Raw genomic sequence first — 56,356 nt, forward strand, 5'->3', positions numbered from 1 at the left:
CGCACCCCTGACCCGCCGCGACCACCGCGCCAAGACCCACCTCGGCTACCGCTGCACCCAACTCGCCCCCGGCATCTACGCCTGGATCACCCCCCACGGCCTCGGACGCCTCGTCACCCCCCGCGGCACCCACCGCTTCCGCCCCCTCTACGACCGCCACGGCCACGGCCACCTCATCGGCGCCCACCTCCGCCTCAGCGACTTCCACCCCGGCTAGCAGGGCGCGACTCGGGGCACCGGGTGCGGTGAAGATCCTGCTCTGGCACGTGCACGGCTCGTGGACGACGGCCTTCGTGCAGGGCGACCACGACTACCTGCTGCCCGTCGTCGCCGGCCGCACCGAGCTCGGACGGGGCCGGGTGCGCACCCGGGACTGGCCCGCGAGCGTGGTGGAGCGCCCGGCGGAACGACTGCGCGAGGAGGACGTGGACGTCGTGGTGCTCCAGCAGCCCCACGAGGCCGACCTCGTCGAGCGCTGGACGGGTCGTCGTCCAGGCCGTGACGTGCCGGCGGTCTACGTCGAGCACAACACCCCGCGGGGCGGCCCCGACTCGCCGTGCGCCCAGCACCCGATGGCGCAGCGCAACGACGTGCTCGTCGTCCACGTCACCGCGTTCAACCAGCTCTTCTGGGACACCGGTCGCGCGCCCACCGCGGTGATCGAGCACGGGGTGGTCGACCCCGGCCACCGCTTCACCGGCGAGCTCGCCCACGCGGCCACCGCCATCAACGATCCGCTGCGGCGGGGCCGGGTCGTCGGCACCGACCTGCTCGAGCCGCTCGCCGCCCGCCGCCCGCTCGACGTCTTCGGCCTGCGGGTCGACCGCCTCACCGCCGTGCCGGGGCTCACCACCTACGAGGACCTGCCGCAGCACGAGCTGCACGTCGAGCTGGCGCGGCGGCGCGTCTACGTGCACACCGCCCGGTGGACCTCGCTCGACATCTCCCTCATCGAGGCGATGCTGCTCGGGCTGCCCGTGGTCGGGGTCGCGGCCGCCGAGGCCGCGGTGTCGGTGCCGCCGGACGCGGGCGTCGTCACCACCTCGCGGGCCGCGCTGCTGGACGCCACCGCCCGCTTCGTCGACGACCGAGACGCCGCCCGCGTGGCCGGGCAGGCGGCGCGCGAGCATGCCCGGCGCCGCTGGGGGCTCGAGCGCTTCCTGTGCGAGTGGGACGACGTGCTGGCCCGGGTCGCGCTGAGCGCTCCTGCTGTCGGGTGACGTGGGTGTCCGACCGGATGGCGCCACTCGACGTGTGGCGCGCGGTCCCGGGCTAGGAGCCCTCGGGGGCCGGGTAGGGGTGCGCCTTCAGCAGCGCCGCCAGGTGCACGGTGGCTCGTGCGGCCATCTCGGTGGCGTTCGTCGTCTGCTCCGAGCCGTTCGGCAGGTCGCGGTAGTCGGTGCCGTGCATCGCCTCGCCCACCCAGTAGGTGCAGCCGTTGGCGGCGATGCTGAAGCCCACGTCGTTGAGCGCCTGGGCGCAGGTGGCGACGACGTGGTGGGCGCCGTCCTCGTTGCCGACCACCGCGATCGCGGCGACCTTGCCGTGCATCAGGGGCCGGCCCTCGTCGTCGGTCTCGGAGATCTCGGCGTCGAGGCGCTCGAGCACCATCTTCGCGACCGACGAGGTCTGGCCCATCCAGATGGGCACGGCCAGCACGAGGATGTCGCTGCCCAGGACGAGGCGACGCAGCGCAGGCCAGCCGTCACCGTCGCCCTCGTCGACCGACACCCCGAACCTCACGTCGTGGTCGACCACCCGCACCACCGTGGCGTGTACGCCGCCGGGGGCGTGGCGGTCCATCGCGGCGGCCAGCTCGCGCCCCAGCTGCTCCGAGCTCGACGGGGACGACGAGCGGCGCAGGCTGCAGCTCAGCACGGTGGCGGTGAGGGCGGGAGGGGTCTCGGGCGCGGTGGTCACGGCGCCGGGTACCCCCTCCGGTCGATCCGAGCCCGCCCGCGCCCGCCCGCACCACCGTCGCCGTCAGGACGACAGCGGCAGGTCGATCGTGTGGGCGGTGTGGTCGCGCTTGGCCGCGAGGTAGCGCAGGTTCGCCGCGGTGGCGTGGACGCCGGTCGGCACCTGCTCCTCGACCTCGACCCCCAGTGCGGCGAGCTGCGCGGCCTTGTCGGGGTTGTTGGTGAGCAGGCGCACCCGGTCGATGCCGAGCCCGAGCAGCATCTGCGCGGCGGCGCGGTAGTCGCGCTCGTCGTCGCCGCGACCGAGCGCGCGGTTGGCGGCGTAGGTGTCGAGCCCGGAGTCCTGCAGGGCGTAGGCGTCGAGCTTGGCGTAGAGCCCGATCCCTCGGCCCTCCTGGCGCAGGTAGAGCAGCACGCCGCCGGCGGCCTCGATCCGCTCGATCGCCTCGTGCAGCTGGGGTCCGCAGTCGCAGCGCTCGGAGCCGAGGACGTCGCCGGTGAGGCACTCGCTGTGCAGGCGCACCAGCGGCGCCGGCCCGCCCGCCGCGGCGGTGGCGAGACTCTGCCGCCAGGCGCCCAGCCCGAGCGCCAGGTGCTCGCGACCGTCGTCCAGGCTGTCGAAGGTGGTGACGTCGGCGCGAGCGCGCAGGCCGTCGTGGAGTCGCAGTGGCACGTGCACCTGGGCGCGCACGGTCGCCGGGGTGATTGCAGGGGAGATCGCGGGGGAGATCCCCTCGGGCTCCGGGGTGCCCAGGGAGGCGGTGGTCAGGCTCACGACGGCTGCAATCACTTCAACCTTGAAGTTATTCCCGGCGATTGGAGGCCACTCCCACGCCGGTAGGGTGAGCCGGTGACCTCCGCCGACGACGTGCCCTGGCTCGACGAGGAGGAGCGGCGGGCCTGGCTCGCCCTCACCGCGCTGATGGTGCGCCTCGAGCCGGCGCTCGACGCCCAGCTGCGCCGCGACGCCGGCCTGCGCCACTTCGACTACGCCGTGATGGCGTGGCTCTCCGAGCGCGAGGGGCGCACGATGCGGATGAGCGAGATCGCCGCGCTCACCGAGGGCTCCCTCTCGCGCACCTCACAGGTGGTCGCCCGCCTCGAGGCGCGCGGCTACGTCGTCCGCGCCGCGGACCCCGACGACGGCCGCAGCGTGCTCGCCACCCTCACCGAGGCCGGCTACGCGGCCGTGGTCGACGCCGCCCCCGGTCACGTGCGTGAGGTGCGGCGCGTCGTCCTCGACCCGTTGACGCGGGCGCAGGTGCGTCAGCTCGCCGCCATCGGCGAGCGCATCCTCACCCGCCTGGACGACGTCCGCTGACCGCCCCCGGCGCGCGCAGGGGCGGCCGGCCCGGTCGGCCCGGTCAGACCGTGGCGGTCGCGCGGTCGGGAGCGGCGGAGAACTCGAGGAACTCGTCGACCACCGGGCCGCCGCGCACGAGCTTGACGTCGTCGAGGTAGCTCATCGACATCGCCCACGGCGCGCGGTCGCCCTGGCGGGGGAGTCCGGCGAGCGCCCGCTGCACGTAGCCGGCGCTGAAGTCCATGAGCGGACGGGTCTCCATCTCGGGTGCGCGCGGCACGCAGATGTCGTGTCCGTGCTCCTCCATGTGGCCGAGCAGGCGGGTGAAGTACTCGCACAGCAGCCCGATCTTCAGCGTCCACGACGAGTTCGTGTAGCCGATCGCGAAGGCGAGGTTCGGCACGTCGCTGAGCATCATGCCGCGGTAGGCCACGTGCTCCGGCAGCTCGATCGGGCGACCCTCGAGGCGGATGTCGATGCCGCCGAAGAGCTTCAGGTTCAAGCCCGTGGCGGTGACGATGATGTCGGCCTCGAGCTCCTCGCCGGAGGCGAGCAGGATGCCCTTCTCGGTGAAGGTCTCGATGCGGTCGGTCACCACCGAGGCCTGGCCGTTGCGGATGGTGCGGAACAGGTCGCCGTCCGGCACCGCGCACAGCCGCTGGTCCCACGGGTCGTAGGGCGGGTTGAAGTGGGTGTCGACGTCGAAGCCCTCGGGCAGGAAGCGCGTGTTGACGCGACGGATCAGCTGGCGCGCGAGCTTCGGCTGGGCCTGGCAGAACTTGTAGACCAGGCGCTGCTGCCAGATGTACTTGGCGCGGGCGGCCGCGTAGCCGCGCTTCGCACCGAGCACCTTGGGCAGGAAGTTGGCCAGTGCGTCCTCGGAGGGCACCGGCATGATGTAGGTGGGGGTGCGCTGCAGCATCGTGACGTGTCCGGCGCCCTCGGCCACCATCGCCGGCAGCAGGGTCACCGCGGTGGCGCCCGAGCCGATGACGACGACCTTCTTGCCCTGGTAGTCGAGGTCCTCGGGCCAGGCCTGCGGGTGCACGATCTGCCCGGTGAAGCGCTCGCGGCCGGCGAACTCGGGGGTGAAGCCTGACTCGTAGTCGTAGTAGCCGGTGGCCCCGAAGAGCCAGCGGGCGTGGATCTCGAGCTCTTCGCCGGTGTCCTCGCGGCGCACCTGCACCACCCACCGTCCGAGCGCGGGCGTCCAGTCGGCGCTCACTGCACGGTGCTGGAAGCGGACGTGCCGCTCGATGCCGTACTCGTGCACCGTCTCGCGCAGGTAGTCGAGGATCTTCTCGGCGCTGGCGATCGCCTTGGCGTCGCGCCACGGCTTGAACTCGTAGCTGAAGGTGAACAGGTCGGAGTCCGAGCGGATGCCGGGGTAGCGGAAGAGGTCCCACGTGCCGCCCAGGTCGGCGCGCGCCTCGAGCACGGCGAAGCTCGTGCCGGGGCGGTCGGTGAGCAGGTAGCGGGCGGCGCCGATGCCGGAGATGCCGGCGCCGACGATCAGGACGTCGAGCTGGATCGCATCGCGGTCGCTCATGGGTCTCTCCTCGGGTCGGGGTCGCGCGAGGGTCTGCCGCGCCCCTCCAGAGTGCCCCGCGGACGCAGCGTGCGCCAAGGGCGATCTGCACCCTCTGCTGCCTCTCGCGGTGCGATCCGCACAGCGCCTGTGGGAGGGTCGGCGCTACGGTGAGCCGGTGACCACCGCCCCGTCGCCGCGCGTGCGCGAGCTCATCCGCCTCGGCGCCGAGCAGGCACTGGCCGTCACCGACGAGTGGATCCGTGCCGTCGACGCCGCGACCCTGTCCTCCGGCCTGGTGCGGGAAGTGGCCGACGACCCCGATCTCAGCGACGCGGTGCGCCGCGGCAACCTCGACAACCTCCTGGCGTGGGCCACGGCCAACCTGCGCGCCCCCGGTGAGCCCGTGCCCGCCAACACCAGCGACGTGCAGATCGAGGTGGCGCGTGCGATGACCCGCCGCGGCATGTCCGGCATCGGGCTCGACACGTATCGCACGGGGCAGAACGTGGCCTGGCAGCGGTGGATGGCACTCGCCTTCGACCTGACCCGCGACCCCGACGAGCTGCGGGAGCTGCTCGAGGTCACCTCCACCTCCATCGCCTCCTTCATCGACCGCACGGTCGAGGCGGTCTCGCTGCGCATGGTGGCGGAGTACGACGACCTCACCCGCGGCTCGCGCGTCGAGCAGCGCGAGACGGTCGGCCTGCTCCTGCAGGGTGCGCCGGTGCCCCGCGCCCGTGCCGAGGCGGTGCTGCGCTACGCCCTGGACCGCAGCCATCTCGGTGTCGTGCTGTGGTCCGACGACGCCGGCGCGGCCCCCCTCGACCGCCTCGACCGCGCCGCCGAGCGCACGATGAGCGTGCTCGGCGCCCGCGAGCGCCTCGTCGTGGACGCCGCCCCCGGCACGCTGTGGGTCTGGTTCCCCGTGCCGCGCCTCGACCCCGGAGCACCGGCCGCGCTCGAGTCCGAGCTGGAGGGCCTCGGCGCGTCGGTGGCCCTCGGACGCCCGGGGCACGGCGTCGACGGTCTGCGCACGAGCCACCTCGAGGCCGCCGAGGCCCGCCGTCTCGGGCTGCGCGCCCGCCGCCGAGCCGGTCGGCCGGGTCGCGTGGTGGCCTACGACGACGTGCGGCTCGCCGCGCTGGTCGCGCGCGAGCCCGCGGCCGCCGCAGCGTTCGTGGCCGACGTCCTCGGCGACCTGGCCACCGCCCCGGAGGAGCTGCGCGAGACCGTGCGCGTCGTCCTCGCCTGCCTCGGCAACGTCTCGGCCGCGGCGGCGCGGCTCTACACCCACCGCAACACGGTGATGCGTCGCCTCGAGCGCGCCGACACCCTGCTGCCCCGCCCGCTCGCGGAGGAGCCCGTGCAGGTGGCGGTGGCGCTGGAGGCGCTGCGCTGGGGCGCGCTCGATCCGTGATCCGGCCGAGCGCCGGTCAGCTGCGGCGGGCGGGCTCGGGGTGGGTGCGCACCGCACGCTCGAGGGCCCCGCGGAGCGCCTCGAGGGTCACCGGCTTGGCGAGGTAGTCGTCCATGCCGGCCTGCAGCAGTCGCTCACGGTCGCCGGGCAGCCCGTCGGCCGTGACGACGACGAGGCGCGGGCGTCGTCCACGCGGAGCGCCGGGCGCGCGGCCGGCCCAGACCGCGCGGACCTCGGCGGCCACCTCGGTGCCGTCGAGGTCGGGCATGCGCTGGTCGAGCAGGGCCACGTCGAAGCCGTCACCGGCGGCGAGGAGCGCGTCGCGGGCCTCCCCGCCCCCGAGCGCGACGGTGGGCTCGATGTCCAGGCGGCGCAGCAGGGAGCTGAGCACGACCCGGTTGATCTCGTCGTCGTCGGCCACCAGCACGCGCAGGCCCGACAGCGGGTCGGGTCCGGGCCTCGCGGAGCCGGCGGGGTCGGCGTTCTCGGCGTGCTCGGCGTGCTCGGCGTGCTCGGCGCACGGCGCGCCGTCCTCGGGCGCCACCGTGGTCGGTAGCACGACCCGTGCGATCGTGCCGGACGCCGGAGCCGCCGCGGGCTCCAGCGTCAGCCGACCGCCCATGAGGTCGACCACGCGCCGGCAGATCCACAGGCCCAGGCCGGTGCCGCGGGTGCGATCACGCGTGCCGGGCGCGCGGTGGAAGGGCTCGAAGAGGCGCTCGACCTCGGCGGGGTCGGGATCGAGCCCGACGCCGGTGTCGCGCACCCGCACCTCGAGCTCGCCCGCCGCGGGCGCGCCCGCCGCCGCGGGGGTCGGGTGCCACTGCGCCTCGAGGCCGACCTCGCCCCGGTCGGTGTACTTCAACGCGTTGCCGACGAGGTTCACCAGCACCCGGCGCAGGTGCGACTCGTCGAGCAGCACGGCCTCTGGCAGGTCCGCGGCGATCGACGAGCCGAGGCGCAGACCGCGCTCGCGGGCCTCGTGGCCGAAGAGGTCGGTGAGGTGCCCGATCACCGCGCGCACGTCGCAGCGGACCGGCAGGTTGTCGACCCGCCCGGCGTCGAGCGCGGAGAAGTCGAGTGCGTCGTCCAGGAGGCCGAGCAGGTGCTGGGCACTGACCCGCGCCTGCTGCAGGTGCGTGGCCTGGTCGTCGTCCAGGCGGGTGTGGGCGAGCGCCTCCTGCAGTCCGAGCACCGCGTTGAGCGGCGTGCGGATCTCGTGGCTCATGGTGGCCAGGAAGCGGGACTTCTCGTCCGCCACGCGCTCGGCATCCTCGCGGGCCTTCTCGAGCAGCTCGCGGCGGCGGACCTTGTCGGTGATGTCGTTGCCGACCACGTTCCAACCGGCGTGGCGTCCGCTCGCGTCGAGTGCCGGCGTGGCCACCACGGTGAGGTGCACGCCGCGCTCGGGCAGCGCCAGTTCCCCCGTGAAGGGCAGGGCCACCGCGAGCGACTCCTCGAGGCTCCTGCCGCCGGCGTCCAGTCGCATCACGGCGGCGTCGACGTCGTCGAGCCCCAGCCCGATGAGCGACTGGGGCTCCGCGTCGAGCAGGCGGGCCACGGCGTCGTTGACCCACTCGATGTGCCCGCCCGTGTCGGTGCGGACGACGAGCGCCCCGGTCGTGCGCACCACCTCGGCGAGCTCGGTGAGCCCGGCGTTGAGGGTGAGGAGCTCGCGCTGGTGGCGCCGGCGAGCGGTGGCGATGCGGCGGGCCGCTGCGACGAGACCGGCCAGCGACGCCGCCCCGACCATCAGGCTCGTGCCCACCACCACCAGGAGGCTGCGGGTGCGGTCGAGCAGTCGGAGCGCGTCGTCGGCCGCCCGACCGCCCGCGACCTTGCGGTTGACCGACGCCACCCGTGCGATGTCGTTGTAGCGCAGTTCGAGCTCGTCCAGCGCGTCGATGGCGGTGGCGCGCTGGGTGGCGCGCCCGCCGTCGAGGTAGGCCTCCACGGCCGGTCGCGCGACCTGCATCCAGGTGTTCCAGGCCGTCACCGCGTCGTCGGCGAGCTCGTCGCTGCGCAGCGCCGGGCGGTTGAAGGGCAGTGCGGTCTCCTGGGCCCGCTGCGTGGTGAGGTCGACGGCGAGGTCGACCTCGCTGCGCGAGCCTCCGGGCGTGTGCTCCAGCACCGCGATCTCCAGGCGCAGCAGCTGACGCTGGGTCTGCGTCACGGTGCGCACGTTGACGTCGGCCACGGCCGTGGCCTGCTGGACGCTGGCGCGCAGGTCGCGGGTGAGCAGGTAGACGTCGACGGCCGTGACGGTGATGGCCACGAGCGCGGCCACCGCGAGCAGGGCGAGCGCGCGACTGAACGGGCCGACCGCCCCTCGGGAACCGTCCCCGCTGCCCCCGCCTCGTCGCAGCAGCCGCGCCCGTCGCACCATCGGACTCAGGAGACGGTCATCGACGTGAGCTGCCAGATCCAGCGCGGCTCGTAGATGCTCGGATCGAGGTCGTAGCCCGAGGTCGGGTAGATCACCCGGGTCGGACCGTAGGCGGCCACGCTCATCGTGCGGCCGTCGGTGCGGGTGGCGAGGAGCACCGGCATCTCCAGGGCATCGCGCACGGGGATGTCGACGCGGTAGTCGTTCAGCGCGACCGTGTGCAGCTCGAGGGCGCGGGCGCCGCGGCCGTCGATCCCGGCGGCGGCCAGCACGTCGCGCAGCAGCGGGCCGGTGAAGCGGGCGCGTCGTCCGGTGGCCTGGCGGTCGTCGGCCTCCAGCTGCCAGGTGCCCAGGGAGTCGAGGAGCGCGAGGTCGAGGCGCAGGTCACGGCCCACGTTCGGGCGCGGGACGTCGCGCAGGGTCAGCACCACCGGTCCGGTGGGGGCGGGCAGCGCCCCCTCGTGCGGCGCGGCCGGGCTCACCCGGACCGCCCCCTCGGTGGTCGAGGCCGCGCGCACCGGAGCGCGGGTCGGCTCGTCGCGCAGGGTGTTGACCACCGCACCCACCAGCGAGAGCGCCACCAGCGCCATCGCCACCGCGGCCGCCACCCCCCACCAGCGCGGACGACGCGCGGGGCTCTCGTCGGCGTCGGAGCCGAGAAGCTCGCCGTCGACGGCCTCGGCGGCGCGGCCGGCCGGGTGCGCCCGGTCGGCGGCGGAGGCGCGGGAACCGCGCGTCACCGACGATCGATCCATCTGCCTGTCCCCACCTAGAATCGCGGCGTGAGCGACACCGTCGACCTCGGCGCCCTCGATGCGCTGGCCGCGCAGATCGGGGAGGCCGAGACCCTCGAGGTCGTGCGGTTGTTCGTGCAGGCGGCACCGCAGCGCGACGCCGCGCTCGCAGTGTCGCAGCCCGACCAGGTGGCGCGCGCCGCGCACACCGTGCGCTCGGGTGCGCGGCTCGTGGGCGCCGCCGCGCTCGCGGAGTCCACCGGCCGGCTGCAGCAGTCGGCCGAGGCCGGCGCCGCCGACTGGCAGCAGCAGCGCGACCGTCTCCGCGAGCAGCTCGCGGCCGTCGTCCACGAGCTCGAGGGCTGGCTGACCACCCGGGGCTGACGCCCGATGCGGGTGCGGGAGGTCGGGCGGCTCACGAGACCGCCCAGCGGGAGCGGAGGGCCTCCGTCTCCGGGGCCTCGAAGCGGAAACCCACGCCGCGCACGCTGACGATCAGGCGTGGACGACGGGAGGGCTCGCCGAGCTTCTTGCGCAGGTTGCCCACGTGCACGTCCAGCACGCTGGACCCGACCGCCGGGGCGGCGCCCCACACCTGCTGGCTCAGCTGGGTGCGGCTCACCGTGGTGCCCGGCGAGCTGGTGAGTCGGTCGAGGATGTCGAACTCGGTGCGGGTCAGGTGCAGGCGCTGGCCGTGGAGGCTCACCTCGCGGGCGGCCGGGTCGAGCCGCAGCGGGCCGTACTCGCGCACCTCGCCGTTCTGGCCCGCCACCGTGCGCGGACGCCGCTGCAGCGCGCTCACCCGCGCGCCGAGCTCGGCCGGGGAGTAGGGCTTGGTGACGTAGTCGTCGGCTCCCGCCTCGAAGCCCTTCACCAGCTCGGCCTCGCCGTCGCGGCCGGTGACGACCATCAGGTAGGCGTCGCTGAAGGTGCGCACCTGGCGGCACACCTCGATGCCGTCGAGGCGGGGCAGTCCGAGGTCGACCATGACCATCTCGGGAGCGAGGCTGCGCACGGCCGCCACGCCGTCGGCGCCGTCCGCGACGACGGTGACGTCGTAGCCGGCGTCCTCGAGCACGTGCCGCGCGAGTGCGGCGAACTCCGGTGCGTCCTCGATCACGATGGCGCGCGCTGTCATGACCCCGATCCCCCCGTTCCACGAGCCGAGGCGGCCCGTGGGCGACATCGTGGCACGCACCGGCACCGTGCGGGGCAGGATCCGGGGTTCGGGTCGACGTGGCCGACACCACCCCGGCCACCGGGCAGGGGCCGCGCAGGTAGTTTCGGATCCGTGACTACGACCCCGTCGGCCACCGAGCGCGCGGCCTCCCACCGCGCCCGCCTGCTCGACGGTCTCGCCGACGCGGTCCGCGCCGACCGTTTCGCGGCGGTGAGCGTGGCCGACGTCGTGCGCCTGGCGCGCACCTCGCGCCGCACCTTCTACGAGCACTTCGCCAGCCTCGAGGAGTGCTACGTGGAGCTCATGCGCCGGGAGAACCGGCGCATCATCGCCGCCACGGCCGAGGCCGTCGACCCCGCCGCCACGTGGGACGCCCAGATCGGGCAGGCCGTCGCCGCCTGGGCCCGCGCAGCGGTCGACGACCCGCTGCTGGTGCGCAGCTGGATCCGCGAGCTGTCGTCCCTGCCGGCCGGACGCGAGCTGCAGCGCGAGCTGCTGGAGTCCTTCGTCGACCTCACGAGCGCGCTCGCGGCGCACCCCGGGATCGCCGCCTCGGGGATCCGGCCGCCGTCGCGCGCGGCGACCGTCGTGCTCCTCGGCGGTCTGCGCGAGCTCCTCGCCACCTCGGTCGAGGACGGCGCGCTCGAGGACCCGGCCGCCGTCGACGAGCTGGTGCGCACGGCCACGGCCGCCTCGATCGCCCTCGTGGCCGCCGAGCTGTAGCCCCGTCGCCTCGCGCGGGCACGCCGGTCGGCGGGATGGGACGCCGGCGTACCAGCGGCCGCCGTGCCCCTACGATGCCGACCGTGACCGCGTCCGATCGTGCACCCCACCACCGGACCTACGCCGGTCGGTCCTTCGACGAGCGCGACGCCGATCGACGCGAGCGGCTGTTGAGCGCGGCGCTCGAGCTGTTCGGTTCCGAGGGGTACGGCCGGGTGCCGGTGGAGCGGCTGTGCAGCACCGCGAAGGTGTCGACCCGGCACTTCTACCAGCGCTACCAGCAGAAGGAGGACGTGCTCCTCGACCTCTACGCGACGCTGGCCGGCAGCTCGTACGCCGCCGTCGTCGCCGCGCTCGAGGTGCAGCGCGAGGCTCCTGTCGAGGCGCGGCTCTCCGCCGGGCTGCGCGCCTACCTGGGGCCGCTGTTCGCCGACCCGAGTGCCGCGCGGGTGGCCTTCGTTGAGGCCATCGGCGTGAGCCCGCGCATGGAGGCGCAGCGGGTGGAGCTGCGCAACGCCATCGTCGAGGTCCTCGAGCGCGAGGCGGCTCTCGCTGTCGAGCGCGGCGAGGTCCCCGCGCGCGACTACCGCTTCCTCGCGCTGTGCCTCTTCGGCGCGATCACGGTCGTCGTCCACGACTGGAGCCTGCACCCGGACCCGGCGTCGTCCGCCGCGGGGATGGAGGACCAGCTCATCGACGTCGCGCGGAGCCTGCTGCTCATCCTGTGACCGGCACCGGGGCGTGCCGGCCGAGGAAGTCGAGGTAGTCGCCGACCGCCTCCTCGAAGGCCTCGCCGAGGTAGATGTCGAAGTGCCCCACCGGGTAGGTGCGGATCTCCGCGCGCGGCGCGCGGCTGAGCTGGCGCCGCGCGGTGCCGGCCGGCGCCACGGTGTCGGGGTCGCACAGCGCCACGAAGATGGGGCACGCGATCCGCTTGGCCGAGCGCCCCGGCGCGTAGGTGAGGATGTCGAACAGCGACCGCGCCGTCAGCCGGTTCTGCCGGTCGGGGGCGTCGCCCGAGAGCGCATCCATGCCGGGGGCGGCGTCGGGTGCGGTCATGAAGGCCACCGAGCCGGGCGCGCCGGCGTTGTCGGCGTAGAGCGGCTCACCGCCGCGAGCGGCGCGCACCTTGTCGCGCACCGCGAGCGCGGTCAGGCGCGCGGACGTCGAGGGCCGCACCGCCAGCGAGGAGGCCACGCCGTCGGTGAACGGGCACTGCGCGATCGCCGCGGCCAGTCGGGAGTCGCGGGCGGCCATGCTGATCGCGTGCCCGCCGCCGAAGCTGGTGCCCCACACCGCGACGTTCTCGGGATCGACACCGGGCAGTGAGCGCACGTGCGCCACGGCCGCCGTCCAGTCGTCGAGCTGGGCCGGCACCGAGAGCCACTGCCGCGGGCTGCCCTCGCTCAGGCCGAAGTAGCGGTAGTCGAAGACGAGGCACACGTAGCCGGCGGCGGCGAAGCGCTCGGCGTAGGCGCCCATGCCCATCGACTTGGTGGCCCCGAGCCCGGCGGCGATCACGACCGCGGGCCGCAGCACGTCCGGGTGCGCGGTGCTCCCGGCCGGCCGGTACAGCCAGGCGTGGCACCGGCTCCCGTGGCTGTCGAACCAGACGTCCTCGCGCACGGGCGTGTTCTCGGCAGGCATGCGCACATCCTGCCGCCGCCCACCACGCCGCGGCGCCCAGGTGGCACATTTGGTACGCCGAGGGGGCGCATTGGGTGCGCCGAGGGGGCGCATTTGATGCGTCGAGGGGGCGGGTTTGGTGCGCCGAGGGGGCGGATCCGGTCAGCCGAGCAGAGCGGTGCGGGCCAGCTGCTGGAGGCGCTCCACGTGACGACGGGTGGGCTCCTCGCGCGGGTCGAAGGCCTTGGTGAGCGCCATGCCGCGCAGGCTCGTGAACACCACCTCGCGCACGGCCTCGTAGCCGGGCCGGGCGACGAGCTCGGGGCCGAAGAAGTCGTCCATCGACTCGCGAACGGCCCGGGCGATCTCGCGCTCCCCCGGCAGCAGCGCCTCGCGCAGCGAAGGTCGGGTGCGGGCGGCGACCCAGAGCTCGGTGGCCGCCCAGAAGTAGGGCTGGGTGAAGGTCTCGGCCATCGTGGCCACCACGGCGTCGATGCGCGGGCCGAGCTCGTCGGGCCACTCGTGGCGGGCGCCGAGCTCGCCCACCCGCGCGCGGGCGAGGTGCTGCGAGGCGGCGATGAGGAGCGCCTCGCGCGAGGGGTAGTGGTGCAGCAGTCGCCCGCGGGTCACGCCCGCCCGCTCCTGGATGCGCAGGGTCGAGGCCCCGGCGTAGCCCTCCTCGAGCATCACCTCCACGGCGGCGTCGAGGATGCGACGGCGCACGTCGACGCTGCGACTCTGCACGGCGCGGGGCGCCGGCGTCTGCGTCATGGCGGGCTCCCTCGGGCTGCGTGCCAGGCTGGTGGACGACGTCCGGGCAGGCTACAGTCGCAGTAACCGGTCAGCGCTGACTGTTTAGTCCGCGGAATGTCGCCCGCTCCACCGCAACCCGCGCCCCGCACCTCGCACCCGTCGAAGGAGATCGCTCGATGAGCACCTCGCCGTCGCTCAACCACCGTCTGGGCTTCTACACCGACGACCACGAGGCCTACCGCGCCTCGGTGCGGGAGTTCGTCAAGCGCGAGGTGGAGCCCCACTACCTGCAGTGGGAGGAGGAGCGTCTCGTGCCGCGCAGCGCCTGGCTGGCCGCGGGTGCGAACGGCATCCTCGGCGTGGCCGTGCCCGAGGAGTTCGGCGGCGGCGGCGAGTCGGACTTCCGCTTCCCGATGGTGGCGGCCGAGGAGATGGCCGCGGTCGGCGCGAGCTCCTACAGCCTCGGGCTGCGGCTGCAGGACGACATCGTGCTGCCCTACTTCCTCGACCTCCCGAGCGAGGAGCAGAGGAAGGAGTGGCTGCCCGGCATCGCCAGCGGCGAGATCATCACCGCGATCGCGATGACCGAGCCGGGTGCCGGCTCCGACCTGCAGGGCATCCGCACGAGCGCCGTGCGCGACGGCGCCCACTGGGTGCTCAACGGCGCCAAGACCTTCATCACCAACGGCATCAACGCCGACCTGGTGGTCGTCTTCGCCCGCACGGACCCCGACGCCGGCTCGCGCGGTTTCTCGCTCTTCGTCGTCGAGCGCGACATGCCCGGCTTCGAGCGCGGTCGCAAGCTCGACAAGGTGGGCATCCCCGGTCAGGACACCGCCGAGCTCTTCTTCTCCGACGTGCGTCTGCCGGCCGAGAACCTGCTGGGTGAGGAGGGTCAGGGGCTCATCTACCTGATGCAGCGCCTGCCGCAGGAGCGGCTCTCGCTCGCCGTCCAGGCGCTCGCCGGCGCGGAGGCCGCGCTGGCCTGGACGCGCGACTACGTCTTCGAGCGGCAGGCCTTCGGTCAGCGGGTCGGCGACCTCCAGGCCACGCGCTTCGAGCTCGCCGATCTCGAGACCGAGGTCGAGGTCGGCCGCGCCTACGTGCAGAACGCCGCCCTCGCACTGAATGACGGCACGCTCACCACGGCCGAGGCGTCCAAGGCCAAGTTGTGGCTCACTGAGATGCAGGTGCGCGTGACCTCGCGCTGCCTGCAGCTCTTCGGCGGCTACGGCTTCATGAACGAGTACCCCATCGGGCGCGCCTACCGCGACTGCCGGGTGCAGACCATCTACGGCGGCACCAGTCAGATCATGAAGGAGATCATCGGCCGCGACATCGCGGGCCGGTACCGCGACTGACGCGATCCGGCCCGCCGCCCACCCCGCCCCGAGGCGGGGCCGAGGTCACTTCGCGCGGTAGCGGGCCGCCTGGTCGCGCCCGATGATCTCCTTCATGATCTCGGTCGTCCCGCCGTAGATCGTCTGGATGCGGGCGTCGCGGTAGGCCCGGCCCACCGGGTACTCCAGCATGTAGCCGTAGCCGCCGAACAGCTGGACGCAGCGGGTGGTGATCCTCAGCTGCAGCTCGGTGAGCCACCACTTGGCCTTGGCGGCGTCCACCGCGGTGAGGTCCTCCTCGTTGAGCGCCTCGACGCACCGCTCGATGTAGGCGCGGGCGACGTCGAGCTCGGTCTCCATCTCGGCCAGCTCGAAGCGGGAGTGCTGGAAGGAGCTGATGGAGGACTTGAAGGCGGTGCGTTCGGCGGTGTACTCCAGCGTCTGCTGCAAGGTGGCCTCGGCCGCCGCCAGCGCACCCATCGCGATGTACATGCGCTCGCGAGGCAGGCGCTGCATCAGGTAGGGCAGGCCCTGGCCGACCTCGCCGAGCACGTTGTCGGCGGGGATGCGCACGTCGGAGAAGAAGAGCTCGGCGGTGTCCTGCCCGTCGAGCCCCACCTTGCGCAGCTGGCGCCCGCGCTCGAAGCCGGGCATGTCGCGCTCGACGACGAACAGCGAGAAGCCGCGCGAGCCGGCGTCGGGATCGGTGCGGGCGAAGACGACGACGTGGTCGGCCTGGATGCCGCTGGAGATGAAGGTCTTGGCGCCGTTGAGCACCCAGTCGGAGCCGTCGCGCACGGCTCGGGTGGAGATGCCCTGCAGGTCGGAGCCCGCGCCCGGCTCGGTGAGGCCGAGGGCGCCGATGAGCTCGCCGGCGGCCATGCCGGGCAGCCAGCGCTTCTTCTGCTCGTCGCTGCCGAGGTCGACCAGGTAGGGCGAGACGAGGTCGTCCTGCAGGCCGAGGGTGAGCGCGTAGGAGGTGGCGTTCACGCGCGCGGTCTCCTCGGCCACCACGCAGCGGAAGCGGTAGTCCGGCTCGCCGAGACCGCCGTACTCCTCGGGGATCAAGAAGCCGAGCAGCCCGATCTCGGCGGCCGCCGTCCAGGCGCTGCGGTCGACGGCTCGCGCGTCCTCCCACTCCTCGACGCGGGGGGCGACCTCCTTCTCCAGGAAGGGCCGCACCGCGGCGCGGAACTCCTCGTGGACCTGGTCGTAGAAGCGCGAGCGCACGGCACACCTCCGGGTGAGCATAAGATGAGTTATGATTCGGGCGGTTCCAGTCTAGAGGAGGCTCCCGATGCCGTTCGCCGACAGCGACGAGGTCCGTGACTACATCGGCGGCGTCTTCGTCGACGCCTTCGCCGACACCGAGGTCGGCCCGAAGCTGCGGGCCACGGGCCTGGTGCTCGGGTTCGTGCTGAGCGATCCGGACACCGTGCTCGTGGTCGACACCGCCACCGGGACCGTCGGCGACAGGGCGTCGATGCCCGCGCCCACCGCGACGATGACGATGTCGGCCGACATCGCGAGCGCCTATTGGCAGGGCAAGGTGAGCCTCCCGCTCGCGATGGGGCGCCGCCAGATCAAGGTCGAGGGCAGTGTCGCGGCTCTGCTGAAGCTCGCCCCGCTGTCGACGAAGCTCATGCCCGCCTACGTCCAGCGGCTCGAGGACGACGGCCGCCACGACCTGCTCGTCTGAGCCCCTCGCCCGCGGCGGCCGGCGCCGCTCAGGACCGCTTGACCCGCGCGGCGTAGTCGGCGCGCGCCGCGGCGTCGAAGCGCAGGAAGGTGTCGTAGGCGCCCATGCGGGTGTTGAGCGCGTCGCGCAGGCGTCGGCCGAGGAAGGGCTGGGAGCGCAGCATCGGCCCGACGATGCGCGGCACGAAGACGTCCTTGCGCCCGGAGTGCAGCGCCTCGACGATACCCGCGGCGACGTCCTCGGGCTCGATGTTGGCGATGCCCTTCAGGCCCGAGGTGCCGGCGACGAGGTCGGTGTTGGTGAAGGCGGGCATCACGCAGGTCAGGTGCAGCCGCTCGCTGCCGAACTCCACGCGGGCGGCCTCGGTGGCGTGGATGACCGCCGCCTTCTCGGCGCAGTACGTGACGCCGCCGGGGATCGGGGCCAGGCCGGCGGTCGAGGCCACGTTGACGACGTGCCCGTGGCCCTGGGCGGTGAAGCGGCGTAGGGCCAGGCGCATGCCCGTGAGCACGCCCTGCACGTTGATGAGGAGCGAGCGGTGCTCGACGTCGTCCTCGAGGTCGAGGAAGGGGCCGATCGGCATCACGCCCGCGTTGTTGATCATCACGTCCAGGCCGCCGAGCCAGGCGGCGGCCTCGTCGACGAAGGAGGCCAGGCTCGCGGCGTCGGTGACGTCGAGGCTCAGCGCCAGCGCGCGGTCGCCGAGCCCTGCGGCGGCCTCCTTGACGGCCACCTCGTCCACGTCGCCGAGGACGACGCTGGCCCCCTCGGCCAGGCATGCGCGCGCGGTCGCCAGGCCGATGCCCCGAGCGGCTCCGGTGATCGCGACGCGGCGTCCGTGCAGCCGCCGTGTCGGGGTCTGTGATGTGGCCATGGGGTCCCCCTCGGGGTGTGCGCGGGCGGCCTCGTCGCCGCTCCTCCCCGCGAGCATAAGTCAACTTATGGAATGGTGAAAGAGGGTGGCGCTCAGCGGCTGCGGACCGCCTCCGTCGTCCAGCCCGAGGCCTCGACGACGGCGACGAGGATCCGCTGGAGGACGGCGTCCAGGTGCTCGGGGCGCGCGTCGTTGGCCTCGATCTGCTCGAACCCCACGAGCGTGAACATCGCCATCCGGGCGAAGTGCCGCGCCTCCTCGGCGTCGTCGAACATCTTCGACATCGCCCGGAAGATCGCCTCCTCGCGCAGCCGGTCCACGCGCGCCTGGGTGGCGGCCACCGTCGGATCGGCCAGACTCCAGGCGCGGATCGCGGCCTCCGAGCGGTGAGGGGTGCTCAGCGCGCGCTCGCGCAGCAGGGTGAGTGCCGCGATGGGGTCCTCGGCCTGGTCGGCGAGCTCGGCGATCTGCAGGGTGCGCTGCTCGGTCCAGTGCTCGAGGAAGCGGCCGGTGAAGTCCTGCCAGCTGCCGAAGTGCGTGTAGAAGGAGCCGGTGGTCACCCCGAGGGCCTGGCACAGCCGCTGCTGCTTGAGCGCCGGGTAGCCCTCGGCGGCCAGCAGGTCCATCGTGACGTCGAAGTAGTCCTGTGCTCCCACGCGTCGCGCCACGGCGACCCACCCCCTCGCTCCCGGGCCGCGCCCGATCTCCGACGACCCTAGTGGCCGCCGGGCCGGCTCAGAACAGCGCGCGGATCACGCGGCGGGTGAGTCGGTTGTAGGGCGGGTAGACGATGCGGGGGTCGAAGCCGGTCGGCCGGCTCACGTGCGAGGAGCGGTGGCTGAAGGCCTCGAAGCCGTAGCGCCCGTGGTAGGCGCCCATCCCGCTCGTGCCGACCCCGCCGAAGGGGAGGCCGGGGGCGAGCACGTGCACCGCCACGTGGTTGGTGAGCACCGCGCCGGCGCTCACGCCGTCGCGGAAGCGGCGGGCCACCGCGTCGTCCTCGGTGAACACCGAGGCCGCCAGCGGCTTGGAACCGGTGGCGATGTGCTCGAGCGCGGCGCCGAGGCCGTCGACCGGCACGAGCGGCAGGATCGGCCCGAAGATCTCCTCCGTCATCAGAGGGCTGGCCACGTCGGGGTCGAGGACGACGGTCAGGTCGGCCCGGCCCGCGTCGACGTCGATGTCGCCCCCCGCGATCACGCTGCCGCCGTGGGCCTCGAGCAGGCCGCGCAGGCGGGCGGCGTGCCGGCTGTTGACGATCGGCAGGCGTCGGCCGCCGTCGCCGTTGGGGCTGAGCGCGCGCAGCTCATCGAGCAGGGCCCGCTGGAACGGGGCGAGCACGGACCGCTCGACCATCACGTAGTCGGGTGCGACGCAGGTCTGCCCGGAGTTGAGCAGCTTCGTCCAGGCGATGCGGCGCGCGGCGACGGCGATGTTGGCGTCCTCGGCCACGTAGATGGGGCACTTGCCCCCGAGCTCGAGGATCACCGGTGTGAGGTGCTGGGCCGCGGTGGCCATCACCGCCTTGCCGATCTCGGGGCCGCCGGTGAAGAAGGCGAGGTCGAGGCCCTGCTCCAGGATCTCCTGGGTGACCTCCGGCCCGCCCTCGAGGACGACGAACGCGTCGGTGTCGAGGTGGCGGCGCACCAGCTCGCCCAGCACCCGCGCGGCGTTCGGCGTGTGCTCGGAGGGCTTGAGGACCGCGCAGTCACCCGCCGCGATGGCGGCCACGAGGGGACCGAGGGTCAGGTAGAAGGGGTAGTTCCAGGGCCCGATGATCACCGCGACGCCGAGCGGCTGGTACTCGATCCAGGCCTTGCCGGGCTGCTGCGAGAGGGGCAGTCCCGCACGCTGCGGGCGCATCCACCGCTGCAGGTGCTTGCGTGCGTGGCGCGCCTCGGCGGCCGTCGGTGCGACGTCGCCGAGGTAGGTGTCGTTCGCCGGGCGCCCGAGGTCGGCCTCCAGGGCGGCGGCGATGGCGGGCTCGCCCTCCTTGAGCAGCCGCTCGAGGGCCGCCAGCTGCTCGAGGCGCCAGCTCGCCGGTCGGGTGCGTCCGGTCGCGTGGGTCGCTCGCAGCCGGGTGACGGCCTCGACCGCCGTCTCCTGGCCCCGGCCCGACTCCCGCCCGGCCGACTCGTGCGCGCGGGTGCTGGTCATCGCTCCACCTCGGTGATCACTCGGGCCGCAGGGCCTCTCGACAGTGGTCGTAACTTAACTTATGGTCGCCCTCGTGACCAGCCTCACGTCGTACGACCCGATCGACATCTCCAGCCACGCCTTCTGGGCGGGCAGCGACCGCGAGCGCGACCTCGCCTTCGCCGAGCTGCGCCGCGAGCGCCCGGTGTCGTGGCACCCGCCGGCCGAGGGCTCGCTGCTCGGCGAGCCCGACGAGGCTGAGGGCGATGGCGGGCGCGGGCCCGGCTACTGGGCCGTCGTCCGCCACGGCGACGTAGAGGCGGTGAGCCGCGACCACCGGCGCTTCTCCTCGGCCCCCGAGCACGGGGGCGTGATGTTCGAGGACGTTCCCGCCGAGGTGCTGGAGATGACCCAGTCGATCCTCGCCATGGACGAGCCGCGGCACAACGTCACCCGCCGGCTGCTCGCCTCGGCCTTCACGCCGCGCCGGATCCGGGTGATCGAGGAGCAGATCCGCGCCCAGGCCGCGGCGATCGTGGACGCCTTCCTCGACGAGGGGCCCCGCGACCTCGTCGAGCAGGTGTCGACCCGGTTGCCGCTGTGGACCATCTCGGAGATGCTCGGCGTGCCGCAGGAGGACCGCGCGCGCGTCGTGGGTGCGGTCGACCAGATGGTCGGGCTGCACGACCCGGCCTACGTGGGCGAGTTCGGCGACCCGCTGATGGCGCTGATGATGGGGATCGGCGACCTGCACGACGTCGCTCAGAACCTCATCGACGCCCGTCGCTCGCAGCCCGCGGACGACCTCATGAGCGCCCTCGTCCAGGCCGAGGTCGACGGCGAGCGCCTCAGCGACGACGACATCCGCTCCTACTTCGTGCTCCTGGCCATCGCCGGCAACGACACCACGCGCAACACCACCACCCACGGCCTGCTCGGCCTCGCCGAGTTCCCCGACCAGCGCGACCTCCTCCTCGCCGGCGCGGGCGCGGATCTCGAGCGACACCTGCCGGGCCTGGTCGAGGAGTCCATCCGCTGGGGCAGCGCCGTGATGACCTTCCGCCGCACCGCCCTCGAGGACGTCGAGCTGGGCGGTCGTCGCATCGCCGCCGGCGAGAAGGTGGTGCTGTTCTACTCCTCGGCCAACCGCGACGAGACCGTGTTCGCCGACCCGTGGCGCTTCGACCTGACCCGCGACCCCAACCCGCACGTCGGCTTCGGTGGCGGCGGCATCCACTACTGCCTGGGTCACCACGTGGCACGCGCGCAGCTGCGGGCGCTCTTCCGTGAGCTGCTGACCCGCGTGCCCGACCTGGTGCTCGGTGAGCCGGAGATGCTGGCCGGCCACTTCATGCACGCGGTGAAGCGGCTGCCCTGCTCGCGGTGAGGCCGGCGGGGCCGCGACACGCCGGGGAGAGCGGATCGCGGTTCTGGTGAACCCTCGCGCCACCCTCGGCGTGTCGCGCCTTGTCGGCGTCCGTCTACTATCTCGCTCGTGGACCTCCAACCCCTGGCGTGCAGCTACGACGCTGACTCCGCCACCCTCTTTGTCTCCGGCTCGGTCGACGAGGTGTCCGGGGTGGTGCTGCGCTCGAAGATCGTCGAGCACTCCGACGAGTACCGCCGCGACCTGACCCTCGACCTGTGCGGGGTCGACCTCCTGCCGAGCCTCGGCATCGGCGTCATCGCCGTCGCCCAGCGCAACGCCGACCAGCTCGGTGCCACCATCGACCTGGTGGCTGCCCCGGGCTCGGTCGTGCAGCAGGTGCTCAACGTCTGCGGACTGCCCTACTCCGTGCGCGAGCGCTGAGCGCGCGCCGTCGGCCGGTCCCGCTCCCGCCGGCCCCGCCGGGTGCACCGCCGCCCGGGTCATCCAGATCACCCAGCTTCACCCCCGACCCCACCGGATCCATCGCGGGAGATCGGTTACCTCTCGGACGACCCCTGCTCCACCCCGGCCCCCACCACCCCGTTCGCCGGGCCCCCCGACGCCGATCATCGAGGTCCCTCGTGCACCACATCCCCGCGGTCACCGCCGCTCCCGTGGTCCTCGACCCCGTGGCCCTCGATCCCGCGGGCGGGGCGTCATGAGCGCCTCCGGCGAGGGCGCGGAGAAGGCGAGGCGCGCGTTCGTGCGCGTGCTCCTCGTCGACGACGTGCCGACCTCGCGGGAGGCCGTCCGCGCGGCGCTGTCCCAGGCGGGCGGCTTCGACGTCGTCGGCGAGTCCGCCTGTGACGACACCGCCGTCGCGCTGGCCCGCGACCTCGCGCCCGACGTCGTCGTCCTCGACCTCGGGCTGCCCGAGCTGGGTGGTCGCGAGCTGCTGCTGCGCGTGCAGGAGCACGCGCCCACGGCAGGGGTCGTGATCGTCTCCAGCCCCGACTCCGACCACGGCGCGAGCGACTTCAGCGACACCGCCCACGACCTGTCGCGCGACGCCGAGGTCGAGCACCTCGTCGACGTGCTGCGCCGCGCGGCGGGAGCCACCGAGGGTCCGAGCTCGCTGGCCCTGCCGTGCGACCTCGCCGAGGTCGGGCGGGCCCGCAGCTTCGTGCGCGACCGGCTCCTCGAGTGGGAGCTGCCGCACCTGGTCGACATCGCCCACCTCGTGGTGAGCGAGCTGGCCGCCAACGCCGTCAACCACGCTCACTCGGCCTACGAGGTGAGCGTGTCGCGCGCCGCCGCCTCGGTGCGCATCGCCGTGCGCGACCACGGGCCGGGCATGCCGGCGCCGGCGGTGCAGGAGATCGGCTCCGAGGACGGCCGCGGCCTGCTGCTGGTCTCCGCCATGGCGCAGGCCTGGGGAGTGGAGCCTCGCACGGGCGGCAAGATCGTCTGGGCCGACCTGCGCCGGTGACGCCCGGCCGCGTGCCCAGGGCCCTCGTAGGCTCGCGGCAGGCCCGGCTCCGGCCGCGCCAGTCCCGCTCCCCGCAACCTCTGAGGAGTCCTCTCGTGCGCACTCTCGGCTGTCGCCGGCCTCCCGTCCGGTCCGTGCCGCTGCGACGTCTCGCCCTCGTCGCGGCCGGCCTGCCGCTCGCGCTGAGCCTGGCCGCGTGCGGCTCCGACGACGGCGCGGGCGCAGCGGGCGACGGCGACCCGGGGAGCAGCGGCGCGGTCATCGACCCCGCGGCCACCCCGACGCTGTCGAGCGGAGCGGCCGGCGCCGACGAGCAGAGCAAGGTGGCCGGCGCCGTCGAGGCCGTCACCACGATCGCCCCCGCGCTCGAGTCGGCCGTGCGCAGCGAGACCTACCCGATGAGCCTCGACGAGGCCCGTGAGCGCATCGAGGCCGCCGGGCTCACCCCCGCCGCGCCCCTGGTGGTCGGCGGCTACCTCTACCACCCCGAGTCGGTCGAGTTCACCCTGTGCATCGAGGACTCCACCACCGGCGCCTACGCCACCTACGACACCGGGCCGATGGCGCCGGGCGCCGCCGCCCCGAGCGGCGGCTGCCAGACCGCCGACCTGTCCCCCCGCTGACCACCCCGCCTCTCGGAGGAGCGATCCCATGGCCCGCACCATCGCCACCGCGACCCGCGTCGAGATCGACGAGCTGCTCGACTTCGTCCGGCCCCGCCACCACTTCCTGCTCATCACCCGTCGCTCCGACGGCTCGCCGCAGGCCTCGCCGGTGAGCGGCGGCGTCGATCCCGAGGGCCGCCTCGTCATCGCCACCTACCCCGAGCGGGCCAAGGTGCGCAACGCCCGCGCCGACGCGCGGGTGAGCGTCGTCGTCCTCAGCGACGAGTGGGACGACGCCTGGGTGCAGGTCGACGGCACCTGCGAGGTGCTCGACGTCCCCGACGCCCTCGACGCCTTCGTCGACTACTTCCGCTCCATCGCGGGCGAGCACCCCGACTGGGACGAGTACCGCCAGGCGATGATCGACCAGGGCAAGTCGCTGCTGCGCATCACCCCGGAGCGCTGGGGCCCCATCGCCACCGGCGGCTTCCCGGCCCGGCTCGCCGACTCCTGAGCCGCCGCGCCCACGCGCCGCGCCACGCTGACCCTGTGGCTACCCTGAGCCCGATCGGACCTCCGGGCCGCACGGCCCCGACCGCAAGGAAGCACGATGCTCTCACTACTGGCGAAGGCGGGCTCGACCGTCCTCACGGGTCTCGTCGGCGCTGCCGCCTGGGACGGCGTCAAGAAGGCCGTCGACGGCGGGGTACTGCGTGAGACGGCCGTGAGCACCGCGGCGGCCGGCCTGCGCGGCAAGCGCAGCCTCGAGGCCGGGGCGGAGCGCGTCCGGCTGGCCACCGGCGACATCGTGGCCGAGGCACGCGAGCGGGTGGGCGAGCAGGCGCCGCCGCCGGGTTCCGATCTCGTCGGCCACGGTCACGACCACGACCACTGACGTCGGTGGACGAGCAGCCGGTCTCGCCGGCTCAGGTGCCGCAGGGCCCTGAGGCCCCCCGCCTCGTGGCACTCGCCGCCTCGGCGGGTCGAGTCCGTATCAGCGTGCCCGCGCTGCGCGGCTCGCGCGGACGCGCGGTGCACGCCGAGGAGATGCTCGACGCCGTTGAGGGCGTCCGCGCCGTCCATGCCTACTGGCGCACCGGGCAGGTCGTCGTGTGGTTCCGGCCCGGGGCCTGCGACGTGGACCGGCTGGTCGCGATGCTGGGCGGGCTCAGCGCGGTGCCTGCGCTCCCGGCCGAGCGCCTCCCGCGCTCCGACGAGGTCTCCAACGGCGACATCGTGCGGATCGCCCTGGGCGGCGCGGCGCTGCTCCTGCTGGGCGGACGCCGCTACGTGCTCCGTCGTCCGCCGGTGCTGGGCCCGACCTCCCGCACGCTCGCCACGGGCGTCACCATCGCCACCGGCTATCCCTTCCTTCGCGGCGCACTCCGAGGGCTCGCGGGTGGTCGCGGCCTCGGAACCGACGCGCTCGTCTCGGCCGCCACCGTGGCCAGTCTCGCGCTGCGCGAGAACGTGGTGGCCCTCACCGTGCTGTGGCTGCTCAACATCGGCGAGTACCTCCAGGACCTCACCCTGCGGCGCACCCGTCGCGCCATCCGCGACCTCCTCACCGGGGCGCAGGACGACGCCTGGGTGCGCCGCACAGCGCTCGACGGCACCACCGTCGAGCAGCGGGTGCCCATCGAGGACCTCCGGGTGGGCGACCTCGTCGTCGTCCACGACCACGTGGCGCTGCCGGTCGACGGGGAGGTCGTCGAGGGCGAGGCCGTGGCCGACACCTCGGCCATCACCGGGGAGACCCTGCCGGTCAGGGTCGAGACGGGTCGGATGCTCCACGCGGGCACGGTCGTGATGAAGGGTCGCATCGTCGTGCGCGCGAGTGCCGTCGGCCGCGACACCGCGATCGGCCGGATCATCACCCGCGTCGAGGAGGCGCAGCACGACCGGGCGGCGATCCAGACGGTCGGTGAGAACTTCTCGCGGCGTTTCGTCCCGGCGTCGCTCCTGCTGGCCGCCGGCACCTTCGTCGTGACCCGCGACGTCCGGCGCGCGATGACGATGCTGCTGATCGCCTGCCCGTGCGCGGTGGGCCTCTCGACCCCCACCGCCATCAGCGCTGCGATCGGCAACGGCGCTCGTCGCGGCATCCTCGTCAAGGGCGGCTCGCACCTCGAGCTCGCCGGTCGGGTCGACGCCGTCGTCTTCGACAAGACCGGCACCCTCACCATCGGCCGACCGGTGGTCACCAACGTGGTGTCCTTCCGCAGCGACTTCGAGGCCGAGCAGGTGCTGGCCTACGCCGCGAGCTCGGAGATCCACTCGCGCCACCCGCTGGCCGAGGCCGTCATCCGCTCCACCGAGGAGCGCCACATCGCCATCCCCGAGCACGAGGAGTGCGAGGTGCTGCTCGGGCTGGGCATGCGCACCATCGCCGATGGTCGCACCATGCTGCTGGGGAGCACCGCGCTGCTGGAGCGCGAGGGAGTGGGCGTCACCGCCGACGCGCTGGCGTGGGTCGACCGCCTGCGGGCGGCGGCCGAGACCCCCCTCCTGCTCGCCATCGACGGGCGTCTCACCGGTCTGGTCAGCCTGCGCGACACCGTGCGTCCCGAGGCCCGCGACGTCATCGAGGCCCTGCGGGCCGACGGGGTGCGGCGCATCGTGATGCTCACCGGCGACCATCCGCAGGTCGCGGCGGCGGTGGCCGCCGAGCTCGGCATCGACGAGTGGCGCGCCGAGGTGATGCCGGAGCACAAGCAGGACGTCGTCAGGAGCCTGCAGCAGGAGGGCCACACCGTCGCGATGGTGGGCGACGGCACCAACGACGCCCCGGCCCTGGCGCTGGCCGACGTCGGCATCGCGATGGGCATCGGGGGCACCGACGTGGCGCTCGAGGCCGCCGAGATCGCCCTCGCGGGCGACGACCTCACCCGCCTGCTCGACCTGCGCGAGCTCGCCCGCCACACCGTGCGCACGATCCGGCAGAACTACGGCATGTCGATCGCCGTCAACGCGGTCGGGCTGGCCGTGGGCGCCGGAGGGGCGCTCTCGCCGGTCGCTGCTGCGCTCCTGCACAACGCCTCATCGATCGCGGTGGTGGCCAACTCGGCCCGCACCACCCGCCACCAGCTTCCGTCGTCCGCCCCCGCCTCCGCTCCTCGGGCTGCGGCGGTGCCATCGGTGTCGGTGTCGGAGCCGGCGCCGGGAGCGGTGCTCGGGGTCGACGGCTGTCGCAGCGGCTGGGTCGGGGCCGTCTGGACGCCGGGCGCTCCCGCCGTCCAGGTGGTGCGTGCCGACGACATCGACACGCTCGTGCGCCTCGCGCGTGCCCAGCACGACGTCCGGCTCGTGGGTATCGACATCCCCATCGGCCTGCCCGACGACAGCATCCGGCAGGCCGACGTGCTCGCGCGGCGGGCCCTGCCCGGCAAGGCGTCGTCGATCTTCACCACGCTGACGCGCGCCGCCTACGCCGAGACCGACCGGGCGAGCGCCGACGCGGTCAACCGCCGGCTCACAGGCCAGGGCGTGGGGGCCCAGGCCTTCGCGATCGCAGCCAAGATCCGCGAGGTCGACACCTGGTTGCGCGAGGGCGGGGCGTCGGAGGCCGGGATCGAGATGATCGAGGTGCACCCGGAGGTCACCTTCGCCGCGATCAGCGGCGCGCCGATCCGCGCGCCGAAGCGCACGCCCGAGGGCCGGGCGTTGCGGATCGCGGCCCTCGCCGCGGTCGGCATCGAGGTGCCCGACCCGCTCGTGCCGGCGGGGGAGCGCGGCGTCGCGCCCGACGACGTCGTCGACGCCTGCGCCGTCGCGTGGACGGCGGCGCGCCGCGCCGCGGGCGAGGCGGAGTGCCTGCCCTCACCGCCGGAGAGGTTCAGCGACGGTCTGCCGGCGGCCATCCATCGCTGAGCGGCGCCCGGGTTGGGGCGGTCTCCTAGGTTCGAGAGGTCCCGTACCGCCAGCGCCAGGAGTCGCCCCGATGATCGTCATCACCGCCAAGTTCCGCATCAAGCCCGAGCACGCCGACGCCTGGCCCGAGATCAGCCGCTCGTTCACCGAGGCCACCCGCGCCGAGCCCGGCAACCTGTGGTTCGACTGGTCGCGCAGCCTCGAGGACCCCACCGAGTACGTGCTGGTCGAGGCCTTCCTCGACGACGCCGCCGAGGCCCACGTGACCTCCGAGCACTTCAAGGCCGCCCAGGCGGAGCTGCCCGGCTACCTGGTTCAGACCCCGCGCATCGTCAACGCCACCGTGCCCGGCACCGACTGGTCCGAGCTCGGCGAGATGGCCGTCGGCGACTGATCGCCCGCGGTGGGCGGCGCGGTGCGCACGACGTGCTGGTCGCGGCCGCGACGCTTCGCGACGTAGAGCATCCGGTCGGCCGCCTCCAGGAGGTGGGCCGCCGAGAGGCCGGCGCCCTGCACGGACCTCGGCAGGAGCACGCCGCCGACGCTGGCCGTCACGCGCCGCGCAGGTCCCTCCGGTGAGCCGGCCGCATGGTCGCGCACGGCCCGCACCAGGGCGCTGGCGACGCGCTCGGCGTCCACCAGGTCCACCCCCGGCACGAGGACGGCGAACTCGTCGCCGCCGATGCGTGCCAGCAGGTCGTCGGTGCGCAGGCTCGTGCGCAGGCGGGCCGCGAGGTCGACCAGCAGGCGGTCGCCGGCCCCGTGGCCGACGAGGTCGTTGACGTCCTTGAAGTGGTCGAGGTCCAGCAGCAGGAGGGCGCCTCCGGCCACCTGCCCGGGCAGGGGCGGTCGGCAGGCGGCGGCGAGCTGCTCCTCGAACCAGCGACGGTTGACCAGGCCGGTCAGCGGGTCGTGGTGGGCGAGGTGCTGCAGCCGGGCCTGCAGCCGCATCTGCTCCGAGACGTCGACCACGGTGGTGACCACCTCGGGGTCGCCGTCGTCGGCGCGGAGCAGGCTGCTCGACAGGCTGAGGGTGCGCACGCGGCCCCGGGCGTCGCGTACCTGCCAGACGGTGCCCTCGTCGCGCGCCGCTCGCGTCTCGTCGTCCACGGTCGCCCGCAGGTGCGCCGCGAGGGTGTCGTCGTCGGTGCGCGCGGACCACTCGCTGAACAGCGAGTCCTCCAGCCGCTCGGGGGAGCGGCCCAGCAGGGCGCTGAGCGCGGGGTTGACCCGGCGCAGCCGACCGTCGGCGTCGAGCACCGCGATGCCGTGCGGGGCGGCGTCGAAGAGTCGCTCGGCGCGGTCGCGGGCGGCGGCGATGTCGCGCTCGCGGGCCCGGTCGAGGGTCACGTCGCGAGCCACGACCAGCAGCTCCGGGCCGCCGTCGTGCCGCCCGGGCAGCGCGGTGGCCGAGACCTGCATCTGCCGACCGTCCTCGGTGGGCATCTCCTGGGTGACCTGCTCGCCCGCGCGCACCTGCTCCACGAGCGTATCGAGGGTCGCGGCGTACTCCTCGGGTGCGAGCGCGGTGAGCGGGACGCCGCCGGCCGACGCCAACGCCGGCGTCCACGGTCCGGCGCCGGCGACCCGACCGATGCGCAGCTCGGCGTCCACGGTCATCACGGTGGTCTCGGGGAGGCTGCCGAGCAGCACCGCCCACTGCGCCTGCGACTCGCGCAGCTCGGCGATCATGCGCCGCTCGTGGTCGCGGGTGAATGACAGGGCCAGCCCCACCGCCATGGTCAGCAACACGTAGAGCTGGATCACCAGCGCCCGGTGGGTCGGGTCGTCGACGACGGCGAACGGACCCTGGCCGTTCAGGGTGAAGGTGATCACCAGCCCCGTGCAGAGCACGCCGTGCAGCGCCGCCACCGCCGGCCGGCAGCGCAGACCCACGAGCAGGGTCGGCGCCAGGACGAGGAAGGCGAGCGAGTGGCCGGCCGGACCGCGGAAGACGGCGACGTCGAGTGCCACCGTGGCGACCGTCGCCGCGGCCGCGATCCCGAGCCCCCGCGCGGTGCCCGGTCGGGGCCGGGGACGGCGCAGCTCCCGGACGCCGAGGAGCCCGATCAGGGCCACCGTCACCAGGCCGACCGTGTTGCGTCCCCACCACACCCAGAAGCCGAGCACGTCGAGGCGTCCGGAGGCGGCCCAGACCACGAGCGTGCCGATCCCCGCCGCGCAGAGGCAGGCCAGCGCCGCCGCCGCTGCGAGGGCGCCGAGCGAGCGGACGTCGTCCACGCGCACCGGCGCCGTCGCCGGCCGACCCGGTCCTGCCTGCCGGGGTGCCAGCACGGTGACCACGACGGCCTGCACCGTGTTGGTCAGCCCCACCAGCGCCGCCACCTCGGCGGTGGCGCCGGTGAGGAGGTAGGCGAGCACGCTGCCCGCGGCGATCCCCGCGAGAGCGGCACCGAGGACGACGGGGCCGCGGCGTCGGGCCCACAGGGCCCAGAGGGCACCGATCCCGGCGGCCGGGCAGACGAGGCTCAGGTGCGGCTCGGCGATGATCGTGGCCCGACCGAGCAGGGCGGCCCCGAGGAACACGACGAAGGACGACGCGCTGCACACCGTCGCGTGCAGCGGCCCGGGGCCGAGGTCGAGCCGACGCGGGAGCATGCCGGATGATCGGCCGGCGACGCGGCGACCTGAGCCTTTCACCCAACCTGATCGACGAAGATTCTCACTCGCGTGTGACGAGGGCGCGCGCGGGTAATGACGGAGCAGTCGATGCCGTCCGGACTCGGGCCGCCGTCGGCAAGGCCCCGGCCAGGTTGGCGCCGTGTGCGGCCGGGGCCGCTCCCCCTTCTCCCGGCGCTGCCCTCTCCCCGCGCTGCGGCCACAACCACGACCGCGACCGCCGTCCGGTGAGGACGACGGTCGCGGCGGCGGCGACCCGCGGTGCGCGGGCGGGGGGTGGCTCAGGCGGCGAGCTGCAGCTCGTCGGTGCCGATGGCGGCGCGCAGGTCCTTGAGGATGCGCTGGAGCAGGCGCGAGACCTGCACCTGGGTCACGCCCAGCTCGTCGGCGATCTCCTGCTGGGTGAGCTGGTCGTAGAAGCGCATCCGCAGGATCCAGCGATCGCGCGGCTTGAGGCGGCGGCACGCGGGGCCGAGCATCGCCACCGCCTCGCCGTGGGCGAACCCGGTGTCCTCCTGCGCGAGGAGGTCGCCGAGCGCGCTGCCGGAATCCGAGACGGGCTCGTCGAGCGAGGAGGTGCGGGCGAGGTCGCCCGACCCCTTGACCTCCTCGACCTCGGCCGGGGTGCAGCCGAGCTCGTCGGCGATCTCGGCGATCGTCGGCGGCCGACCGAGCACCTGGCCGAGCAGCTCCTCGGCCTCGACGAGCCGGGGGCGCATCTCCTGCACGCGACGCGGCGGGCGCACGGCCCACGTGGTGTCGCGGAAGTAGCGCTTGAGCTCGCCGAGCACGCTGGGGACGACGAAGACGAGGAGGTCCTCGCCGCGGGCGGGGTCGAAGTTCTGCACGGCGCGGGTGAGCGCGAGGCTCGCGACCTGCTCGAGCTCCTCCATCTGCTGGCCGCGGTTGCGGTAGCGGGCGGCAAGCGAACGAGCGACCGGCAGGTTGATCACGATGACCTCGTCGATGAGGACGTCGCGCTCGGGCCCGGTGAGCTGCGAGGCACGGGCGAGCAACTCGGCGGTGCGCGCCTTACGCTCCTCCGAGGCGGCGCGGCGGTTGCCGCGCGGGGACCAGGCGGGGCTGGTCGGGATCGTGGGGATGGTGCTGGTGGTGAGAGGGGCGACAGACATCAGGTACTCCCGTTGTCGGAAGTGAACGTGGCGGTTGGCTTGACCACGGTTGGTGCGTCGCAGGTATTACTGCCCCGGTAGTTGAGTACGAAACCTCAACATGCTGTCGAAGTTGTTCAATTTTCTACGAGTGCTCCGAGGGCCCCTCGATCGCCCGCACCCCGGCGCGGTGGCGGCGGGCGAGGTCGGCGTAGTACGGCGCGTTGGTCTCGACCCACACGGCGGCGCCGGTGCCCTCGATCGGCTTGCGCACCTGGGCGGGCGCGCCCGCCGCGAGCACGCCCTCGGGCACCGTCGTGCCGGGGGTGATGACCGATCCGGCGGCCACCAGCGAGCCGGCGCCGACGCGGGCGTCGTCCAGCACCGTGCTGGCGTTGCCGAGCAGACCCTTCTCGCCGATCGCGGCGCCGTGGAAGACGCAGCCGTGGGCGATCGTGGCGTGCGGGCCGATCTCGACCACCACCTCGGGCGCGCCGTGGACGACGGAGTTGTCCTGGATGTTCGAGCCCTCGCGCACGATGATCGTGCAGATGTCGGCGCGCAGCACCACGCCGTACCAGATGCTCGCCCCCGCCTCGACGCGCACGTCGCCGATCAGGGTGGCGGTGGGCGCCACGAAGGCGTCGGGATGGACCTGGGGGCTCTTGCCCTCGAACTCGAACAGCGGCACCCGCCCAACCTAGTGGGCCGATGCCGCTGCTCGGTGTGCTGCGGTGCGGTCTGCTCAGCGCGCCCGGCGGGCCATGCGCTCCATGTCGAGGATGACGACCGAGCGGGGCTCGAGGCGCAGCCAGCCGCGCGAGACGAAGTCGGCGAGCGCCTTGTTGACCGTCTCGCGCGAGGCGCCGACCAGCTGGGCGAGCTCCTCCTGCGTGAGGTCGTGGTGCACGTGGACGCCGTCGTCGGCCGTGCGGCCGAAGCGGTCGGCGAGGTCGAGCAGCGCCTTGGCGACGCGGCCCGGCACGTCGGAGAAGACGAGGTCGGCCACGACGTCGTTGGCCTTACGCAGGCGGCCGGCGAGCTGCGCGAGCAGTCCGCGCGCCACCGCGGGGCGGCCCTCGAGCCAGCGCAGGAGGTCCTCGTGGGACAGCGAGGCGAACTCGGCGTCGGTGACCGCGGTGACCGTGGCCGAGCGCGGGCCGGGGTCGAAGAGCGAGAGCTCGCCGAACATCTGACCCGGGCCCATGATCGCCAGCAGGTTCTCGCGCCCGTCGGACGACGTGCGACCCAGCTTCACCTTGCCCTCGAGGACGACGTACAGCTTGTCGCCGCTGTCGCCCTCGTGGAACAGAACCTCGCCGCGGCGAAGACGCGTGGTCGCCAGGGACGTGCGCAGTGCCGCCATCGCCTCGTCGTCGAGAGCGCTGAACAGTGGCGCCTGACGGAGAACGTCGTTGTCCACTCTTCCTCCAAACTCGCGTGCGCCGCAGTCCGCCCTCACAGGGCGGAGACACCGCGTGCGCATGGGCATCCTAGCCAGTGGGCCAGGTCACATGGTGCCACCGGGGCCCTCGGCGCGGCTCGCGACGAGTCCGGGCGACGGCGTCGGCAGGCGGGCGCGAGGCGCCGATGCGTACGCTGAGCGACGTGGGGGAGACCGTACGGCCGCGCAAGGCCATCGACATCGGCGCGGAGACCCCGACGGGGCTGGTGCGCCGCGCCCGCCGCATCGATCGCGTGCTGGCCGAGACCTACCCGGATGCCCGGGCCGAGCTCGACTTCGACGACGCGTTCCAGTGCCTCGTGGTCACGGTGCTGTCGGCGCAGACCACCGACAAGAGGGTCAATGCGGTGCGCCCGACCCTCTTCGCCGCCTATCCCGACGCCGCCGCGATGGCGGCCGCCGACCGGGCTCACCTCGAGCAGATCGTCGGACCGCTCGGCTTCTTCCGCGCCAAGACCGAGTCGCTGCTGAAGCTGAGCAGCGACCTCGTCGAGCGCTTCGACGGCCAGGTGCCCGGGCGCCTCGAGGACCTCGTCACCCTGGCCGGGGTGGGGCGCAAGACGGCCAACGTGGTGCTCGGCAACGCCTTCGACGTGCCGGGCATCACCGTCGACACCCACTTCGGCCGCCTCTCGCGACGACTGGGCTTCACCGAGGAGACCGATCCGGTGAAGGTGGAGCACGCCGTCGGCGCGCTCTTCCCCAAGCGCGACTGGACGATGCTCTCGCACCACCTCATCTGGCACGGGCGCCGCCGCTGCCACGCCAAGAAGCCCGCGTGCGGAGCCTGCCCGGTGGCTCGGTGGTGCCCCTCCTACGGCACCGGGCCGACCGACCCGGTGGAGGCCGAGAAGCTGGTGCGCACCGAGGGGCCGAACTGATGCGGCGTCGCGTCGCCGCGACCGCGCTGGTCGCCTGCGGAGCGCTGCTCGTGGGCTGCAGCGACGGCGGCTCGTCGTCCGCGAGCGCCTGCGACATCGACGTCACCACGCCTGACCTGGCGCGCGACCGCACGGCCGCCGGTATCGCCGACTGCGACTGGCCCGAGCCCGGCACCGAGGGGGCGGGCGCTGCGGCGAAGCTGCCCGACGTCCGCCTCGAGTGCCTGGGAGGCGACACCGCGCGCTCGCTCGCGCAGGTGCCCGGCCCCGCGGTGATCAACTTCTGGGCCTCCAACTGCGGGCCGTGTCGCAAGGAGATGCCGGTGCTGGCCGAGTTCGACCGCCGCTACGGCGACCAGGTGCGGGTGATCGGTGTCGACCACCTCGAGACCTACCCGGGCGCCGCCCTCGACCTCGCCCGGCAGAGCGGCGTGCGCTACCCCTCGCTGGCCGACCCCTGCGGCGCCCTGCAGAAGACCGACCTCGTCATCCAGGGCAAGCCGCAGTTCGTGTTCGTCGCCCCCGACGGCTCGACGACGCAGGTGCCGGGCGGCATCGACTCGCTCGAGCGGCTCATCGAGCTGGTGCGCACGGGCACCGGCGTCGACGTCACCGCGGCCCGGGGCGGCGCCGGGTGAGCGCCGGCGCGAGCGTCCCCGCGACGCCGGCCATGCCTCCCGAAGTCGCGGCCGCCCTCGTGGACGACGTGCCCACCGCCCTGCCCGCCGACCTCCCGGCGTGGCTGCTGCCGGTGGCCGACGGAGCGCGGCGCATCCGGGGCAGCGACCTCACCGCCTTCCTGCCCCCGGAGGACGCCGAGGTGCGCCGCGGAGCGGTGCTCATGCTCTTCAGCGACGGCGAGCAGAGCGAGGGGAGCGCGGACGGACCGGGCGGCGACGTCCTGCTCACCGAACGCGCCCACGACATGCGCTCGCACCCGGGCCAGGTGTCCTTCCCCGGCGGCTCGATCGACCCCGGCGAGACGCCGGTGCGGGCCGCGCTGCGCGAGGCCTGGGAGGAGATCGGCGTCGACCCGGCCGAGGTCGCGGTGTTCGCCACGCTGCCCGAGCTGTGGCTCCCGCCGTCCAACTTCGCCGTCACCCCGGTGCTGGCCTGGTGGCGCCGCCCCGGCGAGGTGCGCGTCGCCTCGCCCGAGGAGGTCCACGCCATCCACCGGGTCGCACTGGGCGAGCTCGTCGAGCCGGAGTACCGCATCGCCGTGCGCCATCCCGCCGGGTTCACCGGTCCCGGGTTCCTGATCGGACCCGACAAGGACGTGATCCTCTGGGGGTTCACGGGCGGGATCCTGACCCGATTCCTCGCCTTCCTCGGGTGGCTCCCTCCGGTGGACGATCCGCCGGTGCATGATCTGCCCGACTACATGCTCGCCGAGTACGAGCGCCGGGTGCGGCGCGACGGCGGGCGGGCGCAGGACGCCATGGACATCGACGAGGAGGTGACGGGGTGAACCTCCTCGACTGGCTGCTGGTGCTCCTCGTGCTCGCCTATGCCCTGTCGGGCTACTGGCAGGGCTTCGTCACCGGCGCCTTCGCCACGGTCGGCCTGCTCGCCGGCGGCGTGGGCGGCATCCTGCTTGCGCCCGTGGTGCTGGGCCGGCTCGACCCCTCGCTCGCGGTCTCGCTGGGCGCGCTGTTCATCGTCATCCTCTGCGCCTCGCTCGGCCAGGCGCTCCTGCAGTACGCCGGCGCGCGGGTGCGCGAGCGCATCACCTGGCAGCCCGCGCGGGCCCTGGACGCCGTCGGCGGAGCCGTGCTGAGCGCGTTCGCCGTCCTGCTCGTGGCCTGGGCGCTCGGCGTGGCCGTCTCCGGCACCCGGATCGGTCCGGTCACCGAGCTCGTGCGCAGTTCCACCGTGCTCGCGAAGGTCAACGGCGCCCTGCCGGGCGCGGCGCCGCGCACCCTGCAGGCCTTCAACAACGTGGTCGGCACCGGCTTCTTCCCGCGCTACCTCGAGCCGTTCGCCCCCGAGCAGATCGTCGAGGTCGCCCCGGGGCCGGGCACCCTGCCCCGCGACCCCGCCGTGCGGGCGGTGCGCCAGAGCGTGGTGAAGATCCGCGGCGCCAACAACTGCGGACGCGGCGTCGAGGGCACCGGCTTCGTCTACGCCCGCAACCGCGTGATGACCAACGCGCACGTCGTGGCGGGCGTCAGCGATCCCGAGGTGAGCATCGACGGCGGCACCGAGCTGGCGCGCGTCGTCCTCTACGACCCCCGCCTCGACGTCGCGGTGCTGGCCCTCGACACCGGCGACACCCGGGCGCTGCGCTTCGACTCCTCCACCGGCGCCGGCGACCCCGTGGCCGTGCTCGGCTTCCCGCAGGACGGCCCGTTCAACGCCCAGACCGCCCGCGTGCGCGCGCAGCAGAACCTCCGCTCGCCCGACATCTACGGCGCGGGCACGGTGGTGCGCGAGGTCTTCTCGCTGCGCGGGCTCGTGCGCCCCGGCAACTCCGGTGGCCCGATCGTCACCCCGGCCGGCCGCGTGGCCGGCGTGGTCTTCGCCGCCTCGGTCACCGACCCCGAGACGGGGTACGCACTGACGGCCAACCAGGTGGCCCAGCGCGCCGCCGAGGGACGGCAGCGGGGCCGCGACGGCGGCGAGGTCGACACCGGTCGCTGCGCCTCCTGACCGTGCGCCCCTCGCGGGCTGGGGCAGACTGGGGGCCATGACAGGGTCGTCGATGTATCCCGCGTTCCCGGCGCCGAGCGAGCGCGCCGTCCAGTTGTTCGACGAGATGCGACGATTCGTCGAGGACGAGGTGCTGCCGGCCGAGGAGGCCTACGAGCGCTACCGCGAGGAGGTCGGCCCCGACGACCACGAGGTGCCGCCCGTGGTGGAGGAGCTGAAGAAGAAGGCGCGCGATCGCGGTCTGTGGAACCTCTTCCTGCCGCACGAGTCGGGCCTGACCCAGCTGGAGTACGCCCCGATCGCCGAGCTCTCGGGCTGGAGCCCCGAGCTCGGGCCGGAGGCCATCAACTGCGGCGCCCCGGACACCGGCACCATGGAGCTGCTGCACCTCGTGGGCACCCCCGAGCAGCAGCAGGCATGGCTCACCCCGCTCCTCAAGGGCGAGATCCGCTCCGCGTTCGCGATGACCGAGCCGGCCGTGGCCTCCTCGGACGCCACCAACATCGAGACCCGCATCGAGCGCGACGGCGACGAGTACGTCGTCAACGGTCGCAAGTGGTGGATCTCGGGTGCGGCCGACCCGCGCTGCCGGGTGCTCATCGTGATGGGCAAGACCGACCCCACCGCCGCCACCCACCGCCAGCAGTCGATGCTCATCGTGCCGATGGACACCCCGGGGCTGAAGGTCGAGCGCTCCTACCCGGTGTTCGGCCGCCAGGACCAGCACGGGCACTGCATGATCTCCTTCACCGACGTCCGCGTGCCGGTCACCAACCTGCTCGGCGAGGAGGGCGGCGGTTTCGCCGCCGCGCAGATGCGCCTCGGCCCGGGCCGCATCCACCACGTCATGCGCGCCCTCGGAGCCGGTGAGCGGGCGCTGGCGATGATGGTCGAGCGGGCCCGCACGCGCACGGCCTTCGGTGGTCTGCTGGCCGAGCAGTCCTCGGTGCGCGAGAAGATCGCCGAGTCGCGCATCGAGCTCGAGCAGGCCCGGGCGCTGTGCCACCTGGCGGCGCGCACGATCGACGCCGAGGGCAACAAGGCCGCCCGCCACTACATCGCCGCCGCGAAGGTCGCCGTGCCCCGCGCGGTACTCAACGTGATCGACCGCGCCATCCAGATCCACGGCGGCGCCGGCGTCAGCGACGCCACCGTGCTGTCGTCGCTCTACGGCTGGCACCGCGCGATGCGCATCTTCGACGGCCCGGACGAGGCGCACCTGACCACGCTGGGTCGCGCCGAGCTCTCCCGCGACCCGCTCTTCACGCTGCCGCGCGGGCTGCACGACCAGTTCCGCTGACCAGCTGAGCCCCCGACCGGCTCCCCACCGCCCGACCAGAGAAGGACCGCTCCCGTGCCCCTCGTCGACTACGCCTTCGCCGACGGCGTCGCCCGCATCACCCTCGCCGACGGCGATCGCGGCAACGCCATCAACTTCGAGTCGGTGGCCGCGCTGCACGACGCCGTGCGCAGCGCCCACCGCGACGCCGCCCGCGTGATCGTGCTGGCGGCCGAGGGTCGCTTCTTCTCCGTCGGCGGCGACCTCGGCACGATGGCGGCCGCCGACGACCGTCGCGTCGCCCTCGACGACCTCGCCGAGGCGCTCCACCGCGTGGTCAGCGAGCTCATCCGCAGCGACGCGGTCGTGGTGAGCGTCGTCCACGGCACGGCGGCGGGCGCGGGCTTCCCGCTCGCGGCGGCGGGCGACGTCGTGATCGCGGCCGAGGGCGCGAAGTTCAGCCTCGCCTACGGCAAGGTCGGGCTCTCGCCCGACGGCGGCAGCTCGCTCATGGTGCACACCCTCGGCCTGCACCGCACCCTGCGCCTCGCGCTCCTCGGCGACCTGCTCACCGCCGCCGAGGCCCACGCCGCCGGCCTCGTGGCCCGTGTCGTGCCGGCCGACGAGCTCGCCGCCACGGTGGAGGAGGTCGTCGCGGTGCTGGCCGCCGGCTCCGGCTCCGCCAACGCCGCCGCCAAGCGCCTGCTGCGCCGCGCCGCCGCCCCCGACCCCGAGGCCGCCCTGCGCGAGGAGTCGCTCGCCATCAGCGCCCAGTCGGTCACCCCCGACGGCCTCGAGGGGGTCGCCGCCTTCCTCGCCAAGCGCGCCCCCTCCTTCAACGCCTGACGCCGAGAGGGCGCGGTGCGGCTGCCGAGAGAGCGCGGTGCGGCTGCCGAGGGGGCGCGGTGCGGCTGCCGAGAGGGCGCGGTGCGGCTGCCGAGAGGGCGCGGTGCGGCTGCCGAGAGGGCGCGGTGCGGCTGCCGACAGGGCGCGGTGCGGCTCCCGAGAGGGCGCGGTGCGGCTCCCGAGAAGGCGCGGTTGATGGCGACGGCCTGGCCTCGCTAGAACGTGTTCCAATTTTCTGGCACCATGCTGGGGTGACGACGACGCCCGACGTGTTCGATCCGGTCGACCTCGGGCCGGTGCGCCTGCGCAACCGCACGGTCAAGGCGGCCACCTTCGAGGGCCGCACGCCGCACGGCCAGGTGACCGACGAGCTCATCGCTTATCACCGCGCACCCGCGGCGGGCGGGGTCGGGCTCACCACGGTCGCCTACCTCGCGGTGGCGCCGGAGGGTCGCACCCACCGCGAGCAGATCGTGGTGGGGGAGGACACGCTGGCGGGCCTGTCGCGGCTGGCGGCCGCCGTCCACGAGGAGGGCACGGCGATCGCCGGGCAGGTGGGCCACGCGGGCCCCGTGGCCAACGGTCGCTCGAACGGCGCGGCGGCGATCGCGGCCAGCCCGATGCCGAGCCCGCTGTCGATGCAGATGGTGCGCGCGGCCACTGAGCGCGACCTCACCCGCGTGACCCGCGCCTACGTGGACGCCGCGCGCGTGCTCGTGCGGGCCGGATTCGACGTCCTCGAGCTGCACATGGCGCACTCCTACCTGATCTCGTCCTTCCTCGCGCCAGGTCTGAACCGCCGCCGCGATCGCTGGGGCGGTCCGCTCGAGCGGCGGTCTCGGCTGGCCCGACAGATCGCCCGGGTCGTGCGCGAGGAGGTCGGTGACGCGGCGGCGGTGACGGCCAAGGTGTCGCTCTCGGACGGTTTCGCCGGCGGCGTCACGACCGAGATGGCGCTGGACCTCGCGCGCCTCCTCGAGGACGACGGCCACCTCGACGCCCTGCAGCTGTCGGGCGGCTCCTCGCTGATGAACCCGATGTACCTCTTCCGCGGGGGCGTGCCGCTGCGCGAGTTCGCCGCCTCGATGCCGCTGCCGGTGCGCCTGGGCATGCGGACGCCGATCGGCTCGGGCTTCCTCAAGCGCTATCCCTTCGAGGAGGCCTACTTCCGCCTCAAGGCGCTGCAGATGCGCGAGGCGGTCGCGATGCCGCTCATGCTGCTCGGCGGCATCAACGACCTGGCCACGATGCGCCAGGCGATGGCCGACGGGTTCGACCTCGTGGCGATGGGTCGCGCCCTGCTCCGCGAGCCCGACCTCGTCGCGCGGCTGCAGGCCGGCGAGGCCGCTCGTGGCGTCTGTTCTCACTGCAACCGCTGCATGCCCACCATCTACTCCGGCACCCGCTGCCCCGAGTGGTCGGCGGATCAGGTGATCGCGGTCGGGGCGGCGGGGCCGCTGGCGGCAGATTCACCGGCCGGCCGGTGAATCTGGCACCTGGACGACGGAGTTCCGTCGTCCAAGACGTAGAAACGTCGTCCAGGTCCGACGACCTCGACGCCGCCCCTACCCAAGAACTAGAACCTGTTCTAGATTGACCCGCATGTCCAACGGCGCCCAGGTCATCCCCGACAAGCCCCTCCGCGTGGTCGTGTGGTCCACCGGCACCATCGGCCGCTACGCCATCGCCGGCGTCGACGCCCACCCCGACCTCGAACTCGTGGGCGTGTGGACCTCGACGCCCGAGAAGGAGGGCAAGGACGCCGGGGAGCTGGCGGGTCTGGGTCGCGAGCTCGGCGTCCTCGCCACCACCGACCGCGACGCGCTCGTGGCGCTGCGGCCCGACTGCGTCGTCCACGGGGCGATGACCGACGACCGGGTGTTCGAGTCGATCGAGGACCTCACCGGCCTCATTCGCGACGGCGTCAACGTCGTCTCGTCCGGGCCGGTGATCCTGCTGGCGCGCGACGGCACGCTGCCGCCGGAGATGATCGAGGCGATCGACGAGGCTGGTCGGCAGGGGGAGGCGAGCCTGCACGTCAACGGCATCGACCCCGGCTTCGCCAACGACCTGCTCCCGCTCGTGCTCACCTCGCTCTCGCAGCGCATCGACCACGTGAAGGTCAGCGAGATCGCCGACTACTCGACCTACTACCAGCCCGTCGTCATGCGCGACCTGTTCGGCTTCGGCCAGCCGCTCGACTTCAACGCCCTGCTCTGGGAGCCGGGCATCCTCACCACCGCGTGGGGGCCCGTCGTCCGCGTGATCGCGGAAGGGCTCGGGGTCGCCCTCGACGAGCCGCTCGTCGAGGAGGTCGAGCGTCGCCCCGCCCCCCGCAGCGTGAGCACCGTGTCGGTGGAGGTGCCCGAGGGGTCGATGGGGTCGGTGCGTTTCCGCGTCATCGGCACCGTGGACGGCGTCCCGCGCGTCACCCTCGAGCACGTGACCCGCACCGACGCGAGCGCCGAGCCCGACTGGCCCATGCCGAACGAGGGCGACGGCTGCTACCGGGTCGAGATCAGCGGCGAGCCCTGCATGAAGCTCGAGTACACCCACCACGGCGAGCACGGCGACCACAACGTCTCGGGCATGATCATCACCGCCCAGCGCCTGGTGAACGCCGTGCCGGCCGTGGTGGCCGCCCGTCCCGGCTTGCTCTCGGTGCTCGACCTGCCGCTCGTCACCGGCCGCGGTCTCGTCACCGGCACCCGCGCGCCCGCCGACGCCGTCGGAGCGGGCGCATGAGCATCCTCGACCGCTTCCTGCTCACCGACCACGTCGCCGTCGTCACCGGGCCCGGGCGCGGCATCGGCGCCGCCACCGCTATCGCGCTCGCCGAGGCCGGCGCCGACGTCCTCATCTCCTCGCGCACCGAGGGGCAGCTGAAGGAGGTCGCGGCCCGCATCGAGGCCTGTGGACGACGCGCGCTCGTCGTCCCCGCCAACCTCGCGCACACCGACGAGGTCGCGGCGCTGGCGCAGGCCGCCCACGACGAGTTCGGTCGCCTGGACGTGGTGGTGAACAACGTCGGCGGCACGATCCCGAACGCCTTCCTCGACACCGACGTGGCCTATCTGGAGGAGGCCTTCCACTTCAACGTCGCGACCGCCCACGCGCTCAGCCTGGCTGCGGTGCCGCTGATGCTGGCCTCCGCGGGCACCGCCGACGCCCCGCGGCAGAAGTCGATCGTGTCGATCAGCTCGGCGATGGGTCGCCTGGCCGGTCGCGGCTACCTCGCCTACGGCACCGCGAAGGCGGCGCTGGCGCACTGGTCGCGCCTGGCCGCCACCGACCTCAACCCGCACATCCGCGTGAACGGCATCCACGTGGGCTCGGTGATGACGAGCGCGCTGGAGTTCGTGGCGGGCGTGCCGGAGATGAAGGCCCAGCTCGAGGACGCCACGCCGCTCGGGCGCATCGGGGAGGCCGAGGACATCGCGGCCGCCGTCCTCTACCTCGCCTCGCCCGCCGGCAAGTACGTCACCGGCAAGCTGCTCGAGGTCGACGGCGGCATCCAGCAGCCGAACCTCGACCTGCACCTGCCCGACCTCGCGCCCAGCCCCGCGCCCAGTCCCGCGCCCAGCCCCGCGCCCGCGGAGGTCGGCTCCTAGGGTGGGAGTTATGACGAACGCACCCGGCGGACCGGCGTCCACCGGTGTGGCCACGGGCCATGCCATCTCCCCCGACTCCGGCGAGCACTGGGCCGCCGAGGGTGCGTGGCAGGTGGCCGAGGGACTGCACCGCATCCCCCTCCCGCTGCCGATGGATGCGCTGAAGGCGGTCAACGTCTACGTGCTGGAGGCCGACGACGGCCTCACCCTCGTGGACGGCGGGTGGTCCATCGAGATCGCGCGCGACCTGCTGGAGAAGAGCCTGCGCTCGGTGGGCTACGGCTTCGGCGACATCCGCCGCTTCCTCGTCACCCACGTGCACCGCGACCACTACACGATGGCCAGCGTGCTCGGCGCCGAGTTCGGTGCCGAGGTGCTGCTCGGCCGCGGCGAGGAGCCCGCGCTCGCGCTGCTCAACGACGCCGCGGACCTCGACGAGAGCCCGTTCCTCGGCGTGCTGCGCACCGCCGGCGCCGCCGAGATCGCCGAGCAGTGGGCGGCCGGCCACGACGGCGAGCTGCCCGATCCGGCCGACTGGCGTCGTCCGACGCGCTGGCTCGAGGGCGACGAGCGCTTCACCGTCGGACGCCGCACGCTCGACGCCGTCCACACGCCGGGACACACGCCGGGGCACTACGTGTACGCCGACGTCGCAGACGAGCTGCTGTTCGCCGGCGACCACGTGCTCCCCACGATCACGCCGTCGATCGGGTTCACCGTGCCGGCCGTCGACCAGCCCCTCGGGCACTTCATGGCCTCGCTCACGCGGGTGCGTGCGCTGCCCGACCTGCGCATCCTGCCCGCCCACGGGCCGGTCGCGCCGTCGTCGCACGCCCGGGTCGACGAGCTGCTCGCCCACCACGAGCACCGCCTCGACCTGTGCCTCGCCTCGCTGAAGGAACGCGGCCGGGTCACGTCGCTGGTCGTCGCCAAGGACCTCGGCTGGACCCGCCACGAGCGCGCCTTCGCCGAGCTCGACCCGTTCAGCCAGGGCATGGCCGCCATGGAGACCAAGGCGCACCTCGAGCTGCTCGTCGCCCGCGGCCAGGCCACGGCCGTCGAGGACGCCGACGGCGTGCTGTTCGCGATCGCCTGACGCCCGACGCCTGGCGGCCCCGGCACTTGGCGCGTGTTCCTGGCACTTGGCACGTGTTGCAACGCGCGCCAAGTGCGGGAAACGCCGGTCGACCGGCGATTCCTGCACCCCGGCCGAGCCCGCAGCGACAGCCACCTACAATCGAGGCACACGACAGGGGAGCCCCGGCGACGGGGCTGAGAGTGCGGATCCGCCGCAGACCCTCCGAACCTGCTCCGGCTAGCACCGGCGAAGGGAGTCCACCTCATGCGCATGCGCGCGCCGATCACGACCGCCGCGATCCTCACCGCCCTCAGTCTCACCGCGGGCGGCTGCTCGCTCGCGGGCGGTGACGACGGCGGCAGCGACACGAGCGCCGACGGAACCACAATCACCCTCGTGGCGCACGAGAGCTTCGAGCTGCCCAAGAAGCTCGTCGCCGACTTCGAGGAGAGCTCCGGTCTCACGCTGAGGATCGAGAAGCTCGGTGACGCCGGGGCGCTCACCAACCAGCTGGTGCTCACCAAGGACAAGCCCGTCGGCGACGTGGTGTTCGGCATCGACAACACCTTCGCCACCCGCGCGGTCGACGAGGGCGTGTTCGCGCCCTACGCCCCACAGCTGCCGCCGGGCGCCGAGCGCGACGAGCTGCCCGGCGACACCGACGACGCCCTCACCCCGATCGACTCCGGCAACGTGTGCGTCAACGTGGACGACGCGTGGTTCGCGAAGGAGGGCCTCACCCCGCCGGCGAGCATCGACGACCTCACGAAGCCCGCCTACAAGGACCTCCTCGTCGTCCCCGGTGCCAGCACGAGCTCACCCGGTCTGGCGTTCCTGCTGGCCACGATCGCCCGCTACGGCGAGAGCGGCTGGCAGGACTACTGGACGAAGCTGACCGCCAACGGCGCCAAGGTCGTCAAGGGCTGGTCGGACGCCTACTACACCGACTTCACCTTCTCGGGCGGCCAGCGCCCGATCGTGGTGTCCTACGACTCCTCGCCGGCCTTCACCATCGACGAGGCCACCAAGAAGACGACGACCAGCGCGCTGCTCGACAGCTGCTACCGCCAGGTCGAGTACGCCGGACTGCTGAAGGGCGGCAAGGACGGCGAGGGGAGCGCGAGGAGCGAGGCCGGCGCGAAGGAGGTCGTCGACTGGCTGCTCTCGCCCGAGGTGCAGGCCGCGCTGCCGACCTCGATGTACGTCTTCCCGGTCGACGAGCGCACCGAGCTGCCCGCCGACTGGGCCGCCTTCGCGAAGCGGCCCACCTCGACGAAGCAGGTCGATCCCGCCGAGGTCACCGCCCAGCGGCAGACCTGGATCGAGCAGTGGAACGAGATCATCTCGCGGTGATCGATCGCGCCGTCGCGACCCGGCACCTCGGCACCGCCGCGAGCGTGCTCGTCGCGCTGGTGCCGCTGGTGATCGTGGCGGTGTTCTTCGTGCTGCCGGTGGGAGCGATGCTCCAGCGCGGCCTGTGGCCCGAGGGGCGCTTCGCTCCGGGGGCGGTGCTCGACGTGCTCGCCCGCCCGCGCACCGGTCGGGTGCTGTGGTTCACGCTGTGGACCAGCACGGTGGGCACGGCCCTGTCGCTCGCGCTCGGGCTGCCGGCGGCGTACGTGCTGCACCGGCTGCGCTTCCCGGGGCGGGCGGTGCTGCGGGCCGTCGTCCTCGTGCCGTTCGTGCTGCCCACGGTGGTGGTCGGCCTCGCGGTGCGTGAGCTGCTCGGCGAGGGCGGCCTGCTCGGCGGCCTCGGCCTCGACGGCACGCCGGCGGCGATCCTCATCGGGCTGGTGTTCTTCAACGTCGCGGTCGTGGTGCGCACCGTCGGCGTGGCCTGGGAGGGCCTCGACCGTCGCCCCGCAGAGGCCGCCGCCGCCCTCGGGGCCACGCCCGCGCAGGTGCTGCGCACCGTCACCCTGCCCGCCCTGCGACCCGCGATCGTGGCGGCGGCCAGCGTCGTCTTCCTCTTCTGCGCCACCGCCTTCGGGGTGGTGCTCGTGCTCGGCGGCGTGCGCTACTCCTCGGTCGAGACCGAGATCTACCTGCTCACCGCGGACCTCCTCGACCTGCCGGCCGCCGCCGCGCTCTCGATCGTGCAGCTCGCGGCGGTGGCGGTGCTGCTGGCCGGCGTCGCCCGGCTGCGGCGCGGGCCCGACCCCACCGTGCGCCGACTGCCCGCCGCGCCCGCCTGCCCGACCCGGCGCGACCTGCCCGCCATCGGCGTCACGGCCCTCGCGCTGGTGGGCCTCGCGCTGCCGATCGCCGCGCTCGTGGCCGGCTCCCTGCGCCGCGACGGCGGCTGGTCGCTCGCCCACTACCGGGCGCTCGGGGGCGACGCCGGAGGACTGCTGCCCGGGCCCGTCACCGACGCGCTCACGGCGTCGGTGCGCACCGCCGTCGACGCCACCTGGATGTCGCTGCTGCTCGGCGGGCTCGTCGCCCTCACCGTCACCCGCCGCGTGCGCACCCGCCGCGCCCGCCGGGTGCGCGCGGGCCTCGACGCGCTCTTCATGCTGCCGCTCGGCGTCTCGGCGGTCACCCTCGGCTTCGGCTTCCTCATCGCCCTCGACTCCGGACCCCTCGACCTGCGCACCAGCCCGCTGCTCGTGCCCATCGCGCAGGCGCTCGTGGCCCTGCCGCTCGTGGTGCGCACGCTCGTGCCCGTGCTCGGCGGCATCGACGACCGCCAGCGTCAGGCGGCCGCCTCGCTCGGCGCCGGCCCCCTCCGCGCGTGGACGACGGTCGACCTCGCCGCGGTGCGTCGTCCACTGCTGGCGGCGGCGGGCTTCGCGTTCGCGGTGTCGCTGGGGGAGTTCGGTGCCACCTCCTTCATCGCGCGCCCGGCCGAGCCGACGCTGCCCGTGGTGATCTACCGACTGCTCGGACGCCCGGGGGTCGACAACGAGGGCACCGCCATGGCGGCGGCCGTGCTGCTCGCGGCGGTGACGGCGCTCGTCGTCCTCGCGGTGGAGCGGTTGCGCGTGCCCGGAACGGGAGCCTGGTGATGCTGCGGGTCGAGGGGGTGCGGGTGCTGCTCGGCGAGCAGCGCCACGTCGCCGTGGACGACGCGACGCTCGCGGTCGGCGACGGTGAGGTGCTGGCGGTGCTCGGCCCCTCGGGCTGCGGCAAGTCCACGCTGCTGCGCGCGATCGCCGGCCTCGAGCCGGTGGCCGCCGGGACCATCGCCTGGGACGACGCCGACCTCGCCGGCGTGCCGACCCACCGGCGCGGCTTCGCGCTGATGTTCCAGGACGGTCAGCTCTTCGACCACCTCAGCGTCGCCGCCAACGTCGGCTACGCCCCGCGGCTGCGCGGCGCGGCGCGGCGCCGGGTGCGCGGCGAGGTCGACGACCTGCTCGAGCTCGTCGGCCTGGCCGGCTACGGCGAGCGGCTCCCCCGCACGCTCTCGGGAGGGGAGCGCCAGCGCGTCGCCCTCGCCCGCTCGCTCGCGGCGCGACCCCGACTGCTGCTGCTCGACGAGCCGCTCAGTGCGCTCGACGCCGACCTCCGCGTGCGCCTCGCCGACGACCTGCGCCGCATCCTCCGCGACGCGGGCACGGCAGCCGTGCTGGTGACCCACGACCACGACGAGGCCTTCGCGGTGGCCGACCGGCTCGCCGTCATGCGCGGGGGGCGCCTGGTGCAGCAGGGTGCGGTGGCGCAGGTGTGGGCCGCGCCCGCGGACGCCGAGACCGCCCGCTTCCTCGGCTACCCGGTGGTGCTCGAGGGGCAGGCGGCGCGGCGGGCGCTCACCGCCGCCGGTGCCTCGGCCCCGGTGGACGCCGGCGGTGGCGGGGACGGCGGGGACGGCGGTGGGGGCGGTGGCGCGGTGCAGGTGGCGCTGCGTGCCGGCGCCGCGCGCATCAGCCCCGGCGGCGCGCTGACCGGGCGGGTGGTCGCACTGCGGGCCCGCGCCGACGGGCTCCGCGTCGACGTGGACGTCGAGGGGCTCGGCGTCCTCCCGGCGCTCGCGGGTGGGGGAGGGGGCGGGGGAGCAGACGGGGGATCGTTCCTCCCGCCGGACGTCGGGGACGCGGTGCGCGTCGACCTCGTCGCGGACCGGATCGCCGTCCTGCCCGGGTGATGAGGAGTTCCCGACCGAGGCGTGATCATCGTCCGGTCGTCACCGGGGCGGCGGCTCGGTCGAGCGCGACTACACTCGCCGTCATGTACCGCCGCGCCTACACCCTGCTCATCGGCACGGCGGTGGTCATGGGAGCCCTGGCGGTGCTCACCTCGTGGAAGTACGACCGCCCGCTGCTCGACCCCGAGGGCAGCTTCCTCGGCCCCAGCTACATCCGCCTGCCGCTGCTCCTGCTCGGCGCGCTGCTGCTCGACCTGCTGCCGCTGACGCTGTGGCAGGCCAAGGGCCGGCTCAGCCGGATGATGCCGATCGCCAAGGAGCGGCTGCGCACCCACTGGACCCGCGAGCGCGGCGTGCTGGTGGCCCTCGGCGTCGTGTGCTTCTACGTCACCTACGTCAGCTACCGCAACCTGAAGTCGTACCTGCCGTTCGTGCGCTCCGACCCGTCGTCCACGCCCGGTGAGCCGCGCGCGCTGTCGTACGACCGCGAGCTGCACATCATGGACAAGGTCATGTTCTTCGGCAACGACCCCAGCGACGTGCTGCACGCGATCTTCGGCACCAACATCGCCGCGCACATCCTCTCGCCGATCTACCTGGCGTTCCTGCCGCTGGTGCCGCTGGCGGTCACGGCGTGGCTGGTGTGGTCGCGCAACATGTCGTTCGGATACTGGTTCGTGACCTCGCAGTGCCTGGCGTGGTCGCTCGGCACGCTGTCGTACTACCTGCTGCCCACCCTCGGCCCGGGCATCGCGTACTGGCCGGAGTACCAGGTGCTGGCCCACACCGGCACCACCGACCTGATGAACTCGATCGTGCGAGCGCGCGGCGAGGTGCTCTTCGGTGGCGCCGACACCTCGGTGAACTCGATCGCCGGGTTCGCCAGCCTGCACACCGCGATCACCCTGCTGTTCGCGCTGATGGTGCAGTACACGCTGCGTTCGAAGCTGCTCAAGACGATCTTCTGGATCAACTTCGGGCTCACCATCATCGCCACCCTCTACTTCGGCTGGCACTACGTCGCCGACGACATCGCGGGCGCGGCCATCGCCGTCGTCTCCTTCTACCTCGGTGGTCTCGCGAGCGGTCAGAAGTTCGACCGCGGCCTGCACTCGCATCCGACGACCACCACCTCGCGCGTCCCCGTCGACGCCTGACGCCCGCGCGTCGTCCACCTGCGCCCTCCACCTGCTCTGGTGGCGGGCCCTCGGTGGTCGCCGCGGTTGCGCGCGCACCAACGATTTTTGTCGGGTTCCGGGGCGAAGAGCGACAAAAATCGTTGGTGCGCCGCAGATCGCCGGCCGGGTCACCAGCGCGCGTTCGGAAACTACATGGGTGTAGTTCGCAAGCCGACACGCCGGTGACGCGTGAGGTTTCTGAGATTTTTGTTCCCAATGTGACGTTTGGGAACTACGGTGACGCGGGTGCGCCCCTCCGTCACCGCCTCCGGACTGCTCGCGCTCGTGCTCGCCGCGGGGGCGCTGAGCGGCTCCCTGCCCGGCCTGCCCGGCCCCGACGCGGACGCCGACCTCCGCCGCGTCGCCGGCTCGACCTCGCCTGGCACCACGCCCCTCCCCAGCGAGGACGACGTGGCCGCCGCTCGCGCCCGGGTGGCCAGCGCAGGCACCGCGGTGGAGCGGGTCCAGGCCCGCATCGACGAGGCCGCCGCCATCGCGGACGCCGCCGCCGATCGTGCCGCCCGCGCGACGGAGGCCTACAACGGCGCCCGCTACCGCGCCCGGGAGGCCCGCGCGGCCCGCGCCTCAGCCGTCGTCGCCGCCCGTCGTGCCGCCGCCGCCCTCGTCGTGCAGCAGGACCAGTTCCGCGCCGTCGTGATCGCCACCGGCAGCCAGGGCCCCGACCTCGGTGCGGCCACCGCGCTCCTGCGGGCCCAGGGCATGGAGGGCCTGATCGACCGCGTCGCGAGCGACCGCGTGGTGAAGGACCTCCTCGCCGCCCGCCAGCAGGCCTGGGAGCAGGCCGACGCCCGCGCCCGCGCCACCCGCGAGGACGCCGTCCGCACCGCGCGCGCCGCCGAGACCGCGCTGGCCGACGCCCGCGAGGCCCGCGACCGCGCGTCGGGCGCCGCCAGCGAGGCCCTCGCGGCGCAGACGGCGCTCGCCGGCCGCCGCGAGCGGCTGGTGCGCCAGCTCGCCCGTCTCCAGGGGGTCAGCGTCGCCCTCACGCGCCAGCGCCAGGCCGGGCTCGCCGCCCGTCGCGAGGCCGCACGTGAGGCGGCGCGCGCAGCCGCCGCGCGTCGCGAGGCCGCCCGCGAGGCTGCCCGCGAGGCCGCCGCGCGAGCCGCCCGCCCGGCCCGCCCCGCTCGCCCGGCCCGCCCCGCCGGCGGGAAGAGCCCCGAGAGCCCCGAGAGCCCCGGCCGCCCGAACCGCCCGAGCGATCCGGCTCCGGCCCGCGGTGCCCAGGCCGCGATCGCCTTCGCCCGCGCCCAGCTGGGGGAGCCCTACGTGTGGGGCGCCGCCGGACCCGGGTCGTGGGACTGCTCGGGTCTGACGTCGGCCGCATGGGCCGCGGCCGGCAAACAGCTGCCGCACTACTCGGTGGCGCAGTACGACGCCGCGACGCCGATCGCGCCCGGCGACCTCCAGCCCGGCGACCTCGTGTTCTGGGGCGACAGCGGCAGCCCGTCGTCGATCTACCACGTGGCGCTCTACATCGGCGGGGGCCGCATCATCCACGCGCCGCGCACCGGTCGCCCGGTCAGCGAGGACTCCCTCTACTACTGGCGCACCCCCAACTTCTACGCACGGCCCTGACCGATCCTGAGCGGCTCTGACCGGCTCTGAGCGGCCCTGAGCCGGTGCCCGGCGGGGCGCGCAGGCGCTCTCCCGGCGAGGTTCGACGCGGTCGGCGGCACCCGCGCGTCGGCTACTTTCGAGGTATGGCCGCGCCTGCTCCCGTCCCCGCCACCTCCGCCCCCGCCGACACCCGCGAGCCCGCCGAGCCCGCCGAGGCGCACGCCTCCGTGCTCGACGGCGCACCGCTCGCCGACCTGCCCGCCGACCCGCTCGCCGCGGGCCTCACCGAGGTGCTCGACGGCCACTACGCGCAGGTGCGACGCACGGTGCGGGCCCTGCTGCCGCAGTACGCGAGCGTCCTCGAGGACGCCGAACGCCTGCCGCGCCCGGAGTTCCGCGAGCGGGTGAAGGACGTCGTCCTCGACATGGCGGGCAGCGGCGCCAGCGCAATGGTGTTCCCGGCCGAGTACGGCGGCGGCGACGACATCGGCGCCTCGATCGCGGCCTTCGAGACCCTCGCCTACGGCGACCTGTCGGTGCTGGTGAAGACCGGCGTCCAGTTCGGCCTCTTCGGCGGCGCGGTGCTGCAGCTCGGCACGAAGCGGCACCACGACGCCTACCTCGCCGACATCGTGGCCGGGCGCCTGCTGGGCTCCTTCGCGATGACCGAGATCGGCCACGGCTCCAACGTCGCCGCCCTCGCCACCACCGCCGTGTACGACCCCGCCACCGACGAGTTCGTCATCACCAGCCCCGACCACGAGTCGGGCAAGGACTACATCGGCAACGCCGCCTGCCACGCGCGCATGGCCGTGGTCTTCGCCCAGCTGGAGGTCGGCGGAGAGCGGCACGGCGTCCACGCCCTGCTCGTGCCGGTGCGCAGCGAGGACGGCGAGGTGCTGCCCGGCGTCCGCGTCGAGGACGACGGCGCGAAGATGGGCCTCAACGGCGTCGACAACGGGCGGCTGTGGTTCGACGGCGTGCGCGTGCCGCGCGAGGCGCTGCTCAACCGGTTCGCCGACGTCAGCGCCGACGGCGTCTACTCCAGCGACATCGAGAGCGCCGGACGGCGCTTCTTCACCATGCTCGGCACGCTGGTGCAGGGCCGCGTGAGCGTCGGCGCCGCCGGTCTCAGCGCGAGCAAGGTCGCGCTCACCGTCGCTACGCGCTACGCCCTGCGGCGTCGCCAGTTCGAGGGCACCAAGGACGACGGCGAGGAGCAGGAGGAGCTGCTGCTCGACTACGGCCTGCACCAGCGCCGGCTGCTGCCGCTCCTCGCGCGCACCTACGCCCTGCACTTCGCGCAGTCGCGGCTCACCGGCCAGCTGCACGACGTGTTCTCGGGGGTCACCACCGACGAGGAGTCGCGCCGCCTGCTGGAGTCGCAGGCCGCCGGGATGAAGGCCACCGCCACCTGGCACGCCACCCGCACCATCCAGGAATGCCGCGAGGCCTGCGGAGGTGCCGGCTACCTCGCGATCAACCGCTTCGCCGCCCTCAAGGCCGACACCGACGTGTTCACCACCTTCGAGGGCGACAACCACGTGCTGCTCCAGCTCGTGGCCAAGGGGCTGCTCACCGACTACGCCAGCGATTTTGAGGACCTCGACCAGCTCGGCATGGTGCGCTTCGTGGCCGGCCTGGCCGTCGACACCGTGCTGGAGCGCACGCGCGCGCACCAGCTGCTGCAGCAGGGGCGCGACCTGCTGCCCAGCGGGGTCCCCGGCTCCACGGCCGGTGCCGAGGGCGACCCGGACGCCGGCCTGCTCGACCCCGACTACCAGCTCGCGATGCTCCGCTTCCGCGAGGAGCACCTCATCGGCGGAGTGGCCCGGCGCCTCAAGCGCGGCGTCGACTCCGGCCTGGAGGCCGCCGAGGTGTTCTCGCGGGTGCAGGACCACGTCATCGCCGCCGCCCGCGCCCACGTGGAGCGCACGGTGCTCGAGGCCTTCGCCGAGGAGGTGGCGGCGGTGCCCGCCGGACCGGTGCGCGAGGCCCTCGACCTCCTGCTCGACCTCCACGCGCTCACCGTCATCGAGGCCGACCGCGCCTGGTTTATGGAGCACGGCCGGCTCAGTGCCCAGCGGTCGAAGGCCATCACCCGCGAGATCGGCGAGCTGTGCCGCAAGGTGCGGCCGCTCGCCCGTCCGCTCGTCGACGCCTTCGCCGTGCCCGAGCCGCTGCTGCGCGCACCCGAGCTGATCGGGGAGGATGGGGCGGTGGAGACGAAGCGATGAGCGGTGGACCGCTCGCCCGGGTGACGACGATCGGGTCCCGGGTGGTCGACGGCGTCGCCGGCACGGTGGCGGCCGGACTCGCCCGCGTGCCCGGCGTGGGCGGCTGGGACGACGACCCGGCCTGGGCGACGGTCTACGACTGGATGGTCGAGCACCCCCGCGTCGGGGTCCCCCTCTGGCGCCTGGGCGCCAACACCGACCTGCGCCTGCTTTACCGGGCGGCCGGCGAGATCGGAACCCTGCCGCGCGGCAGCCGCGTGCTCGACATCCCCAGCGGCGGCGGGGTGGCGCTGCGCGGACTGGTGCCGGGCCAGGGCCTCGACTACGTCGCCGCCGACATCGCGCCCACCATGCTCGAGCGCACCATGGACGCCGCCCGGGCCCGCGGCGTCGCCGACCAGGTCCGCCCGCAGGTGGCCGACGTCGGTGCCCTGCCGTTCGCCGACGCGACCTTCGACCTCGTGGTCACCTTCACCGGCCTGCACTGCTTCCCCGACCCTCATCGGGCGGTCGTCGAGATGGCGCGCGTGCTGCGTCCCGGCGGCGCGATCACGGGCAGTGCGCTCCTGGCCGACAGCGGCCCCCTGCTCGCGCCCCTGCGCCACGGCGGACGGCTGTCGGGGCTGCTCGGGCCGATGTGCACAGCCGCGGAGATCACCACGTGGTTCGCCGAGCAGGGGCTGGTCGACGTCCGCCTGCGGCGCAGCGGGGCGCTGGGCTACTTCCGTGCGGAGCGGGCGTGAGGGGCGCCTCGTGGTGACGGGTCCGCTGGGGCGCGCCGTCGGTCGGGCCACGGCCACCGCGTCGGCCGCCGCCGGTGCGGCCGCGGGCGCCGCCGGCCGCACCCGGCGCGGTGCCGCCGCCCAGCGCCGTGAGGCGGTGTTCGCGGCGCTGCGCGCCCAGCTGCTCGAGCGTCCGTGGGCCGAGGTCACCTTGGAGGCCGTGGCGAAGGACGCCGGCGTGAGCCGCCAGACGCTCTACAACTCCTTCGGCTCGCGCTCGGGGTTGGCGCAGGCCTACACCTTCCACCTCGCCGATGCGCTGTGCGAGGTGATCGCGGCCTCCGTGCAGGCCCACCCGGGCGACCCCCGGGGCGGCCTCGAGGAGGGCATCCGCGTCTACCTGGAGTTCGCCCTCGACGATCCCCTCTTCGGCCGCGTCGGCGCCGGTGAGGCGCACAGCGATCTCGCGCGGCTCGTCACCACCGACGCCCGCCCGCTGCTCGAGCGGGTGGCGGGTCGGCTGACCGAGATCGGCACGGCCGCGTGGCCGGAGCTCCCGCCCGAGCGCGCGCGGGCCGTGGCCTCCACCACCGCCCGGCTGGCGCTCAGCTTCGTGGTGACCCCGCCGGGTGAGGACGAGACACCGGCGTCGGTGGCCGCGACCATCGCCTCCGTGCTCGACCTGCCGGCGGCTCCCGCGGATCGCGGGATTCCCGGTGACACGGGTGGCCCGGGTGACCCCGGGGACGCTGCCGGCCCCGTCGGCACCGCGTAGCCCGGCAGTGCCCGCGGGGCGGGGCCGTTTCGTCACCCGTGAATGAGAATGATTATCATTCACGGGTGTCTGCCGCCCTCGCCCTCCACGACGTCCGCGTCGACCTCGGCGGCACCGACCGAATGCGCGCGATCGACCTCGCGGTGGCGCCCGGCGAACGGGTCGCGCTGGTCGGGGTCTCCGGCAGCGGCAAGTCGCTGCTCGCCGCCGCGATCGCCGGGTGCCTGCCCCGAGCCGCCCGGGCGAGCGGTGTCGTCGACATCGGTGGACGACGCCGCGATCTCGCGGCCCGTGCGCGCGACGTGCCGCCCGGTCTCGCCCTCGTGCGGCAGGACTCCTCGACGGCCCTGCACCCGCTCTACCCCGTCGGCGCCCAGCTGCGCCGGCTGTGCCGCCGGCGCGCTGCGGACTCCGGGGCCGACTCCGGGGCCGATTCCCGGGCCGAGGGCGTGGCGGGCCTGCTCGCCGCGGTCGGGCTCGGCGCCGAGCTGGCCGGGCGCCTGCCCGGCGAGCTCTCCGGTGGGCAGCGGCAGCGGGTGGCCGTCGCGGTCGCCCTCGGCTCCCGCGCCCAGGTGGTCATCGCGGACGAGGCGACGACCGCTCTCGACGGCCCCACCCAGCAGCAGGTGCTCGCCGCCCTGACCGCCCTGCCGGCCGCACTGGTGCTCATCACCCACGACCTGGCGGTCGCCGCCGAGGTCTGCAGCCGGGTCGTCGTCCTCGACGGCGGGAGGCTGGTCGACGACCTCCCCCTGGAGCGCATGCTGGCCGGCGAGGGCAGTGCCCCGACCCGCGCCCTGGCCGCCGACCTGCCGACCGTGGCCGGGAGGGCATGAGCCGTGGGTCAGCCCTCGGGGTCGGCGTCGCCGGCCATGCTGCGAACGCGCGCGCTCACCGCCCGGGCCGCCACCGGCGAGCAGGTGCTGCACGGCATCGACCTCGAGCTCGGCGCGGGGCAGTGCCTCGGCGTCATCGGCGCCTCGGGTGCGGGCAAATCGACCCTGGTGCGCGCGTTGCTCGGCCTGCAGCCCAGCGGCGGCGAGGTCCGCTGGTGGGGCGAGCCGATCGCTGCGAGGACGACGCGCGCCCGGGCCCTGCGCCGCCGCGTGCAGTACGTGCCGCAGGATCCGGTGGGGAGTCTCGATCCGCGTCGCCCGCTCGCCACGAGTCTGCGCGAGCCGCTGCGGGCGCTGGGGGTGCCGGGCGACGCACGCGAGCACCGGCGACGCATCAGCGAGGCGTTGGAGTGCGTCGGCATCGACCCCGACATCGCCCGGCGCCGACCCGGGCAGCTCTCCGGCGGGCAGGTGCAGCGGGTGGCCATCGCACGTGCCCTGGCCATCGGCGCCGAGGTGATCGTGGCCGACGAACCGCTCAGCGCGGTCGACCGTCCGCGTCGCGCCGCACTGATCGAGCTCTGGGCCCGCCTGCGCGTCGAGCAGGGACTGTCGCTGCTGCTGGTGACCCACGACCTGCCGGCGGTCGCCGCGCTCTGCGACCGGGTGGCGGTGCTCGCCGCCGGCCACCTCGTGGACGACGGCCCGACCGCTCCCCTCTTCGCCGCCGCCCTGCGCGCCGACCCCGGGCCCCACGCCGCGACGCGCGCGCTGGTGGCGGCCGTGCCCGCCCTCGACCGGCCCGCGCTGCTCTCGCCGGGTCCGACGACCTCCGCGCCCGGGATCGTGCGGTGCGCGCCGTGAGCGCCGCCGTGGACCGCGAGTCGCTCGCCCCGCCCACGGCGCCGCCTCCGGCACCCGGACTGCTGCTGGGCACGCAGCTGGCCTTCAACGTCGGCTTCTACGCGGTCGTCCCCTTCCTCGCCCTCGTGCTGCGCGAGGACCACCTGCTCGGCGGCGCGGCCCTCGGCCTGGTGCTCGGGCTGCGCACCTTCGCCCAGCAGGGCCTCTTCCTCGCGGGCGGGATGCTGTGCGACCGCTTCGGCGCCCGGCGGTTGATCCTCCTGGGCTGTGCAGTCCGGGTGCTCGGCTTCCTCCTGCTCGGCCTCGCGCCCGGTCTCGGCGCGCTCGTCCTCGGTGCCCTGCTCACCGGGCTCGGAGGGGCCCTGTTCTCCCCGGCGGTCGACACCCTCGTGGCCGCGGCGGAGGAGCGTCGTCCACCGGGTGCGCCCGACCGTCCGTCGCTCTTCGCCCGCCTCGCCGTGGTGGGTGAGCTGGGTGCCGTGCTCGGTCCGGCCGTGGGTGCGGCCCTGCTCGGACACGGGTTCGCCGTCGTCGCGCTCAGCGCGGCCGCACTCTTCGCCGTGATCGGGGTGGTGCTCGCCGCGCTGCTGCCGACGAACCGGCGTCGAGCGGCGGGCACACCGGCGGTCCCGGACCGCGCGGCGGCCGCCGCCGGCGTGCTGCGGCACCGCGCGTTCGTCGTCTTCGCGGCGCTGCACGCGATCAACCTGCTCGCCTGGAACCAGCTCTACCTCGGCCTGCCGGTCGAGATCGCCCGCGTGGGCGCAGGACCGGGAGCGCTGGCGGCCGTGCTGGGCGCCGCGTCCGCGCTGACGATCGTCGCTCAGCTGCCGGTCGCCCGGCTCGCCCGCCGGGCTGGGGCGGCCCGGGCCCTGCCGGCCGGCTACGCCTGCTCGCGGGCGGGTTCGTCGTCCTCGCGGGAGCGGCGCCGATCGCGCCCCCCGCCGCGGCGCCCACCGCCGTGGTGATCACGCCCGCGGGCGTCGCGGTGGCCCTGCTCGTGCTCGGGCACCTCGTGGCCGGGCCGGTGGCCCTCGACCTGGTGGCGCGGGTGGCACCCGTGGAGCGCCGCGGCGCCTACTTCGGGCTGCTGGCCAGCACCGGCGGGATGGCCGTGCTCGTGCTCGGCGTGCCGCTGGGCGCCCTCTACGACCTCGCCGAGCAGGCGCGACCTGCCGCCGCCCTGCCCTGGGCTGCGGTCGGCGCGCTCGCTGCGGCAGCCGCGGTGGCGATGGCGCTGCTCCTGCGCCGGGGCCACCTGCCGACCGCTGGACCGGCGCTCCACCCCGACCACCCCGACCCCGACGACCCCGACCCCGACCACCCCGACCCCCGAGGAAGCGAGATCCCATGAAGCCCCCGACCGAGCCCCGTCGCCCCGACCCCCGCCGACCCCTCCCGCGCAGCGCCCGCGTCGCCACCGCCGGCGTCGCGGCCGCCCTCGGGTGCTCCCTGCTCGCGGGCTGCTTCGCCGGCTCCGACGAGCCGACGGCGCGCAGCGACGGGCGCATCTCCGTCGCCATGCTGCTGCCACCTCGCTCGGGCCTCAGCCCCCTGAGTGACG

Annotated in this window: 55 protein-coding genes, 1 pseudogene and 1 riboswitch (1 of these 57 cut by a window edge); of the genes and pseudogenes, 40 read left to right on the forward strand and 16 right to left on the reverse strand. The window is 74.2% G+C overall.

The genetic code is table 11. From position 1 onward, the window contains the following. A pseudogene (locus ACERUN_RS04105) lies at positions 1-217 on the forward strand (hypothetical protein); the annotation flags it as partial. 28 nt (positions 218-245) lie between these two features. Then, positions 246-1,220: a glycosyltransferase gene (locus ACERUN_RS04110; protein WP_370288469.1), complete on the forward strand. Its 975-nt coding sequence runs from the start codon at positions 246-248 to the stop codon at positions 1,218-1,220. Positions 1,221-1,272: 52 nt separating this feature from the next. On the opposite strand, the gene ACERUN_RS04115 is transcribed toward ACERUN_RS04110, so the two are convergent. Together ACERUN_RS04115 and ribA are read right to left on the reverse strand one after the other, a co-directional pair. Next, a complete protein-coding gene (locus tag ACERUN_RS04115) occupies positions 1,273-1,920 on the reverse strand; it encodes a flavodoxin family protein (RefSeq protein WP_370288470.1) in 648 nt (215 codons plus the stop codon). A 63-nt stretch (positions 1,921-1,983) separates the two neighbouring features. Next, positions 1,984-2,694: a GTP cyclohydrolase II gene (ribA, locus tag ACERUN_RS04120; protein WP_370288472.1), complete on the reverse strand. Its 711-nt coding sequence runs from the start codon at positions 2,692-2,694 to the stop codon at positions 1,984-1,986. Positions 2,695-2,769: 75 nt separating this feature from the next. Here ribA and ACERUN_RS04125 point away from each other — a divergent pair, with 75 nt between their 5' ends. Further along, entirely contained in the window at positions 2,770-3,240 is a 471-nt protein-coding gene (locus tag ACERUN_RS04125) for a MarR family winged helix-turn-helix transcriptional regulator (RefSeq protein WP_370288474.1), read from the forward strand. A gap of 43 nt (positions 3,241-3,283) precedes the next feature. Here the strand turns inward: ACERUN_RS04125 and ACERUN_RS04130 are convergent, their stop codons facing one another. Beyond that, a complete protein-coding gene (locus ACERUN_RS04130; RefSeq protein WP_370288475.1) occupies positions 3,284-4,771 on the reverse strand; it encodes a flavin-containing monooxygenase in 1,488 nt (495 codons plus the stop codon). 157 nt (positions 4,772-4,928) lie between these two features. Between ACERUN_RS04130 and ACERUN_RS04135 the strand changes: the two genes are divergently transcribed. Next, positions 4,929-6,170: a PucR family transcriptional regulator gene (locus ACERUN_RS04135; protein WP_370288476.1), complete on the forward strand. Its 1,242-nt coding sequence runs from the start codon at positions 4,929-4,931 to the stop codon at positions 6,168-6,170. A 16-nt stretch (positions 6,171-6,186) separates the two neighbouring features. On the opposite strand, the gene ACERUN_RS04140 is transcribed toward ACERUN_RS04135, so the two are convergent. Together ACERUN_RS04140 and ACERUN_RS04145 are read right to left on the reverse strand one after the other, a co-directional pair. Then, positions 6,187-8,556, reverse strand: coding sequence for an ATP-binding protein (locus ACERUN_RS04140; RefSeq protein WP_370288477.1), 2,370 nt, complete (start codon positions 8,554-8,556; stop codon positions 6,187-6,189). A gap of 5 nt (positions 8,557-8,561) precedes the next feature. After that, complete coding sequence (locus ACERUN_RS04145) at positions 8,562-9,311, reverse strand: molybdopterin-dependent oxidoreductase (RefSeq protein ID WP_370288479.1); 750 nt, start codon at positions 9,309-9,311, stop codon at positions 8,562-8,564. Positions 9,312-9,338: 27 nt separating this feature from the next. Here ACERUN_RS04145 and ACERUN_RS04150 point away from each other — a divergent pair, with 27 nt between their 5' ends. Next, positions 9,339-9,674, forward strand: a complete 336-nt coding sequence (locus ACERUN_RS04150; RefSeq protein ID WP_370288480.1) for an Hpt domain-containing protein — start codon at positions 9,339-9,341, stop codon at positions 9,672-9,674. A gap of 31 nt (positions 9,675-9,705) precedes the next feature. On the opposite strand, the gene ACERUN_RS04155 is transcribed toward ACERUN_RS04150, so the two are convergent. After that, positions 9,706-10,428 carry a response regulator transcription factor gene (locus ACERUN_RS04155; protein ID WP_370288481.1) on the reverse strand — a complete coding sequence of 241 codons (723 nt, stop codon included), beginning with the start codon at positions 10,426-10,428 and terminating at the stop codon, positions 9,706-9,708. A 153-nt stretch (positions 10,429-10,581) separates the two neighbouring features. Between ACERUN_RS04155 and ACERUN_RS04160 the strand changes: the two genes are divergently transcribed. Further along, entirely contained in the window at positions 10,582-11,193 is a 612-nt protein-coding gene (locus tag ACERUN_RS04160; RefSeq protein WP_370288482.1) for a TetR/AcrR family transcriptional regulator, read from the forward strand. A gap of 83 nt (positions 11,194-11,276) precedes the next feature. Next, positions 11,277-11,921 (forward strand): TetR/AcrR family transcriptional regulator, encoded by a 645-nt coding sequence (locus tag ACERUN_RS04165; protein ID WP_370288483.1) that lies wholly within the window; start codon positions 11,277-11,279, stop codon positions 11,919-11,921. Here the strand turns inward: ACERUN_RS04165 and ACERUN_RS04170 are convergent. Together ACERUN_RS04170 and ACERUN_RS04175 are read right to left on the reverse strand one after the other, a co-directional pair. After that, a complete protein-coding gene (locus tag ACERUN_RS04170) occupies positions 11,911-12,840 on the reverse strand; it encodes an alpha/beta hydrolase (RefSeq protein WP_370288484.1) in 930 nt (309 codons plus the stop codon). The genes ACERUN_RS04165 and ACERUN_RS04170 overlap by 11 nt on opposite strands. A 141-nt stretch (positions 12,841-12,981) precedes the next feature. After that, on the reverse strand, positions 12,982-13,590 hold the full coding sequence (locus ACERUN_RS04175; RefSeq protein WP_370288485.1) for a TetR/AcrR family transcriptional regulator: 609 nt from the start codon (positions 13,588-13,590) through the stop codon (positions 12,982-12,984). Between the two features lie 158 nt (positions 13,591-13,748). Here ACERUN_RS04175 and ACERUN_RS04180 point away from each other — a divergent pair, with 158 nt between their 5' ends. Beyond that, positions 13,749-14,933: an acyl-CoA dehydrogenase family protein gene (locus ACERUN_RS04180; RefSeq protein ID WP_370288486.1), complete on the forward strand. Its 1,185-nt coding sequence runs from the start codon at positions 13,749-13,751 to the stop codon at positions 14,931-14,933. A gap of 45 nt (positions 14,934-14,978) precedes the next feature. Here the strand turns inward: ACERUN_RS04180 and ACERUN_RS04185 are convergent, their stop codons facing one another. After that, on the reverse strand, positions 14,979-16,142 hold the full coding sequence (locus ACERUN_RS04185) for an acyl-CoA dehydrogenase family protein (RefSeq protein WP_370288489.1): 1,164 nt from the start codon (positions 16,140-16,142) through the stop codon (positions 14,979-14,981). Positions 16,143-16,209: 67 nt separating this feature from the next. Here ACERUN_RS04185 and ACERUN_RS04190 point away from each other — a divergent pair, with 67 nt between their 5' ends. After that, positions 16,210-16,611 (forward strand): SCP2 sterol-binding domain-containing protein, encoded by a 402-nt coding sequence (locus ACERUN_RS04190; protein WP_370288490.1) that lies wholly within the window; start codon positions 16,210-16,212, stop codon positions 16,609-16,611. Between the two features lie 28 nt (positions 16,612-16,639). Here ACERUN_RS04190 and ACERUN_RS04195 read toward each other — a convergent pair whose 3' ends face one another. From ACERUN_RS04195 to ACERUN_RS04205, 3 genes are all read right to left on the reverse strand, one after another. Continuing rightward, positions 16,640-17,485 carry an SDR family oxidoreductase gene (locus ACERUN_RS04195; protein ID WP_370288491.1) on the reverse strand — a complete coding sequence of 282 codons (846 nt, stop codon included), beginning with the start codon at positions 17,483-17,485 and terminating at the stop codon, positions 16,640-16,642. Positions 17,486-17,577: 92 nt separating this feature from the next. Beyond that, entirely contained in the window at positions 17,578-18,141 is a 564-nt protein-coding gene (locus tag ACERUN_RS04200; RefSeq protein ID WP_370288492.1) for a TetR/AcrR family transcriptional regulator, read from the reverse strand. Positions 18,142-18,220: 79 nt separating this feature from the next. Next, the gene (locus ACERUN_RS04205; RefSeq protein WP_370288493.1) at positions 18,221-19,642 is read right to left on the reverse strand and encodes an aldehyde dehydrogenase family protein; all 1,422 of its coding nucleotides are present in this window, start codon (positions 19,640-19,642) and stop codon (positions 18,221-18,223) included. Between the two features lie 73 nt (positions 19,643-19,715). Between ACERUN_RS04205 and ACERUN_RS04210 the strand changes: the two genes are divergently transcribed. The 8 genes from ACERUN_RS04210 to ACERUN_RS04245 all read left to right on the forward strand — a co-directional run bounded on the left by ACERUN_RS04210 (position 19,716) and on the right by ACERUN_RS04245 (position 27,348). Continuing rightward, positions 19,716-21,008, forward strand: coding sequence for a cytochrome P450 (locus tag ACERUN_RS04210; protein ID WP_370288495.1), 1,293 nt, complete (start codon positions 19,716-19,718; stop codon positions 21,006-21,008). 108 nt (positions 21,009-21,116) lie between these two features. Then, positions 21,117-21,431 (forward strand): STAS domain-containing protein, encoded by a 315-nt coding sequence (locus tag ACERUN_RS04215; RefSeq protein ID WP_370288497.1) that lies wholly within the window; start codon positions 21,117-21,119, stop codon positions 21,429-21,431. A gap of 277 nt (positions 21,432-21,708) precedes the next feature. Continuing rightward, a complete protein-coding gene (locus ACERUN_RS04220) occupies positions 21,709-22,479 on the forward strand; it encodes a response regulator (protein WP_370288498.1) in 771 nt (256 codons plus the stop codon). Between the two features lie 134 nt (positions 22,480-22,613). Then, complete coding sequence (locus tag ACERUN_RS04225) at positions 22,614-23,102, forward strand: hypothetical protein (protein ID WP_370288499.1); 489 nt, start codon at positions 22,614-22,616, stop codon at positions 23,100-23,102. 28 nt (positions 23,103-23,130) lie between these two features. Further along, complete coding sequence (locus tag ACERUN_RS04230; protein WP_370288500.1) at positions 23,131-23,598, forward strand: PPOX class F420-dependent oxidoreductase; 468 nt, start codon at positions 23,131-23,133, stop codon at positions 23,596-23,598. Between the two features lie 96 nt (positions 23,599-23,694). Then, the gene (locus tag ACERUN_RS04235) at positions 23,695-23,979 is read left to right on the forward strand and encodes a DUF1490 family protein (RefSeq protein WP_370288502.1); all 285 of its coding nucleotides are present in this window, start codon (positions 23,695-23,697) and stop codon (positions 23,977-23,979) included. A 5-nt stretch (positions 23,980-23,984) separates the two neighbouring features. Further along, complete coding sequence (locus ACERUN_RS04240; RefSeq protein WP_370288503.1) at positions 23,985-26,954, forward strand: heavy metal translocating P-type ATPase; 2,970 nt, start codon at positions 23,985-23,987, stop codon at positions 26,952-26,954. 70 nt (positions 26,955-27,024) lie between these two features. Beyond that, positions 27,025-27,348: a putative quinol monooxygenase gene (locus ACERUN_RS04245; protein WP_370288504.1), complete on the forward strand. Its 324-nt coding sequence runs from the start codon at positions 27,025-27,027 to the stop codon at positions 27,346-27,348. On the opposite strand, the gene ACERUN_RS04250 is transcribed toward ACERUN_RS04245, so the two are convergent. From ACERUN_RS04250 to ACERUN_RS04265, 4 genes are all read right to left on the reverse strand, one after another. Further along, positions 27,270-29,573, reverse strand: a complete 2,304-nt coding sequence (locus tag ACERUN_RS04250) for a diguanylate cyclase (protein ID WP_370288505.1) — start codon at positions 29,571-29,573, stop codon at positions 27,270-27,272. The two genes, ACERUN_RS04245 and ACERUN_RS04250, sit on opposite strands and share 79 nt — an antisense overlap. Before the next feature lie 302 nt (positions 29,574-29,875). Beyond that, positions 29,876-30,727, reverse strand: coding sequence for a sigma-70 family RNA polymerase sigma factor (locus tag ACERUN_RS04255; RefSeq protein ID WP_370288506.1), 852 nt, complete (start codon positions 30,725-30,727; stop codon positions 29,876-29,878). 124 nt (positions 30,728-30,851) lie between these two features. Then, positions 30,852-31,397 carry a gamma carbonic anhydrase family protein gene (locus tag ACERUN_RS04260; RefSeq protein WP_370288507.1) on the reverse strand — a complete coding sequence of 182 codons (546 nt, stop codon included), beginning with the start codon at positions 31,395-31,397 and terminating at the stop codon, positions 30,852-30,854. A gap of 54 nt (positions 31,398-31,451) precedes the next feature. Further along, positions 31,452-32,072 carry a Crp/Fnr family transcriptional regulator gene (locus ACERUN_RS04265; RefSeq protein ID WP_370288582.1) on the reverse strand — a complete coding sequence of 207 codons (621 nt, stop codon included), beginning with the start codon at positions 32,070-32,072 and terminating at the stop codon, positions 31,452-31,454. 242 nt (positions 32,073-32,314) lie between these two features. On the opposite strand from ACERUN_RS04265, the gene nth reads away from it, so the two are divergent. The 23 genes from nth to ACERUN_RS04380 form a co-directional block, all read left to right on the forward strand. Next, on the forward strand, positions 32,315-33,052 hold the full coding sequence (gene nth, locus ACERUN_RS04270; RefSeq protein WP_370288508.1) for an endonuclease III: 738 nt from the start codon (positions 32,315-32,317) through the stop codon (positions 33,050-33,052). After that, positions 33,052-33,690, forward strand: coding sequence for a TlpA family protein disulfide reductase (locus ACERUN_RS04275; RefSeq protein WP_370288510.1), 639 nt, complete (start codon positions 33,052-33,054; stop codon positions 33,688-33,690). Before nth ends, ACERUN_RS04275 begins: the two co-directional genes overlap by 1 nt. 32 nt (positions 33,691-33,722) lie before the next feature. Beyond that, entirely contained in the window at positions 33,723-34,520 is a 798-nt protein-coding gene (locus ACERUN_RS04280; protein WP_370288511.1) for a CoA pyrophosphatase, read from the forward strand. After that, positions 34,517-35,701: a MarP family serine protease gene (locus ACERUN_RS04285; protein ID WP_370288512.1), complete on the forward strand. Its 1,185-nt coding sequence runs from the start codon at positions 34,517-34,519 to the stop codon at positions 35,699-35,701. Before ACERUN_RS04280 ends, ACERUN_RS04285 begins: the two co-directional genes overlap by 4 nt. A gap of 37 nt (positions 35,702-35,738) precedes the next feature. Further along, a complete protein-coding gene (locus ACERUN_RS04290) occupies positions 35,739-37,001 on the forward strand; it encodes an acyl-CoA dehydrogenase family protein (RefSeq protein WP_370288513.1) in 1,263 nt (420 codons plus the stop codon). A gap of 54 nt (positions 37,002-37,055) precedes the next feature. Continuing rightward, complete coding sequence (locus tag ACERUN_RS04295) at positions 37,056-37,826, forward strand: enoyl-CoA hydratase/isomerase family protein (protein WP_370288514.1); 771 nt, start codon at positions 37,056-37,058, stop codon at positions 37,824-37,826. Positions 37,827-38,077: 251 nt separating this feature from the next. Beyond that, positions 38,078-39,313, forward strand: a complete 1,236-nt coding sequence (locus ACERUN_RS04300; RefSeq protein ID WP_370288516.1) for an NADH:flavin oxidoreductase — start codon at positions 38,078-38,080, stop codon at positions 39,311-39,313. A gap of 115 nt (positions 39,314-39,428) precedes the next feature. After that, positions 39,429-40,571, forward strand: a complete 1,143-nt coding sequence (locus ACERUN_RS04305) for a diacylglycerol kinase (RefSeq protein ID WP_370288517.1) — start codon at positions 39,429-39,431, stop codon at positions 40,569-40,571. Next, entirely contained in the window at positions 40,568-41,437 is an 870-nt protein-coding gene (locus ACERUN_RS04310) for an SDR family oxidoreductase (RefSeq protein WP_370288518.1), read from the forward strand. The genes ACERUN_RS04305 and ACERUN_RS04310 overlap by 4 nt, the downstream gene beginning before the upstream one ends. A gap of 10 nt (positions 41,438-41,447) precedes the next feature. After that, entirely contained in the window at positions 41,448-42,533 is a 1,086-nt protein-coding gene (locus tag ACERUN_RS04315) for an MBL fold metallo-hydrolase (RefSeq protein WP_370288519.1), read from the forward strand. A 145-nt stretch (positions 42,534-42,678) separates the two neighbouring features. After that, positions 42,679-42,787, forward strand: a riboswitch (TPP riboswitch). Further along, a complete protein-coding gene (locus ACERUN_RS04320; protein WP_370288520.1) occupies positions 42,786-43,868 on the forward strand; it encodes a thiamine ABC transporter substrate binding subunit in 1,083 nt (360 codons plus the stop codon). Its footprint overlaps the riboswitch before it by 2 nt. After that, the gene (locus ACERUN_RS04325) at positions 43,865-45,523 is read left to right on the forward strand and encodes an ABC transporter permease (protein WP_370288521.1); all 1,659 of its coding nucleotides are present in this window, start codon (positions 43,865-43,867) and stop codon (positions 45,521-45,523) included. The genes ACERUN_RS04320 and ACERUN_RS04325 overlap by 4 nt, the downstream gene beginning before the upstream one ends. Continuing rightward, positions 45,523-46,602 (forward strand): ABC transporter ATP-binding protein, encoded by a 1,080-nt coding sequence (locus ACERUN_RS04330; RefSeq protein WP_370288584.1) that lies wholly within the window; start codon positions 45,523-45,525, stop codon positions 46,600-46,602. The genes ACERUN_RS04325 and ACERUN_RS04330 overlap by 1 nt, the downstream gene beginning before the upstream one ends. Before the next feature lie 83 nt (positions 46,603-46,685). Next, positions 46,686-47,759: a phosphatase PAP2 family protein gene (locus ACERUN_RS04335; RefSeq protein WP_370288522.1), complete on the forward strand. Its 1,074-nt coding sequence runs from the start codon at positions 46,686-46,688 to the stop codon at positions 47,757-47,759. A 267-nt stretch (positions 47,760-48,026) separates the two neighbouring features. Next, positions 48,027-49,376 carry an NlpC/P60 family protein gene (locus ACERUN_RS04340; RefSeq protein ID WP_370288523.1) on the forward strand — a complete coding sequence of 450 codons (1,350 nt, stop codon included), beginning with the start codon at positions 48,027-48,029 and terminating at the stop codon, positions 49,374-49,376. A gap of 125 nt (positions 49,377-49,501) precedes the next feature. After that, the gene (locus ACERUN_RS04345) at positions 49,502-51,595 is read left to right on the forward strand and encodes an acyl-CoA dehydrogenase (protein WP_370288525.1); all 2,094 of its coding nucleotides are present in this window, start codon (positions 49,502-49,504) and stop codon (positions 51,593-51,595) included. Continuing rightward, positions 51,592-52,338 (forward strand): class I SAM-dependent methyltransferase, encoded by a 747-nt coding sequence (locus ACERUN_RS04350; protein ID WP_370288526.1) that lies wholly within the window; start codon positions 51,592-51,594, stop codon positions 52,336-52,338. Before ACERUN_RS04345 ends, ACERUN_RS04350 begins: the two co-directional genes overlap by 4 nt. Positions 52,339-52,348: 10 nt before the next feature. Next, complete coding sequence (locus ACERUN_RS04355; RefSeq protein WP_370288527.1) at positions 52,349-53,092, forward strand: TetR family transcriptional regulator; 744 nt, start codon at positions 52,349-52,351, stop codon at positions 53,090-53,092. 65 nt (positions 53,093-53,157) lie between these two features. After that, entirely contained in the window at positions 53,158-53,928 is a 771-nt protein-coding gene (locus tag ACERUN_RS04360) for an ATP-binding cassette domain-containing protein (RefSeq protein WP_370288528.1), read from the forward strand. Between the two features lie 36 nt (positions 53,929-53,964). Further along, the gene (locus ACERUN_RS04365) at positions 53,965-54,792 is read left to right on the forward strand and encodes an ABC transporter ATP-binding protein (protein ID WP_370288529.1); all 828 of its coding nucleotides are present in this window, start codon (positions 53,965-53,967) and stop codon (positions 54,790-54,792) included. Continuing rightward, entirely contained in the window at positions 54,789-55,760 is a 972-nt protein-coding gene (locus tag ACERUN_RS04370; RefSeq protein ID WP_370288530.1) for an MFS transporter, read from the forward strand. Before ACERUN_RS04365 ends, ACERUN_RS04370 begins: the two co-directional genes overlap by 4 nt. Then, positions 55,754-56,146 (forward strand): hypothetical protein, encoded by a 393-nt coding sequence (locus ACERUN_RS04375; RefSeq protein ID WP_370288531.1) that lies wholly within the window; start codon positions 55,754-55,756, stop codon positions 56,144-56,146. The genes ACERUN_RS04370 and ACERUN_RS04375 overlap by 7 nt, the downstream gene beginning before the upstream one ends. After that, positions 56,143-56,356 carry the 5' end (the start) of an ABC transporter substrate-binding protein gene (locus ACERUN_RS04380; protein ID WP_370288532.1) on the forward strand. 1,346 nt of this gene lie beyond the right edge of the window, so the window shows 214 of its 1,560 coding nt (coding positions 1-214); the start codon lies at positions 56,143-56,145; its stop codon lies beyond the right edge, outside the window. Before ACERUN_RS04375 ends, ACERUN_RS04380 begins: the two co-directional genes overlap by 4 nt.

This window comes from Nocardioides sp. (genome assembly GCF_964229035.1).
Classification (GTDB): Bacteria; Actinomycetota; Actinomycetes; order Propionibacteriales; family Nocardioidaceae; genus Nocardioides.

Coding starts and splice junctions, on each gene's coding strand:
- ACERUN_RS04130 (WP_370288475.1), bottom strand. CDS start 4,771: ATGAGCGACCGCGATGCGATCCAGCTCGACGTCCTGATCGTCGGCGCC.
- ACERUN_RS04140 (WP_370288477.1), bottom strand. CDS start 8,556: ATGGTGCGACGGGCGCGGCTGCTGCGACGAGGCGGGGGCAGCGGGGAC.
- ACERUN_RS04145 (WP_370288479.1), bottom strand. CDS start 9,311: ATGGATCGATCGTCGGTGACGCGCGGTTCCCGCGCCTCCGCCGCCGAC.
- ACERUN_RS04155 (WP_370288481.1), bottom strand. CDS start 10,428: ATGACAGCGCGCGCCATCGTGATCGAGGACGCACCGGAGTTCGCCGCA.
- ACERUN_RS04170 (WP_370288484.1), bottom strand. CDS start 12,840: ATGCCTGCCGAGAACACGCCCGTGCGCGAGGACGTCTGGTTCGACAGC.
- ACERUN_RS04175 (WP_370288485.1), bottom strand. CDS start 13,590: ATGACGCAGACGCCGGCGCCCCGCGCCGTGCAGAGTCGCAGCGTCGAC.
- ACERUN_RS04180 (WP_370288486.1), top strand. CDS start 13,749: ATGAGCACCTCGCCGTCGCTCAACCACCGTCTGGGCTTCTACACCGAC.
- ACERUN_RS04190 (WP_370288490.1), top strand. CDS start 16,210: ATGCCGTTCGCCGACAGCGACGAGGTCCGTGACTACATCGGCGGCGTC.
- ACERUN_RS04195 (WP_370288491.1), bottom strand. CDS start 17,485: ATGGCCACATCACAGACCCCGACACGGCGGCTGCACGGACGCCGCGTC.
- ACERUN_RS04205 (WP_370288493.1), bottom strand. CDS start 19,642: ATGACCAGCACCCGCGCGCACGAGTCGGCCGGGCGGGAGTCGGGCCGG.
- ACERUN_RS04220 (WP_370288498.1), top strand. CDS start 21,709: ATGAGCGCCTCCGGCGAGGGCGCGGAGAAGGCGAGGCGCGCGTTCGTG.
- ACERUN_RS04230 (WP_370288500.1), top strand. CDS start 23,131: ATGGCCCGCACCATCGCCACCGCGACCCGCGTCGAGATCGACGAGCTG.
- ACERUN_RS04235 (WP_370288502.1), top strand. CDS start 23,695: ATGCTCTCACTACTGGCGAAGGCGGGCTCGACCGTCCTCACGGGTCTC.
- ACERUN_RS04245 (WP_370288504.1), top strand. CDS start 27,025: ATGATCGTCATCACCGCCAAGTTCCGCATCAAGCCCGAGCACGCCGAC.
- ACERUN_RS04250 (WP_370288505.1), bottom strand. CDS start 29,573: ATGCTCCCGCGTCGGCTCGACCTCGGCCCCGGGCCGCTGCACGCGACG.
- ACERUN_RS04255 (WP_370288506.1), bottom strand. CDS start 30,727: ATGTCTGTCGCCCCTCTCACCACCAGCACCATCCCCACGATCCCGACC.
- ACERUN_RS04265 (WP_370288582.1), bottom strand. CDS start 32,072: ATGGCGGCACTGCGCACGTCCCTGGCGACCACGCGTCTTCGCCGCGGC.
- ACERUN_RS04275 (WP_370288510.1), top strand. CDS start 33,052: ATGCGGCGTCGCGTCGCCGCGACCGCGCTGGTCGCCTGCGGAGCGCTG.
- ACERUN_RS04280 (WP_370288511.1), top strand. CDS start 33,723: ATGCCTCCCGAAGTCGCGGCCGCCCTCGTGGACGACGTGCCCACCGCC.
- ACERUN_RS04290 (WP_370288513.1), top strand. CDS start 35,739: ATGACAGGGTCGTCGATGTATCCCGCGTTCCCGGCGCCGAGCGAGCGC.
- ACERUN_RS04305 (WP_370288517.1), top strand. CDS start 39,429: ATGTCCAACGGCGCCCAGGTCATCCCCGACAAGCCCCTCCGCGTGGTC.
- ACERUN_RS04310 (WP_370288518.1), top strand. CDS start 40,568: ATGAGCATCCTCGACCGCTTCCTGCTCACCGACCACGTCGCCGTCGTC.
- ACERUN_RS04315 (WP_370288519.1), top strand. CDS start 41,448: ATGACGAACGCACCCGGCGGACCGGCGTCCACCGGTGTGGCCACGGGC.
- ACERUN_RS04320 (WP_370288520.1), top strand. CDS start 42,786: ATGCGCGCGCCGATCACGACCGCCGCGATCCTCACCGCCCTCAGTCTC.
- ACERUN_RS04330 (WP_370288584.1), top strand. CDS start 45,523: ATGCTGCGGGTCGAGGGGGTGCGGGTGCTGCTCGGCGAGCAGCGCCAC.
- ACERUN_RS04335 (WP_370288522.1), top strand. CDS start 46,686: ATGTACCGCCGCGCCTACACCCTGCTCATCGGCACGGCGGTGGTCATG.
- ACERUN_RS04345 (WP_370288525.1), top strand. CDS start 49,502: ATGGCCGCGCCTGCTCCCGTCCCCGCCACCTCCGCCCCCGCCGACACC.
- ACERUN_RS04350 (WP_370288526.1), top strand. CDS start 51,592: ATGAGCGGTGGACCGCTCGCCCGGGTGACGACGATCGGGTCCCGGGTG.
- ACERUN_RS04365 (WP_370288529.1), top strand. CDS start 53,965: ATGCTGCGAACGCGCGCGCTCACCGCCCGGGCCGCCACCGGCGAGCAG.